Genomic DNA, 56,133 nt, shown 5'->3' with positions numbered 1-56,133 from the left:
TCAACTCGCAGGTCTTCGACCACACCTCCGTCATCCGCTTCCTGGAGCAGCGCTTCGGCGTGCAGGAGCCGCAGATCAGCACCTGGCGCCGTGCCGTGGCGGGTGACCTGACCTCGGCCTTCAACTTCGTCAGCCCCAACGTGGACCCGCTGCCGGCGCTGCCCAAGCTGACCAAGAAGTCGGCCGACAAGCTGCGCGCCCAGCAGGAAACGCTGCCACAAGTGCCCGTGCCGCCAGAGGCCAGCCAGACCCTGCCCACGCAGCCCTGGGGCATCCGCCACTCGCGCGCCCTGCCCTATGTGCTGAAGGTGGACGCCACGGTGCTGGCGGCCGACAAGCGGGTGGACGTGGTGTTCCGCAACAAGGGCAGCGTGGGCGTGGTGTTCCACGTCTATGACAAGCTGCATCTGGACCGCATGCCGCGCCGCTACACGGTGGAAGCCGGCATGAACCTGAGCGGCAGCTGGTCGGCCAAGGACGACCAGGGCGCCTACGACCTGTGGATCCTCGGCCCGAACGGCTTCCACCGCCACCTGCAGGGCGACACCGACCTGGCCAAGAAGAGCCCTTCGGCCAACCCCGAGCTGGAAGTGAAGCAGTCGTCCAAGGACCGCACGCTCTCGCTGGTGCTGAAGAACAGCGGCAGTGCGGACTGCAGCTTCGACATCGTCATCAACGCCTACCGCGATGCCTCGCCAGCTTCCTACAAAGTGCCCGCCGGCACCTCGCTGACGGTCACTTACGACGCCAGCCCGGAAAAGGGCTGGTACGACCTGACGGTCAGCGTGGGCAGCAAAGCAGCCTTCGTGCGGCGCGTGGCAGGCCGCATCGAAAACGGCAAGCACAGCACCAGCGACCCGGCGATGGGCGTCTGAAGCTGCTGAACGCCCGCGGCAGCGCGCCCCAAAGACCTGGCCCTCGGCCTCGACCAGGCCAGGTCTTCAAGGGACGTGCGAACTCAGGTCTCCGCGCGAAAGTTCCGGCCTAATCGGCCACCGGTGGCGAAGTAGTGGCGGAACACATACAGCAGCGGGCTCCACCGCTGCGTGTCGATGTGCTGGCTGCCCGGCAGGACAATGTCCTGGTGCGCATGGACTTGCAGCACCTTGGCTTCGAGCAGCAGGAAGCCGGGGTCGGCGCCGTCCACCACGGAGGCACCATGGGCGGCCAGCAAACGCACCTCCAGTTGCAGCGGGCACTCAGCAATGCGCGGCGGGCCCACGAAGCGGGAGGCCAGCGGCGTGAACCTGGCCAGGGCGAACTTGTCGCCCTCGTGGCGGTAGCCCATGTCCCGCTTGTGACCCGGCACGGGAAACCGGCCGGTGGTGGGCGCCAGCGCTTCCACCGCAACGCATTGGTCGGGCCCTGGCAGGTTGATCACCGCTTCGCCAGAGCGCACGAAGTTCTCGCAGCCTTGGCTCGCCTGCGCCAGGCCCAGCACCAAGCGATCAGCCAGCGCCCAGACAGAAGACATGGGCGAGAGATTGGCCGCCCCTTCCAGGTTCAGCGTGCTGATCAACGCCACTGGCGTGCCGAAATAGAGGATGGACGGGCACACCTCCACAGAACTGGGAACGCGGGGCGGGGGGTTGGGCAGGACAGACGAGTGCATGGCCCCGACTCTAGGGAGCTTGCCACCGAAACGCTTCGTTGCGCAACGAATCATGCCGGGCCGCGCGCCGCAAAGGCATCAGCATGCCTGCCACGGCCGCGGTTGCGCATTCAGCCTTCGTAGCGCTTCACCGTGCCCACGTCGCGCACATGCGCCTCCGCCGGGTTCTCGCCGAACTCGCGCTTGGCGCGGCGCTGGCGCAGCAGGTCCCAGCACTGGTCCAGTTGCTCGGCCACGTGGCGCAGGCGTTCGGCTTCGGCGCCCGCCGAGGTGGGCGCGGCACGCAGCGTGTGCTCTTCCTCGACGAGCTGGGTGATGTGGTTCAGGAGGGTCTGGTCATTCATGGTGAGCGCCTTGTGGTGGACGTGCAGTGCCGGATGGCAACTTCGTACCATGACGTGTCCGGGCGACGCTGTCATCCGCCATTGGAGAGACCGCTGGCAGCCCATGGGGAAGCCTGCCAGGTCACACCAGGCCCAGGTCCACGCCAGCCTTCAGGCCGGGGAAGACCTGCTGTTGCTGCGCCAGGCTGATGCCGTACTGTCGGCCCCACAACCCCGCCAGCATCGCGCGGTAGTCGGTCAGTGCCGGCATGTCGCGGTCCTGGAACAAGGTGTCGGCGCGCAGCTGCTGCTGCGGGCCGACGACCTTGCCGCCGGCCTTCAGGCCGCCGCCCATCACCCAGTAGACGGTGCCGTGGCCGTGGTCGGTGCCGCGGTTGCCGTTTTCGCGGAAGGTGCGGCCGAACTCGCTGACCACGATCACGGTGGTGTTCTGCCACTGCGGGCCCATTTCAGTGGCAAACGCCGCCAGGCCGGCCGACAACTCCGACAGCCGCGTGGCCAGGCCGCCCAGCGCGGCCCCCTGGTTGGCATGCGTGTCCCAGCCGCCCACGTCGATGAAGCCCAGCGCCACGCGCTCGCGCATCAGCTTGGCCACCCGCTTGGCCTCGGCCTCGAAGCCCTTGGAGCCAATGGCGTTGCGGCTGGCCATGTCCTTTTGCTCGCCCATTTCCTGCAGCACTTCGCGCCGGGTGTCGAAGCCGCTGTCGACCGCGCCGGACAGCGGCGTCTGCGCATACATGCTGCGGACCAGGTTGGCCTGGCGCTCGTCCATGCCACCGCGGCCCACAGAGCGCAAGCCCTGGTTGCCCACCGCCAACTTGCCCTGGAAGATCAGCGGCAACTGGTCGGTGAAGGCCAGCGCCTCGCGGCCGGGCTGCTTCTGCACGCCCAGCGTGGTGGCCAGGCGGTTCATGAAGCCGTTGCGGTATTGCAGGCTGCCGCCCACGCCCTGGCCCAGCTCGAAGTTGTCCTGCGTCTCGAAGTGGCTGCGGCTCACGTCTTCGCTGCCGGCAAAAGGCACGAAGGCCAGTTGCTTCTTCTGCCACAGCGGCATCAGGCTCTCGGTCGTGGCCGGCGCGAGCGCCCAGTCGGCGTCCAGCTTCTGCGCACCATCGCTGCCGCCGTCGGGCTTGGCGATTGAGATGTTGGGCCGGCTCTCGTAGTAGAACGAACTGGTGTAGGGCACCAGCAGGCTGTTGGCGTCATAGGCGCCGCGCAGGAAGACGATCAGCGTGCGCGGCAGGTCGTTCGGCCCGGCCCACAGCGAGGTGGACGAAAAGGTGCCGGCCAGCAATGGCAGGCTGGCTGCGGCGCGGCCCAGCAGTTGGCGTCGGTTCAGCATCACGGTCATTTGCAAATACTCCGCAGGCTCAGCGCCACATGAATTCGGGGGACGACAGCCACAGCGCATCAGCTTCGCGCGGCGTGGCGGCCTGGGTCAGCGCGACCTTGGTGGCCTGTGCCAGCGTCGGCTCGATCGCCGCCTTGAACAGTTCGCCGCGTGCCCGCGCCTGCGGCACCTGTGCCAGCGGCGGGTCGCCCTCGGCGCGGAAGAGGTGGTTGTTCACATTGCCGCCGGTGACGATGATGCGCGCCAGCTCGAAACGTGCCGTCAACTGGCCCTGGCCATTCCAGGCCGAGCTTTCTAGCGGGTAGCCATCGGGCGTCACGCGCATGTAGGGCGCCTCGCCCAGGCGCTGCAGCCAGCCACGGATCGGCTGCGTGTTGACCACCGTCTGCCCGTCATGGCACTGGCGCACGGCGGACAGCACGAACTGCATCGGGTCCTTGAAGCGCTTGTTCAGCGAGGCCGCGAACTCGGGCGCGGCGAACAGCTCGCGCAGCACCTGGTCGATGCGACCATCGCTCGCCAGGTAGCGCGCCGAGAGCTTCTGCACCAGCGCCGGCGAGGGTTCGTCGGCCACCAGGTAGACGGCGATCTTGCGGCAGATGTGGCGCGCAGTCGATGGGTGGCGCGCCAGGCGGTCCAGCACACCGTTCAGCTCGGCCACGCCGCCCTGGCCTTGCACCGTCTCGCCCAGCACTTTCTTCGAACCCGGGTCATGCCGCTGCGGGTTGAACTCGAACAGTCCGCGGCGCAGGTACTGTGCCTCGAACTCGGGCTTCATGCGCGGGTTCTGTTCCTCGATCTGCAGGCCGAAGCCGGTCAGCACGCGTGCCATTTCCTGCACGTCCTGCTGGCTGTAGCCGCCGTCCACGCCCAGCGTGTGCAGCTCCAGCAGTTCGCGGCCCAGGTTCTCGTTGAGCTTGCCAACGCGGTTCTGGTCGTTGTCCAGGTAGCGCAGCATGGCCGGGTGATGGATCACCGCGCCCAGCAGGTCTCGGAAACGGCCCAGCGCCAGCGGGCGGATGGTGTCGTCGTAATCGCCCATCATGACCCGCAGGTTGGCCTTCTGGGCGTAGACGTTGAAGTGGTTGAACCAGAACCAGCCCATCTGATCCTGCAGTTGCTCGCGCGCATAGAGGCTGCGCAGCAGTTGCCGGTTGACGGCCTCGGTGGTGAGGCGCGCCATCTCCTGCTGCCAGGCCTGGCGCGCGGCCACTTGCTCGTCGCCTTTCATCGCCACCCAGGCCTTGCGCTGTTCGTCGCTGGCTCGCGCAAGCGCCAGCATTGGCTTGCGGCTGATGTCCAGCGCGTCAATCTGCGCCTTGACCACCGGTGGCAGCGTGGGCGGCCATTGCGGCGTCAGCTGCATTGCCAGCCAGCGCTCACGGCCCATGGCCTGGAATTCCCGCGCCAGGCTGTCGTTGGCACCCCAGGACAGGCGCTCCAGCCACTGCCGGTCTTCCACGCTGACGGGGCCCAGCGGCGTGCCGGGCGCTGGCTCGGGCGTGGCCGGCGCGGGTGCCGACTGCACGGCCGGCGCCGAACAGCCGGTGGCCAGCGCCGCAGCGCCCAGGCCCATGCCGGCGAGCCAGCTGCGCCGGCGCAAGGTGGGCTGGGAGGAGGGGGTCAACATGTGCGCTTCCTGTTCTCGGTGAGTCTTGGGACCGATGCACCGCGACGCGGACATGGGCCATGCGGCCCGGCGAGGCCTTGCCCGCCGGAGAAGGTCGATGCGGTTGGAGTGCATCGAGCGCTGCTTGTTCCATCAGGCCAACGCTGGCCGCCCAAACACCGTTGACGCATCGTTGACGCCCGTTGTGTGAAGCAAGGTTTCTAGGGAGACCGTTCAGGGCTCCAGTTGCGCCCACAAGGCCGGCAGGTCCATTGACGCCTCCAGCGAATCCGCCAGCCGCTCCAGGCTAGCTTCGCGCAGGGCGGCCAGGTCCACCGCCGCGGCCTGCCCCAGGCCGGCCCAGCGCAGCAGCGCGGCCTGGGCCTCGGGCTGGTCGAACAGGCCGTGCACATAGGTGCCGAGCACCTGGCCGTCTGCCGACAAAGCCCCGTCGGGTCGACCGCCCGCCAGGGTCAGTGCGGGCCGCTGCATCGCCGGCCCATCGCTCACGCCAAGGTGGATTTCGTAACCCGTCACCGCAGCCTCTTCGTCCCAGGTCAGCCAGCCCTGGACCTGGCGCAGCTGCTTCTCGGCCGCCAGCGTGGTCTCGAAGTCCAGCAGGCCCAGTCCCGCTTCGCTGCCGCCGCCTTCACGCGCGAGTGGGTCGTGCAGCGCACGGCCCAGCATCTGCAGGCCGCCGCAGATGCCGATCAGCTTGCCGCCATAGCGAAGATGGCGCTGGATGGCCGGCTCCCAGCCGTTGGCACGCAGCCAGCGCAGGTCGGCCTGCACGCTCTTGCTGCCGGGCAGCACGATCAGGTCAGCCGGCGGGATGGCCTGGCCCGGCCCGATGAATGACAGCTCGACCTGCGGATGGGCGCGCAGCGCGTCGAAGTCGGTGTGGTTGCTGATGCGAGGCAGCACCGGCACGATGACCTTGAGCCTGGGCCCGTCACCATGTGCCAGCTGTGCGACCTGGATCGCGTCCTCGGCATCCAGTTGCAGGCCGTGCAGGTAGGGCAGCGTGCCGAACACCGGCTTACCGGTCTTCGCCTCCAGCCAGTCCAGCCCGGGCTGCAGCAGGCCGATGTCGCCACGGAAGCGGTTGATCAGGAAGCCGCGCACCAGCGCCTGCTCGTCATCTGCCAGACAGGCCAGCGTACCGGTGAGGTGGGCGAACACGCCACCGCGGTCGATGTCGGCCACCAGCAGGACCGGCACTTGATGCGGCAGCGCAAAGCCCATGTTGGCGATGTCGCGGTCGCGCAGGTTGATCTCGGCCGGGCTGCCGGCCCCTTCGACCAGCACCACGTCGTAGGCCGCGCGCAGCCGGGCGAAGGACTCGGCCACCGCGGCATAGGCCACGCGCTTGTAGTCGTGGTAGGCCCGCGCATTCATGTCGGCCAGCACCTTGCCGTGCACGATGACCTGCGCGCCGGTGTCCGAGCTGGGCTTGAGCAGCACCGGGTTCATGTCGACCGTGGGCGCGACCCGCGCGGCCAGCGCCTGAAGCGCCTGCGCCCGACCGATCTCGCCGCCGTCTGCCGTCACCGCGCTGTTGAGCGCCATGTTCTGCGGCTTGAACGGTGCCACCCGAATGCCCTGCCGCACCAGCACGCGCGCCAGGCCCGCCACGACGGTGCTCTTGCCGGCATCCGACGTAGTGCCCTGCACCATCAGCGCACCTTTCACTTGGACTTGGCCCGCACAGCGTCCAGCCCCTCGCACATCTGCCTGGCACCCAGCAGGATGCGCGGCGTGTGGCGGCTGATCTCGTCCGAGGTCAGCCAGATGACCTGGTTTTTCGCCACTGGCGCAAAGGCCTTCAGGCCTTGCCAGGGCTGCAGGCTGTCGTCGGGCTTGCCATCCGGCGTGCCGGTGGCCAGCACCTCGGGCTGCGTGGCCAGCACCGCTTCGACGCTGGGCGTGGGCACCAACAGCGGCTGGTCGGCAAACACGTTGACACCGCCGCACAGCGAGATCACGTCGCTGATCAGGTGGCCCTTGTTCACAGTCATCAGCGGCTTGGACCAGATCTGGTAGAAAACCTTGACGGGTAGGCGGCCGCTGTAGCGCTGGCGCAAGGCGCCCAGGTCGGCCATGAAGGCATCGGCCGCGGCATTGGCTGCCGGCTCGGTGCCGGCGAGCAGGCCCAGCCGGCGCATGCCGTCTGCAATCGCGGGCAGGCTGCGCGGCTCGCTGTGGAAGATGGGCAGCTTCAGCGCATGCAGGCGCTCGATCTGACGCGCCGAGTTGCCGTGCATCCAGACGACGATCAGGTCCGGCTTCAGTGCGGCGATCTGCTCCAGGTCCAGGCTGTGTGCATCGCCCACCTGCGGCAGCTTCTTCGCGGCCTCGGGGTAGTCGCCATAGCGCACGGTGGCCACCACCTTGGCGCCAGCACCCGCGTCGAACAGCAGCTCGGTGGTGTGCGGCGCGAGGCTGACGATGCGCTGTGCCGGTGCTGGCAGCGTGATGCGCTGGCCATCGTCGTCCAGCACGCTGACTGGCGCGGCCATCGCGAGGCCTTGCAAAGCCAGGCCACACGCCGCCACCAGGCCGCGCACGGCGGCCTTCCCGAACCACTTCATTCCCACTCCCTCAAGATGTTTTGAGCGCCAGCGCACAGCCGGCCATCACGAATTCCACCCGCGCGCAGTGCGCCGCCAGCGCCTGGTGCAGCCGGCCGTTTTCGTCGACGAACAGGCGGTTGCCCGCGCCCATGGGCACGATGCCGTGGCCGACTTCATTGCCGATCAGGATCAGCTCACCGCGCAGCGTGGGCAACAAGGCCAGCAGCGCGGCGCGTTCGTCGACCCAGCGCTGGCTGGGCTGCAGCGCACGCAATTCGACATCTGTTTCAGCGTCGAACAGCAGGTTGCTGAGCCACAGCGTCAGGCAGTCGACCAGCAGCACGCGGTTCGGCGCGTCCTCGGCATGCAACGTGGTGGCCAGCGCCTGAGGCGCTTCCACCGTGCGCCAGCCAGCGGGCCGCACGGCACGGTGCGCGGCAATGCGCGCGGCCATCTCTTCATCCAGCGCCTGGGCCGTGACGATGACCACGACCTCGGCGCCCGCCGATTCACACTCGGCGGCGCGGCGCTCGGCCAGCGCGCTCTTGCCCGAGCGTGCGCCGCCGATCAACAGCGTGTGCCGCGGCCCATCGTCCTGCGCCGCCAGCGCGGCGACCTCGGCTTCGGCCAGCGGCATCTCGGGGCGTCTCAACTTCACGGCATCTCCTCGGCCAAGCACCAGCCATCACGCGTCGGCCGTAGGGCCAGCAGGCCACCAAAGTCCAGTGCCCGTTCAACCGGCGGGTACAGCGGCAAGCCCAGTGCATCGGCCAGCAGCACCCGCATCGGGCCGGCATGCCCGACTGCGAGCACTGCCTCGCCTGGCCTCGAAGCCGCGTCCCGCAAACCGTCTCGTGCAGCCCTCACCCGCTCGGCCAGCGCGGCCAGGGTCTCGCCACCGGGTGGCGCGCGGCGCAGCGGGTCTTCGGCCCAGGGGTCGCTCTGCGCGCGGTCAATGAAGTCCCAGCGCCTGCCCTCCCATTCGCCAAACGACAGCTCGCGCCAACGGGCATCGGTCGTCAGCCTGGCGGCGTGCGCTTCGGCCAGGTGCTGCGCGAGCAAGGCGGCACGTTGCAGCGGGCTGCTGTGCACGGCGGCCAGCTTCAGGCCCAGGCGAGCGAGCAAGGCCTGCAGCGCGGCTTGCACGTCGTCGAACGAAGGCTGCGGGGGCGCCAGCAAGGCCACGTCATGCCAGCCGTAGCAAAGCCCGGCCGGCGCGTCCACGCGCGTGTGGCGCAGCAGGATCAAGGCCATGCTTCAGGCCCGCGCCACCCAGGCCAGCAGCACCGCCAGCTCGGCCAGTTGCTGCGTGGCGCCCAGCGCGTCACCCACATAGCCGCCCAGGCGCCTGCGGCAGAAGCGGATGGCCAGCCCGCCGACCACAGCGGCGACCAGCCAGGCCAGGCCCACACGCCAGCCGCCACCCAGCAGCAGCCCCGGCAACAAGGCCAGCACGGTGGCGACGGCCAAGGCCGGCAGCGGCACGCCTTGCGCAATCGGTTTGGACTTGGACAGCGCGTCCTCGCGCACATAGTCCAGCCTCGCCATCACCAGCAGCGCGGCCCAGCGGCTCAAGGCGTGGGCGCTGAGCATCGCGGCCATCAGCGCGCCAAAAGCGGTCCAGCCCAGCACCGGATGCTGTCGCAGCAGCTCGGCCAGCAGCGCCGCCTTCAGCCCCAGCGCCAGCACCAGCGCAATGGCGCCATAGCTGCCAATGCGCGAGTCCTTCATGATCGCCAGCACGTGATCGCGCTCGCGGCCACCGCCGAAACCGTCGCTGCTGTCGGCCAGGCCGTCTTCGTGGAAACCGCCGGTCATCCACACGCCAGCGGCGATGGCCAGCAGCGCCGCCACCAGCGGCGGCCAGAGCCAGCCGGCACCGGCCAGCACCGTGCCGCAGACCGCACCGACCAGCCAGCCCACCGTTGGGAAATGGCGGGCCGAGGCGTTGAGCTGCGCGGGCGACCAGCCCACCCAGCCGGGCACCGGCACGCGGGTGAAGAACTGCAGGGCGGTCAGGAAAAGGCGCAGCTCGTGCATGCCGGGCAAGCGCTTCAGAAGGTGGACTGGATGGTGCTGGTGGACCACTGCGCGCCCGGCCTGGCCATGTGGGCGCGCCAGCCTTCGGCCAGCGCGGCCTGGGCCTCGGGGTGCTGGGTGGACAGCCGCACCCAGCCCTGCAGGCCGAAGGATTGCGCGTCACGCAGCTTGATGCCCTGCTCGCGCAACTGCTGCAGGCAGCGTCCCAGCGCCGCCGAAGGCACCGGCGGCCTGGCCAGCCAGAACGGCACCACCGACTGCCGCTGGGCCCAGCCCAGCTCGGCCAGCAGCGCCGCCTGCTGCATCCGCCAGTCGATCAAACGCAGCCGCGAATCGGCCAGCCAGCCCTGGACCTCCGGCAGCGGCAGCGCACGCAGCAGCGCCTCGCCTTCGGCCGACACCACCCAGCTGGCGGCCAGCGCCAGCAGCAGGTTGGTGTTGGCAAGACCTGCCTGCAGCGGGGCCAGCATGTAGCCGGCGCGCACGCCCGTCAGGCCCAGCGACTTGTTCGGCGAGAACAGCTGCCAGCACTGCTGGGCCACCGCAGCCGGCACCGGGTCCTGGCCCTGCAGCCGCAGCGGCTCGTAGGCCCGGTCCAGGGCCAGCCAGGCGCCCTGCTGGTCGGCCAGCGCGGCGAGCTCGCGCCAGAAGAGTTCGGGCAGGGTGCCACCCGTGGGATTGCAAGGTTCGGTGATCCAGACTAGCGCCGCCGCTGGCTCGCGGCGCAGCCCTTCCAGCAGCGCCGAGGGCTCGTTCCATGTGCGCACCGGCAGGCTCAGCGCCAGCGCGGCGGCGCGGTAGTCGCCATAGCCCGGCTCGGGAATCCAGACCTGGCGCCGGCCGCGCTGCGCGGCCGCCAGCGTCAGCCGGCGAATGCCTTCGCTGCTGCCGGCCGTGGGCAGCACGCGCCGTGCATGCACGCCATGGTGCTGGCTCAGCGCCTCGGTCAGCGCGGCGTAGGTGGGATCGGGGTAGCGGGTGCGGTCGGCGCGTGCCAGGCGCTCCATCAGCAGCGGCAGCGGCGGCAGCGGGTTGGCGTTGGTGGAAAAGTCGTGGCGGATGGGCGGCCCGGCGTCGGGCCCTCCGTGCACGGACAGGAAGACAGGCGGCGGCGCCGCCAGGCCACGTTCAAGACTCATGTTTCAGCTCCCATTCGGGGTTCGGCAGCGCTTGGCCAGACCGGCCAGGCTGCGACCCCGTTGTTGACGTCCAGAACCCGAGTATCAACAATATTGACGACGCCAGCATGGCGGCCCCACCTGCAGCACGGGCGCACCAACGTAAGGAAACTGCCGTGTCCTGGCTTTGCGGCAGCGGCGCGCCCTGGTTGAGCACATAAGTGGCCGGTTTTCCCAGCCGCCGGTCCAGCAGCAAGGCCAGCGCACCCATCGGCCAGCCGCCATTCGGTGAAGGTGTTCGACCGGCCTCGCGCCACAGCGCTGCAGCCCCCGGCCAGCGCCAGGCAGCGGCGCACAGCAGCAGCGCCGACACGCGCGCCGGCAACCACGAGAGCACGTCATCCACCCGCGCCGCCCAGGCGCCGGCCCAGCGCCGGTGGTCGCGGTAGCCCCACATCGCGTCTGCCGTGTTGGCAAAGCGGTAGAGCGCCGCGCCCGGCAGGCCGGCCAGCGCGAACCAGCACAGCGGCGCGACCAGCGAATCGTTGAGGTTTTCGGCCAGGCTCTCCAGCGCACTTTCCCGCACCTCGATGGCTGACAGCTGCGTCACGTCACGGCTGACCAGCCGGCTCAGCCGCAGCCGGCCAGCGTCCAGCGACTCGCCCAGCGCCGCTTCCACGGCCGCCACCTCGTCGTGCAGCATCTGCCAGGCCAGCAGCGGCTTGAGCAGCAGGCCTGCGAGCAGGCCCTGCAGCAGCCAGTCCCAGCCCGCCGGCAGGACGGCAGCCGCCAGGCGCGCCAGCCCGAGTTGGAGCGCCCAGGCCAGCCCCAGCACCCCGGCCGCGCCGAGCAGCCACGCCAAGGCACCCGCCACGCGCCCCGCCGTCCGCCTGAGCGGCCACAGCCGCGGCCCCAGCGCACCCAGGTAGTGACCCATCCGCACGACAGGGTGCCAGCGCAGCGGCGGCTCGCCCAGCCAGCGGTCCACCGCCAGCGCCACGGCCATGGCGAGCACCGCCGCGCAGGCCAATTCGGGCCGACTCCAAGGCGTCCAAGCCACCATCTCAGGGCTTGAACAAGGCCACCGCGGCGGCCGGGTTCGACGGCAGGTACAGGTGCACAAACGAAGCCCACAAGCGCCCCTGCTGGTAGACCGCTTCGGGCCGGCCATGGTGGCGCTGGGCCGTGCTGTGGCCAGAGGCCGGCAGCGGGCATTCGTAGGCGGCGTGGTGGAAGGTGTGGCCGCGCACCGTGCCGACAGCGGGCACTTCGACGCTGTGCATGCCCAGGTTGACCAGCCGCGGCTGCATCAGCGCCTCGCCGGGCAGCAGACCCCACATCGCGGCGCGCCGGCCCTGCTTGTCGGTGAGACCTTCTGCCAGCGCCAGCAGGCCGCCACATTCGGCCACCAGCGGCCGGCCGGCCTGGTGGTGGGCCAGCACGCTGTCCCGCGCGACTTGGGCAGCGGCCAGCGCGTCCAGGTGCAACTCCGGGTAGCCGCCAGGCAGGTACAGCGCCTGCGCGCCTTCTGGCACCGCCTCATTGGCCAGCGGAGAGAAAAAACTCAGTTCGGCGCCCAGTTCACGCAGCAGCGCCAGGTTGGCCGGGTACAGGAAGGCAAACGCGGCGTCCCGCGCGATGGCGATGCGCACGCCGGCCAGCGAAGCCGTCAATTCGGGCGAGCTCGGCGGCGGCGCGAAGCGAACTTCGGGCGGCAACGGCAGGCCTTGCGCCATCAGCGCGTCGGCGGCGGCGTCCAGCCGCGCGTCCAGGTCGTCCAGCTCATCGGCCGCGACCAGGCCCAGGTGACGCTCCGGCAGCGTCCAGCGCTCGTCGCGCGCCAGCCCGCCGAACCATGTGATGCCGGGCGGCAGGCTCTCGCGCAGCATCTCGGCATGGCCGGCGCTGCCCACGCGGTTGGCCAGCACGCCGGCCAGTTGCAGGCCCGCCGGCGCGCCGGGATAGGTGGCCAGGCCATGCGCCAGCGCGCCAAAGGTCTGCGCCATCGCCGAAGCATTGATCACCGCCAGCACCGGCAGGCCAAAGCGCGCTGCGAGTGCCGCGCTGCTGGCGCTGCCGTCGTACAAGCCCATCACACCTTCGACCAGCAGCACGTCGGCCTCTTGCGCTGCGCGCCAGAGCTGCGCCTGCACGTCCGCTTCGCCGCCCATCCACTGGTCCAGCTGCCAGCATGGCGAGCGGGCCGCGCGGGCCAGCACCATCGGGTCCAGGAAGTCCGGCCCGGTCTTGAAGATGCGCACGCGCAAGCCTTGCCGCTGCCAGGCCCGGGCCAGCGCTGCGGTCACCGTCGTCTTGCCCTGGCCGGAGGCCGGTGCGCTGACCAGCAGCGCGCGGCAACGGGCAGGCGACGCTGTCACTCGCCGCGCTCCGAGACTCCGGCCGAGGCAAAACTGGCCATGTCGTTGAGGATGGCCACTGATGCGCGCAGCAGCGGGAACGCCAAGGCCGCGCCGCTGCCCTCGCCCAGCCGCAGGTCCAGCGCCAGCAGCGGCTGCGCGCCCAGCGCGGCCAGCATCGCCTGGTGGCCGGCTTCGGCGGACTGGTGGGCAAAGACAGCGTATTCGGTGATGGCCGGCGCCAGCTTCGCGGCCACCAGCAGGGCGCTGCTGGCGATGAAACCGTCGATCAGCAGCACCATGCCGGCCTGCGCCGCGCCCAGCATCGCGCCGGCCATCATCGCGATCTCGAAGCCGCCGTATTCTGTCAGCACGTCGATCGGGTCGGTGAGCTGGCCGGTGCGTGCCGCAGCGCGCTCCAGCACCGCCAGCTTGCGCGCCAGGCCCGCGTCATCCAACCCGGTGCCGCGGCCTACCGCCTGCGCGAGCGGCACGCCGGCCAGCTTGTGCAGCAGCAGCGAAGCCGCGCTGGTGTTGGCAATGCCCATCTCGCCAAAGCCGACCACGCGGCAGCCGCGCGCCTTCAAGGACTCAGCATGGGCCTGGCCACGCGCCAGCGCCAGCTCGGCCTCGGCCCGGTCCATCGCGGGCTCGACCGCGCTGTTGCGCGTGCCCTGCGCGATCTTGGCATCCAACAGCGCCGGCTGGTCGCCGAAGTCATGCTTGACGCCCGCGTCCACCACCTGCACCGCCATGCCCAGCTCGCGTGCCAGCACGTTGACGGCCGCGCCGCCGGCCAGGAAGTTCAGCACCATCTGCCAGGTCACGTCCTGCGGGAAGGCGCTCACGCCCTCCTCGGCAATGCCGTGGTCGCCGGCGTAGACGACCAGATGCGGCTCGCTCAGCTTGGGCGACAAGCTCTGCTGGATGCGGCCGATCTGCAGCGCCAGCGTTTCGAGGCGACCCAGCGCGCCCAGCGGCTTGGTCTTGCCGTCGATCTTGGCGCGCAGCGCGGCGTCCAGCGAAGTGGGCACAGCGGCCAGGTTCAGGTTGAGGCTCATCGCAATGCTTTCAGTAAAGGGTTCAGAACTCAAGGCCGGGCTGGGCGCGAATGCCTTGCTTGAAGGCGTGTTTCACGACCTTCACTTCGCTGACGGTGTTCGCCAGCTCGATCAAGGCCTGCGGCGCACCGCGGCCGGTCACCACCACGTGCTGGTGGGTGGGCCGGGCGGCGATGTCGGCCAGCACCGTGGCGGTGTCCAGGTAGTCGTGCGAGAGCACGATGTTGAGCTCGTCCAGCAGCACCAGGCCGACTTCCGGGTCCCGCAACAAGCCGCGGGCGATCTCCCAGCCGGCCTCGGCACGCTCGACGTCGCGTGCCCGGTTCTGCGTCTCCCATGTGAAGCCTTCGCCTGTCACGTGGTAGGCCACCTCTTCCGGGAAGCGGCGATAGAAGCGCTCTTCGCCGGTGGGGATCGCGCCCTTGATGAACTGCACCACGCCCACCCGCATGCCGTGGCCCAGCGCACGCGCCACCATGCCAAAGCCGGAGCTGCTCTTGCCCTTGCCGGGGCCGGTCATGACCAGCAAGACGCCGGTGTCGGTGTCAGCCTTGGCAATGCGCTGGTCGACCGCGGCCTTGTGCTTTTGCATCCTGGCCTTGTGGCGGGCCTCGATGTCTTCCGGGGTTTCGTCTTGTGTCATGAGCGGGCCAGTGGTTCAGAGAGGGAGCCACCAGCGGTGGCCATCCAAGGTGTGGCAGCGCAGCGGCTGGTCGAAGGCGGCGGAGAGCGTGTCGGCCTGCATCACCTGCGCGACCGGGCCGGCCAGCGCCGGCTCGCCGCCGCCCGGCAGCAGCAGCACATGGGTGGCAACGCGCTCGGCCAGGCTGAGGTCGTGCACCGACATCAGCACTGCGCGGCCGCGCTGGCGCACTTCGTCCTGCAGCAAGGTCAGCATGCGCAGTTGCTGCGCCAGGTCCAGGTGGGCCAGGGGCTCGTCCAGCAGCGCCAGCGGTGGGTCTTGGGTGATCAAGGTGGCCAGCGCCACGCGCTGGCGCTCGCCGCCGGAAAGCGAACGCACGTCGCGCGACTCGAAACCGGCCAGGCCCACACGGGCCAGCGCGGCCCGCGCCAGCGCATGGTCCGCCTCGCCTTCCCAATGCCAGCGCGAGAGGTGCGGGTGGCGGCCTTGCAGCACCACGTCCAGCACCGGCGTGGCAAAAGCGTCGTGCAGCTGCTGCGGCATGAAACCGCGCCAGCAGGCCAGTTCGTCCAGCTTCCAGTTGGCCAAGGGCTTGCCGCCCATCTGCAGCAAACCGGCTGCAGGCAGCCTGGCACCGGCCAGCGTGTGCAGCAGCAGCGTCTTGCCCACGCCGTTGCGGCCGATCAGGCACCAGAACTCGCCAGGCCGAATGGCAAACGACAGCGCCGGCACCAGCGTGCGGCTGCCAACGCGAACGGAAAGCTCATGCGTGGCCAGCAGGCTGGTGTCCACGCTCAGGGGCAGTGGCCGCACCGTCACACCCGCCCTCCCCGCCGTGCCAGCAGCACGATGAAGGTCGGTGCGCCGATCAAGGAAGTGACCACGCCCACCGGCAGCTGCAGCGGCGCGGCCACGGTGCGCGCCAGCGTGTCGGCAGCCAGCAGGAAAGCGGCACCGGCCAAGGCGCTGGCTGGCAGCAGGAGGCGCTGGTCATTGCCAAACAGCAACCTCAATGCATGCGGCACGACCAGGCCGACAAAGCCGATGGTGCCCGCGGTGCAGACGGCCACCGCGGCGCCCAGCGAGGCTGCGAGGTAGACCATGGCCCGCACGCGGCGCACCGGCACGCCCAGCATCTGCGCCGGGCCGGGGCCGCGCAGCAGCAGGTTCAAGTCGCGCGCCCAGGGCAGCAGCGCGGCGCACATCAGCACCGGCAGCGCCAGCAGCCAGCCCGAAAGCTCGCTGCCGGACAGGTCGCCCATCATCCAGAACAGCATGCCGCGCAGCCGCTCGCCGGGCGCCAGGCTGAGGATCAGGCCCACGCCGGCCATCGCGATGGACGAGATCATCACGCCGGTCAACAGCAGGCGTGGCGTGTCGTCCTGGCTGCTGCTGGCGTCCAGCCGGCCCATGTCGTGCCGGCCAAGGAAGAACACTGCCGCGACCGCCAGCAGCGCGCCGACCAGCGCCCCGCCCTGCACCGCCCACAGCCCGCAGCCCAGCGCCAGCATGGCCAGCGCGCCCAGGGCTGCGGCGCCGGACAGGCCCAGCACATACGGGTCTGCCAGCGGGTTGCGCAGCAGCACCTGCATCAAGGCACCGGACATTGCCAGCAAAGCGCCGGTGCTCATCGCCGCCAATGCGCGTGGCAGGCGCAGCCTGTGCAGCACCTCGGCGGCAGGGCTGTCGTCGGGCCACAGCAGCAGGCGCGGCACCTGGTCGAAGCTCAGCAGGCTGCTGCCACTGGCCAGCGCCACGGCAAACACCAGCAGCAGCAGCGCGGCCAGCACCAGCGCTATGCGCCAGGCCCGGCCACGGCTCATCGGCCGCAGCGCGCGCGGTCCGTGCAACTCGGCAGGCGATGAAGTGGAAGGCGCAGAGGGCATGCAAACAAGCTGGTTGAAATGAGGAACTCAGAGCGACGCTTCGGCTTGGGCCAGCCAGCTCACGGGGCCTTGCAGCCGGAACTGCAGCGTCAGCAGCAGCCTGCCCGCCACCGGCTCGCCGGCCTGCAGCGCAGGCGCAAAGCGCCAGCGGCGCACGGCATCCCGCGCAGCCTGGTCCAGCAGCCGGGTGCCGGAGGTCTGCGCCCATCGCACTTCGCCCACCAGGCCGTCGGCCTGCACCTCGACCCACATCGCCACGCGGCCTTCCAGCCCGTCTTCCCGCGCCGCTTCCGGGTAGACCGGCAGCGGGTTGCCAGGCAGCGGCTGCGGTGCGCGGGTCAGGCGAGCTGCCGGATTGGCTGCACTGGCGGCGGATGCAGCAGCCACCAGGACTGGCACGGCGCTGGCGGCCGAGACCGCTGGCGCAGGCGCGGGTGTGGCGGTGCTGGCCAAGGCTTCTGAAATGGCGGCCGCCGGTGGCGCAGGCGGCATGCGGATGGGCACAACCGGTGGCAAGGGCCTGCTCCCAGGCTTCGCAGGCGCTGCCACCTTGGGCACGGCAGGTGACTGCGCGGCGACCTGGATCATGACCAGGGCCGGCGTGTCCACCTGCACCACCACCTCGCGCGACCGGCTGGCCATGGACCACCCCCACAGCACCAGCCCGTGCAGCACCAGCACCACCGCCACACCGCGCCATCGCGGCGCTGTGGGCACAGGCGGAGCGGTGGTGGCAAGCATGGCAGGCGGCAGGCGCAGCTCAGTGGCCGATCACAACGGTGGCGTCCAGCGCAAGGTCAGCTGGGCTTCGCGGCCGGGGCTGTTGTAGCCCTGGGCCGTCGTGTAGCGCTTGTCGGCCAGGTTGTTGACACGGCCCTCGACGCGCCATTGCGGCGTGATGGCCCAGCCGGCGAACAGGTCCACCAGGCCATACGCCCCCATGCGCGCGTCCGCGGATTCGACGTCGGCGTCATAGCGCTTGCCAACCCAGGTCAGGTCGCTGCCAACCTGGGCAGTGCCCAGTTGCTGCACCAGGTGCAGGCCACCGAAGACGCGGGCGCGGCGACGCAACTGGTCGTGGGTCTCTTCGTTCAGCGGGTCCTGCCAGGTGAAGTTCAGCTTGGTGCGCAGGTCACGGGTGAGCTGTCCACCAGCAGACAAGGCCAGGCCGCGGATGCGAGCCTTGGCAATGTTCTGCAAGTCGTAGTCGGGCGGACCTGACACGATCAGGTTGCTGATACGGTTTTCGAACAGCGTGGCTGTCAGGTCCGCACCGCCCAGCCGGGTGTCGGCACCCAGTTCGAAGCTCTTCGAATGTTCGGGTTTCAGGTCCGCTGCGCCGTAGTTGGGGTAATAGAGCTCGTTGAACGTGGGCGCGTGGAAGGCGGTGCCGTAAGAAGCGCGCACGCGGCTGGTGCCGTCCAGTGCATAGGCCCACCCAATCTGGCCGGTGCCGTGGTTACCGAACTGGCTGTTGCGGTCCTGGCGCAGGTCGATCTGCACCGAGTGCGCGCCGAAGCTGCCACGCCAACCCAGCATGCCGCTGCGGATGGTGCGCTCGGTCACGTTGTAAGGCGTGTCGCTGTCGACTTCCTGCTTCAGGAACTCCACGCCCGCGGTGGCGGTGCCACCTGCCAGCGCCACATGATTGAGCCAGCCAAACTGCTGCTGCGTGGTCTTGAAGGTGCCGGGAAAGGTGCTGTAGTCGTTCGACAGGTCGACCGAGCGGCCCACCACAACGCTGGACTGCCAACGCTCGCTCAGTTTGCCAGCCCACTGCAGGGCCATGGTCTGCGTCACCGTGGTGCTGTAGCTGTCCTGCCGGGTGTCGGCGTCTGGATCCGGACCATCGTCGTAATGGACCTTGCTGACGCTGCGCAGCAGCTTCAACGCAACCTGCTGGTCCGGCCCGAAGTGCTGGGTGATGCCGACATGGCCGCCGCGGTTCAGGTAGCCGTCCTTGTCCGGGTTGTAGCCGTAGGTGTTGTCGGCATTGGTGGCATTGATGCCATCGGTGCGCAGGAAATCGATGCCGGCAGACAGCTCGGTCTGTTCGCCGATGCGGCCGGCGTAGCCCGCCACGGCCTGCTGCAGGTTGTGGCTGCCGCCGGTCAACGAGACGGTGGCACCCGGAGAGCGCAACGCGCTCTTGGTGAAGACCTGGATCACGCCGCCAATGGCGTCAGCGCCGTAGAGGCTGGATGACGGTCCGGGCAGGACTTCCACACGCTCGATCAACGCCAGCGGAATGGACTCGAACGAAGCGGTGCCCAAGGTGGCCGATCCCAGGCGCACGCCGTCGACGATCAGGACCGTGTGGTCCGAACTGGCACCGCGCATGAAGATGCTGCTGGCCTGGCCCAGGCCGCCGTTGTGCGTGATCTCCACACCCCCCATCGTGCGCAGCAGGTCGGTCAACGAACCGGCACCGGCCTGGCGGATGTCTTCGGCGGTGATGACCGTGACCGGGCGCACCGAGTCGCGGGTGACGACCTGGCTGCGGGCTGCCGTCACGACGTAGTCGCTGGCCTCACTGGCCGGCGCGGTTTGCGCGGCAACATGCAGCGGTGCCTGCAGAAGCAGCGCGAGCGCGGCCGGAACACGCAACGCGGCGCGCAACGAGGAATGGGAAAGGCGCAAGGCAGTGCGCAGGCTCATGGGAACAACTTCCGGAAGTCGCTTTGGCATGCGCGGCGCGGCGCAAGGCAGGCCAAAGGCAACAGCACGGCCACCTGCTTCCCCGCGGGTGGCCGCTACATGGCGCGAGAACATGCTCGCGCCCCCTGTTGGCCGGTATCCGGGCTGGTGGCACCACCCGTGCGGCCTTCCCGAAGGTCTTCACCTTCAGTGGCCAGGAGCACGGGCTGAAACGCTGGCGCGGGTTGCGCGAGGCTTCGTCCACTTACCGTTGCGGGGGCAGCACAGGTTGAGCATCGCCTCGTGGAGGCTGGCCTTCCTGTTTCCCGTTTACCCCGGGCCGCAACGAAGCGCAGCCCAGGCACCAAACAGGTGTCAGTTTACACCGGGGTTACGCGGCGCCCTGCGGGCGCGGGTACAGGCCGTGCACCTGCGCGAAGACGCGGGTCAGCCCCAGCAGCGCGTCAATGCCGGGCGTCGGCTCGCCCACGCGCTGGGCGATCTCGCGCACCGCGCCGACGATGCCGTCGAGCTCGATCGTGCGGCCGGCTTCCGCGTCCTGCAGCATCGAGGTCTTGAAGGCGCCCAGGCTGGCGGTGATGCGATGGCGGTCAGCCGGGGTCTGCTCGATCCTGCAGCCGATGCGCGCGCCGACCCGCGCCGCCTCTTCCATCATGCTGGCGCAGAAGGTGCGCAGCAACGGGTCGCCGATGATCAGATCCACCGTCGCGCCGGTAATGGCCGAAACCGGGTTGGTGGTCAGGTTGCCCCACAGCTTGTACCAGAGCTCGCGCCGCAGTTCGGGGCTCTCGACCACCTCCAGCCCGCCGCTGCGCAGCAGCTCGGCGACCTGCTGCACACGCGGCGTGACCGGGCCGGCCGCCGGCTCGCCAATGATCAGCTTCTGCCCCATCTGGTGCGCCACCAGGCCGGGCTCCGGGCACGAGGTGCTGGCGTGCACCACGCAGCCAATGATGCGCGAGACGGGCAAGGCCTGGGCGATGCGGCCACCGGGGTCCACGCTGCCGAGCGGCGCTGCGCCCAGCTCGGGCACGCCGGCCGAGAACCACCAGGGAATGCCATTCATCGCCGGCAGCAGCACGGTCTGCGGCCCCAGCAGCGGGCCGATGGCGGGCGCAGCAGCGGCCATCGCCTGGCCCTTGACGGCAATGATCACCAGGTCCTGCTCACCCAGTTCGGCAGGTGTCGCGCTGGCGCGCGCCGGCGCCTGGGTCAGCGAGCCGTCGGGGTTGCGCAGGCGAAAACCGTGCTGCTGCAGCGCCGCCAGCGTGTCGCCCCGGGCCACGACGCTGAGTTGCGCCACGCCGGCCGCCGCCAGTCGTGCGCCAATGAAACCGCCAATGGCACCAGCGCCGAAGATGCAAACCCGCATGGGAAAAGTCCTCTGGGTGAGGTTCATGAAAGGAACAAGACGATAGCGCGACCGGAGGCAACGCCGAACAAGTCCTTCTAGACTTGGCCATCAAACCAAACAAGGAGCCGTCCCATGTCAGCACCCGGCGCGATGCGCTTTGGCTACACCATCCTGTACGTCAGCAAGGTCGAGGCCTCGCTGGACTTCTTCGAGCGCGCGTTTGGCATCGGCCGCCGCTTTCTGCACGAATCCGGCGGCTACGGCGAGCTTGAAACCGGGGCGACAACGCTGGCGTTTGCCGAGCACAGCATTGGCGAGGGCCACCTGCCCGGCGGCCATGTGCGGGCCGACCAGTCCGAACAGCCGCTGGGCATGGAGGTGGCGCTGGTCTGCGACGACGTGGCCGAGGCCCACCAGCGCGCACTGGCCGCCGGTGGCAAGGAACTGGCCGCACCGCAAGCCATGCCCTGGGGCCAGACAGTCTCCTGGCTGCGCTGCCCGGACGGCTTGCTGGTGGAGTTGTGCACGCCAATGTGAGGTGGCACTACTGTCTTTCAGTTCAGCAAGGCGCGCAGCCCGGCGACCAGCCGGTCGAGTTCGGCACGTGATGTGTAGATGGCCGGCGTGACCCGCACCACGTCGCCCCGCGCAGGGCCATTGCGCCAGACGGTGAACACGCCATGCTGCTCGCGCAGCGCGGCAACGATGGCCTGGTTCTCCGCGGCGCTGCCACGCCCGCTGAAGCGCAACGAGGTGATGCCGGCGGCCATGCCGGGCTCGTCCGGCGTCAGGATCTCCAGGCCCGGCAGCCCGCGCACCTGCTGCACCCAATGGTCTCGCAGGCTGCGCAGCCTGGCCTGCTTGGCGCTGGCGCCAATGCGCTGATGCAACTGAAGCGCCGCGGGAATGCTGAGCCAGGCGGCGAAGTTCGGTGAACCGGTGTGGATGCGCGAGCGCACGTCGTCGGCCGGATGGTCGCGGTCGCCGAAATACGGGTCGATGGCGGCTAGGCTGCCTTTGCGGATGTACAGGCAACCGCAGCCCAGTGGCGCGCCCACCCATTTGTGCAGGTTGAAGGCGGCATACGGCGCGCCCAGGTCGGCCACGTCGAAATCCAACTGGCCCCAGGAGTGGGCCGCATCGACGATGGCTTCGGCGCCGGCCGCCCGGGCCATCTCGCTGAGTTCCCGCACCGGCATCACCAGGCCGGTGCTGTGGCTCAGGTGGGTCAGCAGCAGCAAGCGGGTGCGTGGGTGCTGGCGCAAGGCGTCTGCATAAATGGCCAGCACGTTTTCGCGGCTGGCCGGCTCCGGAATTTCCAGCCTGACCGGCAGCACGCCGCGCCGCTCGCGCAGCCATGCCATCGCGTTGCGCATCGCCGGGTAGTCCAGGTCGGCATACAAGACGGTGTCGCCCGGCTGCAGCTGGTTGTAGCCACTGATCAGGGCCAGCATGGATTCGGTGGCGCCGCGTGTCAGCGCAATTTCCTCCGGCTCGCAGCCCAGCGCCGCGGCCACGCGCTGGCGAATGGCGGCCATCGCGCTCGGCCAGCCTTCGCGGATCATCAGCGTGTTCTCGAAGTTGACGCGCTCGGTCCAGTGCATGAACGCTTGCCGCACCGGCTCGGCCATCACGCCCCAGAAGCCGTTTTCCAGGTTGGCTGTCGCATGGGAAGTCCGGTAAAGGGCAGCCACAGCGGACCAGAACGCCCCATCATGTTCAGGCGCCTGGGCCGAAACCGCCGGCAGGCCGGCAAGGGCAGCGTCGAAAAACGGGAGATGGAAGTCCGGAGCGGGCATGGGTGGGCCTGGGCTGTGGAAGCCTGGACCTTACCAAGAAGCGGCGGCGGGACAGCGGGATGCCGCTGAAACGCACCTGAACGGTGCTGCAGCCGACAGCAAAAGCGCCTGCTGCTGGCCGTCCCCTGTTCGCGGCGCCGATGTTTCGGGCCGCACCAGCGTTCGCCAAGCGACTGCAAGGCCTGGGTGCAGGCCTCGGGTAGGCAACGTTCTAGGGGGTTTTCGCTGGTGAAGCTGGCGGAAACCGTGCGCATGCCGGAATTGCGCTCCCACGTCAATCGCTAGACTGCCATGTGCGCTTGGCGCACTGGCTGCTTACCTGTTCCAGGCCGGACATCGTGATGCACTTATGATGTTCGCAAGCAAGGGTTTACCGTCGCGATATCCACGGAGTTGAGGGAACAGGCAGCATGCACACGGTCGAGAATGTCGAGCAACGCGTCATTGGAGTCATCTCTGATTTGACGGAAGACTGGGACGTCGAGCTCGAAGGCGGCATTGGTCCCCAGACCACGATGATTGGCGACATCGGCTTCGCGTCGATCGACTTCATCCAGCTGGTCGTGGCGATCGAAGGCGCCTACAAGACCAAGCTCGGGTTCCAGGACCTGTTAATGAAAAACGGCGCCTACGTCGAGGACCTGAGCGTCGCGCAGATTGCCGAGTTCGTCGCCGGCCGGTTGAACGGCTCGTTGCCGGTCGCAGCGCCCGCGCCCGTGGCGGCCAACACCGCCGTCGTCGCCACGCGGCTGACCTCGATTCCCGAAAGCGAGCGTGTCACCCCCGAGAAGCTGGCCAAGTTCCGCGCGAGCATTGCCACCCGCAAGCTGCGTGACGACGGCACGCCAAAGAATCCGCCGGCGCTGTTCGTGCTGTCGCCTCCGCGTTCGGGCTCGACGCTGCTGCGCGTGATCCTGGCCGGCAGCTCCAAACTGTTCGCGCCGCCCGAGCTGCACCTGCTGCCCTACAACACCATGGGCGAGCGCCTGAAGGCCTTGTCCGGCGAGCACACAGAGCACCTGCTGGACGGCACCGTTCGCGCACTGATGCAGTTGCATGGCTGGGAGCCGGAAGCGGCCCGTGCCTTCGTCTCGAAGTGCGAAGCCGACGACATGTCCACCAAGGCCTTCTACAACCTGCTGCAGCAACCGCTGAAGGGCGAGAAGCTGCTGGTCGACAAGACGCCTTCGTACGTGATCGACGTGGACATCCTGAAGCGCATCGAACAAGACTTCGACCGCCCGCTGTACATCCACCTGACGCGCCACCCGTTGGGCATGATCCGCTCGTACGAAGAGTCCAAGCTGCAGCGCCTGATGCCCATGGTTCAGGAAGCCAGCTTCGGCAGCCGCGAGCTGGCCGAGCTGACCTGGCTTACCGCGCAGCAGAACACCGTGGCCGCAGGTCAGCATGTGCCGGCAGACCGTTGGCTGCAGATCCAGTACGAAGACATCGTCTGCAATCCCTCCGCATCCATCGAGAAGATCTGCAGCTTCGCCGGCATTCCGTACGAAGACGCGATGATCAACCCGTACCAGGAAATGGACCAGCGCATGACCGACGGCGTGGACAACGCCTCGAAGATGAGCGGCGACCTGAAGTTCCACCTGCACAACGCCATCAACCCCGATGCCGCGGTGCGCTGGAAGCAGTTCTACTCCGAAGACATCCTCGGCGCGCAGACCCGCGAAGTGGCGGCGTCACTGGGCTACTGATCTTCCGCATCCCCAGACAGGCTCGCTTCGGCGGGCCTGTTTTGTTTGGGGTGCCAGCTCCCGCACAGGTGATGAACCGTTCAACAATCGGCCATCGTCCATCCCACGCCGTCGCATGAGCCCGATCAACACCCACTTCGAGCTCGAAGGCAGGCTGATGGCCGCGGCATTGCTGGCGCCGCTGGCGCTCGGCGTTGGTTTGGCCCTGCTGCTGCCCTCGCTGATGGGCGCAACGGCAGGCGAAACAGGGGCCTGGGTGCCGGCCTGGAGTGCGGCACCGGACTCGGCAGGGCCGGCGATGAAGCCCCAAACCATCCGGCAAGTGCTGCGCGCCAGTTCGGGTGGCGACAAGGTGCGAATCAAGCTGTCGAACCTTCTGGGCGACGGGCCGCTGCTGGTCGGGCCGGTGCATGTGGGCCTGCATGGCGTGGGCTCGGCCATCGTTGCGGGCAGCGACCGTGCGCTAAGCTTTGGTGGCCAGGCCACGCTGCGCATTGCCAAGGGTGAAAGCGCCTGGAGCGACCCGCTGGACCTGCCGGTGGCAGCGCTGCAGGAACTGGCCGTGAGCCTTTACCTGCCCGAAGGCGCCAGCGCGCCGACGATCCACACGGTGGGCATGCAGACGGCCTACCTGGTCGACGGCCTGGACATGACCGGTGCCGCCGCCCTGCCCCGCGCCGACACCGACGACAGCCGCTACCTGCTGACCGACCTGCAGGTGCTTCCGACCAAGGCGAGCGGCCCGGCACGCACGCTGGTGGCTGTAGGTGACTCCATCACCGACGGCGTGGGCTCAGGACTGGATGCCAACGCACGCTGGCCCGACGCGCTGGCTGCGCGCCTGCGAAAGGACCCCGCGCTGGCCGATGTGGCCGTGGTCAACGCCGGCATTGCCGGCAACCGCATCCTGAACGACGGCTCGGATCCCTACCTTGGCCCGAGCACGCTCGCTCGTTTCCAGCGCGACGTGCTGGACCAGCCCGGTGTGCACTGGGTGGTGCTGCTGCAAGGCATCAACGACATCACCGCCAGCGGCCTGCTGGACAGCCCCAAGGACAAGGTCAGCGCGGCCCAGGTCATCGAAGGCATGAAGACGCTGGTGGCACACGCCCACGCAGCCGGCGTGCAGGTCTGGGGTGCCACGTTGCTGCCACGCGGCGGCTCGACCGGCCCGCGCGGCCAGACACCAGCGGCCGAGGCGATGCGAGTGGAGGTCAACCGCTGGATCACCAGCGCGGGCGCCTTCGACCGGGTGCTGGATTTCGACCGCCTGATGGCCGACCCGGCCCGGCCCAGCTACCTGAACCCGGTCTTCGACAGCGGCGACCACACGCATCCGAATGCCGCGGGTTATCGCGTGATGGCGGCTGCCATCGATCTGCAGGCGCTCAGGAACTGAGCCGACCCACCGGCGCTCAGGCCAGGTTCACGCCCGGCAGCAGCGTCGACAAGTCGTCGCCAGTCTCTTCCAACTGCACCAGCGTGGCCTGGCGGGCGGCCAGCGCGTCACGGTTGCGCAGCGCCGTCAGGATCGCCTTGTGGCGCGGCAGCGAAAGCTCGTGGGTGTTGGGCACCTGGCTGCTGAGGATGATGGACTCGCGCAGCGCGAGGGACAGCATGTTGCCGATGTAGGCCAGCAGGTCGTTGTTGGTGGCCTCGGCAATGCGGCGGTGAAACGCCAGGTCGGGTTCCAGCAGTTCCTCGGTGGTGCGCGCTGCGGCCATGCCGGAGAAAGCCTCGGCAATGGCCTCGATCTGGTCCTCGGTCGCAGCCTTGGCGGCCAGCGCGGCAGCGGCGGGCTCGAAGACGCGGCGCACCGTCAGCAGCGTGCTGACGAACTCGGGCTGCGGCTTGGTCTGGATCAGCCAGTACAGCACGTCCGGGTCCAGCAGATGCCACTCGTTGCGTGGCCGGACGATGGCGCCCGAGCGCTGCTTGGACACCACCAGCCCCTTGGCCACCAGCACCCGCACGGCTTCGCGCAGCACAGGCCGGCTCACGTCGTATTTCTCCAGCAGCACCGCCTCGGCCGGCAGCCGGTCGCCCGGCTTCAATGCGCCGGCCAGGATGGCCAGGCCAAGCTCGCGCACGATGCGTCCATGCATGCTCTTGCCTTCGGGCTGAAGGCGATAGGTGGACTGCGCCGTGCGACTGTTCATTCCCGCCATTCTCCGTCTCCAGGCAGATGCCGCAGGAACCGTAACACAGTGATTTGCGCGCGATCAGCCGCAGCCGCCCATCGGACGGCCCACGCGACCGAAGGTGCGAACCGGCGCTTCAGCCAGCCGCCGTGTACGCCGTCTTCACCGTGGTGTAGAACTCCTTGGCATGGCTGCCCTGCTCGCGCGGGCCGTAGCTGGAGCCCTTGCTGCCGCCAAACGGCACGTGGTAGTCCACGCCCGCGGTCGGCAGGTTGACCATCACCATGCCGGCCTGCGCGGCCAGCTTGAAGTGGGTGGCGTGTTTCAGCGAGGTGGTGCAGATGCCGGCCGAGAGGCCAAACTCGGTGTCGTTGGCCGTCGCCAGCGCTTCTTCGTAGTCGCGCACGCGGATCACGTTGGCCACCGGGCCGAAGACTTCCTCGCGGCTGATGGTCATCGCGTTGGTCGTTTCGGTGATCAGTGCCGGCATCTGGAAGAAGCCCTGCGTCTCGCGCTCCAGCACCTCGCCGCCAAACGCCAGCTTGCCGCCTTCGCTCTGCGCCAGCGCCACGTAGCGCAGGTTCTGCGCCAGTTGCTTTTCATCGACGACGGGGCCGATGTCGGTGCCGGCTTTCAACGCATGGTCCACCTTCAGCGTGCGCAGCTTGGCCAGCACCTTCTCGACGAATGCATCGTGCACGCCTTCGGTGACGATGATGCGGCTCGAAGCCGTGCAGCGCTGGCCGGTCGAGAAATACGCACTTTGCACCGCGGCGTTGACCGCCACGTCCAGGTCGGCGTCGTCCAGCACCACCAGCGGGTTCTTGCCACCCATCTCGGCCTGCACCTTGGCCTGGCGGGCAGCGCAGCTGTTGATGATGCGCCGGCCGGTGCCGACCGAGCCGGTGAAGCTCACCGCGCGCACCAGCGGCGAATCCACCAGCGTCTGGCCCACTTGCGAGCCCGGGCCCATCACCAGGTTGAACACGCCCTTCGGAAGCGCCGTGCGGCTCAGGATGTCGGCCAGCGTCCAGCCGCAGCCAGGCACCAGCTCGGCCGGCTTGAAGACCACGCAGTTGCCGTAGGCCAAAGCCGGGGCAATCTTCCAGGCCGGGATGGCGATGGGAAAGTTCCACGGCGCGATCAGCCCGACCACGCCGACCGGCTGGCGCAGCACGTCCACGCCCACGCCCGGCCGCACGGAGGCCAGGTGTTCGCCGCCGCTTCGCAGCGCCTCGCCCGCGAAGAACTTGAAGATCATCGCGGCGCGGTGCGTCTCGCCAATGCCTTCAGGCAAGGTCTTGCCCTCTTCGCGCGACAGCAGCCGGCCGATCTCGTCCTTGCGCGCCAGCAGTTCGTTGCCCACGGCGTCCAGCACGTCGAAACGCTGCTGCGGCGTGCTCATGGCCCAGCCCGGGAATGCGGCCTGCGCGGCAGCGATGGCGGCTTCGGTCTGCGCCGCATCGGCCTGCGCGTAGTGGCCGATCACGTCGCTGGTGTCGGACGGGTTGATGTTCGGTCGCGTGCCTGCGCCGGCCACCCATTCGCCATTGATGTAGTTCTGGAAGGTGTTGCTCATGATGAGGTGCCTCTTTTGATTCAGGCCCAACGCAGGACCAGCGGATCGAGGCGCTTCGCCGCGTCCAGCAGGCCGGCGCGCACGGCAGGGTTCATCGCCGGGAACGGATGCCGCGGCGCGTCGCAGGCGATTACGCCGCCTTCCTTCATCAAGGCCTTGGCGGTCAGGATGCCGCCCTGGCGGTTCTCGTAGTTGATCAGCGGCAGCCAGCGCGCGTAGGCGGCCACAGCTTCCTCGCGACGGCCGGCGGCGTAGGCGTCGACGATGGTGCGGATGCCGTCCGGAAAGGCGCCGCCGGTCATCGCGCCGGTGGCGCCTGCGTCCAGGTCGGCCAGCAGCGTGATGGCCTCTTCGCCGTCCCACGGGCCTTCGATGTCCGCGCCACCAATGGCGATCAGCTCGCGCAGCTTGCTGGCCGCACCGGCGGTTTCGATCTTGAAGTACGCAACGTTCTCGATCTCGCGCGCCATGCGGGCCAGGAAGGGTGCGCTCAGCACCGTGCCGCTGACCGGCGCGTCCTGGATCATGATGGGAATGTCGATGGCGTCGGACAGCTGGCTGTAGAAGCCGTGGATCTGCGCTTCGGACACGCGGATGGTGGCGCCGTGGTAGGGCGGCATGACCATCACCATGGCGGCGCCCATGTCCTGCGCGCGGCGGCTGCGCGCGGCGCAGATCTGCGTGCCGAAGTGGGTGGTGGTGACGATCACCGGCACCCGGCCGGCCACGTGTTCGAGGATGGTCTTCGCAAGCACCTCGCGCTCGTCATCGCCCAGCACAAACTGCTCGGAGAAGTTGGCCAGGATGCACAGGCCGGTCGAGCCGGCGGCTATCATGAAGTCGACGCAGCGCTTCTGGCTTTCCAGGTCCAGCCCGCCTTGTTCATTGAAGGTCGTGGGCACGACAGGGAACACACCCTTGTACCGCGCAGCTTGTTGATGAGTGCTCATGAGGTATCTCTTCAGGAAGTCGGGGTTCAGTGACTCAGTGAGAATGGCGCGGCACCGCCGCCCCGCGGCAGCCGACCAGGAAGTCGAAGTCGCAGCCCTGGTCGGCCTGCATCACGTGCTTCACGTACAGGTGGCGGTAGCCGGTGGCGTCGGCCGGGTCGACCTGCTGCACCGCGGCCCAGGCGGCCAGGCGGGCGGCCAGTTCTTCGTCCGTCACGTCCAGGTGCAGCCGGCCGGTCTCGGCATCCAGCTCGATCCAGTCGCCTTCCTGCACCACCGCCAGCGGGCCGCCCGCGCGCGCCTCAGGCGCCACGTGCAGCACCACGGTGCCATAGGCGGTGCCGCTCATGCGGGCGTCGGAAATGCGCACCATGTCGGTCACGCCCTGGGCCAGCAGCTTGGGCGGCAGGCCCATGTTGCCGACCTCGGCCATGCCGGGGTAGCCGCGCGGGCCGCAGTTCTTCAGCACCATCACCGAGTCGGCTGTGATGTCCAGGTCCGGGTCGACGATGCGTTCCTTGTAGTGCTCCAGGCTCTCGAAGACCACCGCACGGCCGCGGTGCTTCAGCAGGTGCGCACTGGCGGCCGAGGGCTTGAGCACCGCGCCGTTGGGTGCCAGGTTGCCGCGCAGCACACGGATGCTGCCGTCCGGCACCAGCGGCTTGGTCAACGGACGGATCACTTCTTCGTCGTGGATCGCCGCATCCTTGACGTTGTCCCAGATGCTCTTGCCATTGGCCGTCAGTGCGCCCGGGTGCGGCAGCAGCCCGGCCTCGCCCAGCCGGCGCAGCACGCCCGGCAGGCCGCCGGCGTAATAGAACTCTTCCATCAGGAAACGGCCCGAGGGCAGCAGGTCCACCAGCGTGGGCGTGCCGTGGCCGACCGAGGTCCAGTCGTCCAGTTGCAGGTCCACGCCAATGCGGCCGGCAATCGCCTTCAGGTGGATCACCGCGTTGGTCGAGCCGCCGATGGCGGCATTGGTGCGGATGGCGTTTTCGAAGGCCTCGCGGGTCAGCAGCTTGGACAGCGTCAGGCCCTCGTTGACCATCTCGACGATGCGGCTGCCCGAGAGATGCGCCAGCACCTGTCGCCGTGCGTCCACCGCCGGGATGGCGGCGTTGTGCGGCAGGCTCACACCCAGCGATTCCGCCATGCAGGCCATGGTGGACGCCGTGCCCATGGTGTTGCAGGTGCCGGCAGAGCGCGCATGGCCGGCTTCGGCGGCGAGGAAATCGTTGATCGAAATGGTGCCGGCCTTGACCTGCTCGCTGAGCTGCCAGACCGCCGTGCCCGAGCCGATGTTCTTGCCGTTGAGCTTGCCGTTCAGCATCGGCCCGCCGGTGACGACGATGGCCGGCACGTCGCAGCTGGCCGCGCCCATCAGCAGCGCGGGCGTGGTCTTGTCGCAGCCGACCAGCAGCACCACGCCGTCGATCGGATTGCCGCGGATCGACTCCTCCACGTCCATGCTGGCCAGGTTGCGCGTGAGCATCGCCGTGGGCCGCAGGTTCGATTCACCGTTGGAGAACACCGGGAACTCGACCGGGAAGCCGCCGGCCTCCAGGATGCCGCGCTTCACATGCTCGGCCAGCTTGCGGAAGTGGGCGTTGCAGGGCGTCAGCTCGCTCCAGGTGTTGCAGATGCCGATGATGGGTTTGCCCTGGAATTCGTGATCCGGGATGCCTTGGTTCTTCATCCAGCTTCGGTACATGAAGCCGTTTTTGTCGGCAGTGCCGAACCATGCAGCGGACCTGAGCTTGACGGGGGGCTTGGACATGAGGCTCTCTCAAACAGGAGTCGACATTAAAGTATGACTAATTGTGGCACGTCACTCGGGTAAACCCTGAAACTTCCGCAAGACTTCTCACTAAAGTATTACTAATAAAATGCCAGCAGTGTTCAGTGACCCTGTTGGCGGAGTTCCCTCATGACTGTTTTCGCGCGCTACCCCAGCCTGGCCGACCGCCGGGTGTTGATCACTGGCGGCGCCACCGGCATCGGTGCCTGCCTGGTCGAACAATTCGCGCTGCAAGGCGCAGCGGTGGGCTTCATCGACATTGACGCCGCCGCCGGCAAGGCCCTGGCCGCGAAACTGCAGGACGGTGCACGCCGCGGCCCGTATTTCGTCGCCGCCGACCTGACCGACACCGCCGCACTGCAGCGCGCCATCCACACGCTGCGCGACGCGCTGGGAGGCCGCATCACGGTGCTGCTGAACAACGCTGCCAACGACAAGCGCCACGCGCTGGAAAGCGTCACACCCGAACAGTGGGACGCAGGCCTGGCCGTCAACCTCAAGCACCAGTTCTTCGCCGCGCAGGCGGTGCTGCCGGACATGCGCGCTGCCGGCGGCGGCAGCATCGTCAACTTCGGCTCCATCAGCTGGAAGCTCAAGCAAGGCGGCATGCCGGCCTACACCACCGCCAAGGCCGCGGTGCAAGGCCTCACGCGCTCGCTGGCACGCGACCTCGGGCCACACAACATCCGCGTCAACACCCTCGTGCCGGGCTGGGTGATGACCGACAAGCAGCTGGCGCTGTGGGTGGACGATGCGGCCCGTGCCGAGATCGCCAAGGGCCAGTGCATCAACCAGCCGCTGATGGCCGAGCACATCGCCCGCATGGCGCTGTTCCTCGCGGCGGACGACAGCGCGATGTGCACCGCGCAGGACTTCATCGTGGACGGCGGCTGGGTCTGACCCCCATGACCACGATCCACTCCCGCCCCTACGGCACGCTGCCCGACGGCAGCGTCGTCGACGAATACACGCTGGACAACGGCCGGGGCCTGGTGCTGCGCGCCATCACCTACGGCGGCATCGTCACCTCGCTGCAGGTGCCGGACCGCGCCGGCCGGTCGGCCAACGTGGTGCTGGGTTTCGACGCGCTGGACGACTACGTGCTGCGCAACCCTCACTTCGGCGTCATCGTCGGCCGTTATGCCAACCGCATCGCCGGCGGCCGTTTCACGCTGGACGGCGAAACCCACCAGCTGCCGATCAACGATGGCCCGAACTGCCTGCACGGCGGCCCGCGTGGCTTCGGCACTCGGCTGTGGCAGGCCGAGATGGAGGGCGACACGCTGCACCTGCGCTACCGCAGCGAACACGGAGAAGAAGGCTTCCCCGGCACGCTGGAGATCAGCGTGCGCTACCGGCTGGACGACGCGCAAGGCTGGCGCGTGGACTACGAGGCGCGCTGCGACCGGCCCACCGTCGTCAACCTCAGCCACCACGACTACTTCAACCTCGCCGGCGGCGGCTCGGCCGTCGGCCACCGGCTGCAGCTGAACGCCAGCCGCTACACCGAGGTGGGCGCCTCGCTGGTCCCCAGCCGCATCGCCGACGTGGCCGGCACGCCGTTCGACTTCCGCAGCAGCCAGGTCGTCGAAGCCCGGCTGCGCGAGGGCCACGAGCAGTTGCGCCTGGCCCGCGGCTACGACCACAACTGGCTGCTGGACGCGCCGCAGGACGGCCAGCTGCACCTCGCCGCGCGGCTGGAAGACCCGGCCTCCGGCCGCGTGATGACGGTGCACACCACCGAACCCGCCGTGCAGTTCTACTCCGGCAACTTCCTCGACGGCACGCTGCGCGGCCAAGGCGGCCAGCTCTACCGCCAGGGCGACGGCCTGTGCCTGGAAACCCAGCACAACCCCGACTCGCCTAACCACCCCGCAAGCGCCGACTGGCCGAGCACCGTGCTGCGCCCCGGCGAGGTTTTCCGCAGCAGCACCGAACACCGCTTCTCTACACTGCCTGGCTGACTGGCAGAGACAGCGGAGATCACCATGCCCACCGTGTTCGACAAGCTGAACCTGAAGGCCCAGCGCGAGATCCTCGTGGTCAACGCGCCTGCGTCCTTCGAGCCGGCCTTGGCCACGCTGGTGGGTGTCAAGGTGCTGCGCGACCCGGCGGAGGTCCAGGCGGTCCATTTCGCGCTTGCGTTTGCCACGCAGCAAACCGAGGTTGATCGCTTGTCCGGGCTGCTGGCCGGCAAGGCCGAGGGCGACGCGCTGCTGTGGTTCGCCTATCCAAAAGGCACCTCCAAACGCTACCGCTGCGACTTCAACCGCGACACCGGCTGGGCCGTGCTGCAGGGCGCCGGCTTCGAAACCGTGCGCGCGGTGGCGATTGACGAAGATTGGTCCGCGCTGCGTTTTCGGCGGTTGGCCTATATCAAGACCACGGCCTCGAAATAATATGCAGCCACGCGCCCGAGTGGGCCGCCATTGACATTGCGATTCGCATTTTCAGCGAACTCCTCCAGGCGCTCCCACACCCGCAATGCAGCGGCCCACTCACGCTCATTTCTGAATCGGGTATTTCGAATCAAGAAATAGTTGACAGGGCTGAACCATATCTGGGGGACAAGGCAAGTCCCATCCCCCAAAGGGGGGAAATCAAGTGGCTCAACTCATCCCATCACACCGCCATGCACCACCTCCGCTTCACTGACCACCAGGACGTGCCGCAAGCCGAGGCGGGCGTCGTCGACGCGGGCCTGGACGCAGCCAACCAACAGGCGAGAGCGCTGCAGGACGTGCGTGGCCTGTCGGTGTTTGCCAGAACGGCAGCAGACGAGGTGATCGGCGGCGCGGTGGGTCGCACCTGGGGAGATTGCTGCGAGTTGCAGGAATTGTGGGTGGCGCCCGCATTGAGAAACCAGGGGCTGGCCAGCACGCTGCTCGGGCGTTTCGAGGATTTGGCCGCGCAAAGGGGTTGCCGGCTGCTTTATCTCTACACCTTCAGTTTTCAAGCGCCTGATTTTTATCGCAAGCGCGGTTATCAGCTTGCATTCTGTCTTCGGGGGTTTTCTCAGGGCGTCGAGAAATACCTGTTGCAAAAGCCGCTCGCCGCGGGCTGAGGCTGTCGCGCACGCTGCAGCCCGTCAGCCTCTCGCGACGGCCGCATCCACGTACTTCAACGCAGACACCATTGGCCGCATCGCCGAGCAGACACGACGCCTCATGCTGATTGCACCGCCCACGACTGATGAGACGCAACGCCTGGCATTGCTGGGTTCGCTGCACCTGCTGACGGAGCTGGCCGGCAATGCGCAGCGCGAGATCCAGCACCGCGAGGCTGCGGTGCACGCCCGCCAGCAGGTGGACTCGCTGCAAGCAGTGCTGGCGCAACGCGTGGCCGAGCGCACGGCCGAGCTGCAGCGCTCGGAAGCGGCCCTCGCCAGGCTCAACCGCGAACAAGGCCTGATGCTGGACAACGACCTGGTCGGCATCGTCAAGCTGCGCCAGCGCCGCATCGTCTGGCACGACCGGGCATGGCGCACATGTTCGGCTACCGCCCCGGCGCGAACGCCTGCGCCAGCGCTGAAAATGGCTTGCACCGCTGCAGGCGCTGGCCGACACTTTGCAGGCTGCCCGACGCACGAGGCCATGCGATGAAACACCAGCAATCCCATCCCTACCGCATCCCGGCCTTGTTGCTGCTGTCCGTGCTCACCTCCGGTGCGATGGCCGACTGGGGGCCGGCGCCCGTCGCTGAAATCGCCGTCGCCAGCCTCGTCGCAAGTGCCCAGGTCACACCGCCGGAAAACGACCTGGTGCTGGTCAACCAGCTGGCTTATGACCTGAAGGTGCCGCTGACCCGGATCTCCCTGGCCCGCCTCAGCGAACCGCAGCGCGGCGACGTGGTCACCCTCCTCTCGCCGCGGAACCAGGAACGGCTGGTCAAGCGCGTGGCCGCCGTGCCGGGCGACCTGGTGGAGCTGCGCGGCAGCACGCTCTACGTCAACCACAAGCCCGCCGGCTTCGGCGCGCCGGACGAAAAGCTCGGCACCCTGGCGCCACACGCAGACGACGCCGTCCGGTCCGCAGCGACGCAGGCCAGCCAAAAGCTCGACAAACCTGAGAAGCTTGGCTTTGGCCCGACCCAGTTGCCGGCGGACCGCTACTTCGTGCTAGGCGACAACCCGGACGACACCGAGGACTCGCGTTTCTTCGGCCTGGTGGCCCGCGAAGGCATCGTCGGCCGCACCCACCATGTCGTGCTGTCCACCGACCTGCTGGGCGGCTGGGCGCAGCGCCTGGAGCGTGGTCTCAGCGTGTTCCGCTGAGCCCTGCAGCGCGGTGCGCAGGCCGGGCCGGCCGGCTATGTGGACCCTTGGCGCCGCGCTGGTGCTGACGCTGCTCGGCACCCCGGCACAAGCCGAGGACGTTCGCCGCAACTGGTTCGGCGATCCATTCTTCCCGCTGGTCGGCACCCTGACCGGCTGCCCTGCGCCGCTGGGCCCGTTGTTGACAGAGGCCGAGCGCCGCGTGCAGGCGCATCACCGCGCCGAAAAAGGCACCACCTGCTGGCTGGCCGGCGAGTGCGACACGCCCAGTGCCTATGCGCATGACGACGAGATTGCCGCCGCGCTGGAAGCGGCCTGGCGCGAGCAGGCGCCAGCCAGCGTCACGCGCCAGCCCGCCAGCGTGTGGGCCACGGTGCAGGCCCGCGTCGTCTACTTCGAGGGCTGCGCCGGCGACCCGGCCGCCGCGGCCGAGCTGGAAGCCTTTGCGCGGCGGCTGCCGCAGGTGCTGAACGCGGTGGCCGCGCTGCGCACCGATCCGCGGGCAAAACCACCTTACCGCACCGCGGCCGGCCAGTGACCCGAGCTCTTCAGCTGCCCGTGTAACGGCCCGGCCGGTGGTTGATGTAGATGAAGCTGCTCATCACCACCGCGCCCAGCACCGAGTAGATGGCCCGGTCGCGCGGCAGGATCAGCGCGGCGATCAGCAGCACGCTGATGTCGATGGCCATCTGCACCTTGCCGGCGCGCCAGCCTTTGACCTGCTGGAAGTACAGCGAGACGATGGTCGCGCCGCCCAGGCTGGCCCGGTGGCGCGCCAGGAACAGGCAGCCCGAACCCAGCAGCAGACCACCCAGCACCGCGGCGTAGCCCGGGTGCAGCCGCTCGATGGCAAACAGCCGCGGCGAGTATTCGGTCATCAGCGACAGCGCCGTCACCGCCACGAAGGTCTTCAGCGTGAACTCCGGCCCCATGCGCTTCCACGAGAAGCCGTAGAACGGCAGGTTCACGACGAAGAACCACTTGCCGAAGCTGTAGCCCGTCAAGTGGCTGAGCACAAAGGCCGCGCCCGCGGTGCCACCGGTGATCAGGCCCACCTGGGCAAACAGGATCAGCGCCAGCGAGACGAACAGCGTGCCGGTGAAGATGGCCTGGGTATCCTCGAACAAGGTGTGCGGCTTGTCCGTCAGCGGCGCGAGTGCCTCTGCCGTGCGTTTTGCGGTTGGAATGTCGGGGGTGTCTACAGTCGCCATGCGGGCATTGTGAGCAGGAAGCATGCCGCGCCACCGCCCTGCCCCACCCCGCCAGCCGGCTGGCGCGGTCACCGCGGCCTCACTCCCGGTAGTAAACCATCTGGTGCGTGCTGGCGAGCAGTTGGCCGCTGTCGCTCCAGACCTCGGCCGTCTGGTCAAAATAGCCGTTGCGAAAGTTCAGTGCCTTGGCCACGCCCAGCACCGGGCGTTCGCCCTGCGCGGCCAACATCGCGGCGTCTGCATGGAAATACGTCGTCAGCGTCACGGTGCCGATGGGCACGAACAGCCGGCGGCGCATGAAGACACGTGGGAAAAAACAGTCGCAGATCGCTGCCAGCGACGCGAAGTCCAGCGGCCGGGCCGGTTCGTCGCGCACCCAGAAGCTGCTGTGCGAACTGGCGTGCTCCTCGCCGTCCATGGCCTCGGGCAGGCCGCCGGTGACAAAGCGCATGTCATAGCGCTTGAACCAGGGCGGGCGCCGGGCGCCGCCGGCCCGCGTCAGCGTGTCGGGTGACGGCAGGTTTGCGGGCGGCCGCACGTCCGGTGCCGACCAGGTCTCACGCCGCCGCGCCAGCACCGCAGTCGCGGTGGCCGCCACGGCGCCACCTTGCTGCAGCTCCACCGACCAATGCTGCGTCGACCGATTGGTGCGTGCCGCGCGGGCCACCAGCCCGAAGCCACCGTCCTCGATGGCGCTGGCGTAGTTGACGGTCAACGCAATCGGCTCCCCCTGGCGCTCAGGGTGCTGCAGCACCGCGTTCAGCAAGGTGGCCGCCGTCGTGCCACCAAACGGGCCCACCATGTTGGCGTAGGCCGGGCTGGTGGCACCACTGAAGTGACCCGCGTGCGCGGCAGGGGCCAGCGCGATCGCGCTGTCGAACGGATGCATGGAAGCTGGCTCGGCTGCAGTCTTGTTGGTCGCAAATTCAGGCATGTCGCAGTGTGGCGCTGCAGGCCGGGAAAGGCCTGTCACCAAGGCGTCGCGTCGCTCAAGCCGGCTGCGCTGCCGGCCCCACCACGCGCGAGGACTCGCGGATCGGCAGGTGCATCAGGGCCGCGCCAAAGGCCAGCACCGCGTCAGCGTAGAACATCCAGGTGTAGTTGCCTGTGGCCTCGAAGGTCTTGCCGCCCAGGTAGGCGCCCAGGAAGCCGCCGATCTGGTGGGCCAGCATGACCATGCCGAACAACGTGCCCATGTGGGCCGGGCCGAAGAAGCGGGCCACCAGGCCGGCCGTGGGCGGCACGGTGGACAGGAAGCTCACGCCCATCACCGCGGCGAAGACCAGCATGCCGGCGCTGCTCTTGGGCGACAGCACGAAGACCAGCACCGCCACGCCGCGCAGCAGGTAGATCAGCGACAGCAGTGACTTCATGCGCCAGCGCCCGCCCTGGAAACCGATGGCCCAGCCGATGCCGAAGCTGCCGACGATGTTGAACAGACCGATCACCGCCAGCGACCAGGCACCGACCGCGGCCGGCAAGCCGCACGACACAACGACACCTGGCAGGTGGGTGGCCAGGAAAGCCACATGGAAGCCGCAGACCATGAAGCCACCGGAGAGCAGCAGGAAGCTGCGGTCGCGCAGCGCGCGGCGCAGCACCTGCCCGGTGGGCTCCACCGGCGCCGCTGCAGGCGCGCCCGCTGCCGTCGGCCGCTTGCGCAGCACCCAGGCTGCCGGCAGCGCCATCAGCGGCAGCACCGCGAGCAGTTGCAGCGCCGAGACCCAGCCGGCAGCCGCCGTCATGCCCTGCGCAATCGGCGCGAAGACGAACTGGCCAAACGAGCCACCGGCGTTGACGATGCCGGTCGCCATGCCGCGCCGCTCGGCCGGCACCAGCCGCGTGGTCGCGGCCATCAGCACCGAAGGCCCTGCCATGCCGGCGCCACCGGCCGCCAGCACGCCAATGGCCAGGATCAGCCCCGTGCTGCTGTGCATCAGCGGGATCAGCGCGGTGCCGGCGCAGACCAGCAGAACACCCAGGATCAGCACCCGCCCCGGGCCGTAGCGGTCCGCCACCAGGCCGGCGAACGGCTGGGTCAGGCCCCACCAGAGCTGGCCGAACGCAAAGGCCAGGCTGATCTGCGCCAGGCCCAGCCCGGTCGAGCTGTTCAGGTCGCCGAGGAACAGGCCCATGGACTGGCGCGCGCCCATGGTCAGCGCGAAGGTGCCACCGGCGGCCAGCAGCACCAGCCAGACGGCGGGCGCCGAAAGAGAAGCAGAAGTCTTCGTCATCGCGGGGTCTCCGGTGTGTCGCCCATCAGCTGGATCACTTCGTCCAGCAAGGCATGCAGGCGGGCCACGCGTTCGGTGCCCATGCGTTGGTTGAACGCCAGCTGCGCCTGCTTCCAGGCCAGCTGGGATTTCTGGCGCTTGGCCTGGCCGGCGTCGGTCAGCGAAATGCTGCGCGAGCGCGCATCGGCGCCCGGGCCCATCTGCACCCAGCCCTGCGCCATCAGCGGCTGCAGGTTGCGGGTCAGCGTGGATGGCTGCAGCGCCATTGCCGCGGCCAGGTCGGCCGGCCGAACCGGCCCCATCGCGGCAATGTGGCTGAGCAGCGTGTACTGCGAGGTCTTCAGTCCGGTCGCCTTCTGGACCACGCTGTCGAAGTGCAGGCTGACCAAACGGTCGGCCTGGCGCAGGCGCAGGTTGCTGCAGCCGCGAGGCAGCTTGGGCGGCTCCGCCAGGGCAGGAGGGTCGATCAAGGGATGTGCCATGCGAATTATTGTAGCCACAACTGTTGCAACTACAACTATCATGATCACCATGCCCCGCCTCCACCCTCCGTTTTCCCCTTCAGGAGATGCCCATGCCCTCTGACAACCAGGCCCTCTGGCACAGCATTGCCGCCTTGTCGCCCGACACCGCTGCCGGCACGCTGGCCCGCTGGCAACAACAGGAAGCCGAAGCGCGACGCCAGCTCCTGCAAGCCGGCGTGGCCAGGCCTGAGCAACTGCAAGGGCTCAGCGGGCTGCAGGTCTTCGAAGGCATCAGCAAGGGCGAGCTGCCGTATCCCCACGTCAGCGAAGGCGCGGACATCTGGCCCATCGAGTACGAGGCCGGTCGCTTCGTGTTCCAGGGCCACCCGCCGCAGCGCTTCCTGAACCCCATGGGCACGCTGCACGGCGGCTGGATTGCCACCATGCTGGACTCGGCCGTGGGCTGCGCAGTGCACACCACGCTGCCGGCCGGCGTGGCCTACACCACGGCCGAACTGAAGATCAGCTACCTGCGGGCACTGACGCTGAAGGTGCCGCTGGTGCGTGCCGAAGGCCGGGTGATCAACACCGGCCGCCAGCTTGGCTTCGCCGAAGGCCGGCTGTACGGGCCGGACGGCAAGCTCTACGCCCACGCCACCACCACCTGCCTGGTGATGACACCTTCAGCGGGATGACGCACCACGTGCATCCGATGAGGGATGCGCGCGCTGCGGCCTGCCGCGACACTGCCCACTTGCCCGCCTGCGACACCCCGCTGCCGGCGGTTCCTGTTGTGTGGTTGAAGGCGAATGCAAGCAGTGGTGGAGACAAATGCCGGCGAGCAGCGGGCTGGCAACCAGCATCGGTATGCAATCCCGGCATTGGCCGGGCTGTTGCTGCTGGCCTTGCTGGCGCTGCTGGCCGTCTGTGGCTGGGCCTTGCAGCAGCATGACCAGAAGCGCCTGCGCGTGATCAGCCTGCCGGCCTACCCGCTGGCACTGCATGACGACAATGCCAGCCTGGCCCGCGGCCGCTACCTGTACGACACGCGCGGCTGCGCCGGCTGCCACGGCCAGCAAGGCGAAGGCCGGCTGTTCATCGACGATCCGCTCACCGGCCAACGCGCCGCCGGCCCGAACATCAGCCCCGGCCCGGGCAATGTGATCGCCGGCTACAAGCCTGCCGACTGGGAGCGCGTGCTGCGCCACGGCGTCAAGCCCAACGGCCAGCCGGTGCTGCTGATGCCGTCTGACGACTACAACCGCCTCAGCGACGACGACGTGGCCTCGCTGGTCCAGTACCTCATGCAGCTGCCACCGGTCCCCGGCCGCGCCGCCGTGCTGGAGCTGCCCACCTCGCTGCGGCTGCGCCACGGGCTGGGCCAGTGGCAGGACGCAGCCGAGAAGATCGACCATGCCCGTCCGCCCGAGCCTGCCGAGCCCGAGGCCCTGAGCGTGGCCTACGGCCGCTACGTGGCCCAGGCCTGCGCCCGCTGCCATGGCGCGCAGCTGACCGGCGGCCGCGACGATGCCAGCCAGCCCTGGGCGCCCAGCCTGGCGCCGGACCTGCCAACCGCCTTGGGCTCGGGCAACCGCAGCGGCATGGCCGCCTATGCCGACCCTGCGCTGTTCCGCCGGCTGATGCGCACCGGCACCCGGCCCGACCACAGCGCCGTCAGCCGCAGCATGCCTTTCGAGTCGCTCAGCCAGATGAGCGACCTGGAACTGGACGCCTTGCAGCTCTACCTGCGCAGCCTGCCCCCAAGCCCCGCCGCACAGCCGTGACATGAGGCGCGATGACGCAGGGCGCAAGCGCCTGCCAGGCGACGGAATTGGTCACCGGAGCGCGACGAGATTGGTCACACGCGCCAGCGGGATGGCCCCGCCCGCAGGCCGCCCCTGGCTCACAAAAAGGCATCTCTTTTACAGAAGTAACTGAACGTCCGTGTCTCAGGGCATGCCGCAAGGGTGTCCGGCAGCGCCATCCGCCCGGTGCGTCCATCGAGCCGAATTGACTTGCCAGCGCGCTGGGCAGCGGCGCTTCGCCATCGCCAGGATGCGGCACAAGAAGTGACTCGATGTTTCGAAGTTTGTCGGCTGGCATCGGCATTCGATTCAGCACCCGGCGGGTGGCACCATTTCTGCAAGACAAGAAAAAGCGCTCACCAGAGCAGATGACGAATCCAGGGCTGCGTTGCCGCCGATGGCCGCGCAGAAGAGAACGTTGAGGGACACATGAAGAAACTGGTTTGGGCAGCCGTTCTTGCGGCTGCCCTGGCTGCATGCGGCGGCAGCGGAGGGGATGGTGCGTCCACGTCGGGGAGCGGCGGTTCAAGCCCGGTCAACGTCGTCACCACCACCTACACCCGAGGCATGGATCCGCATGCCCAGGTGCAGGCGGTGGCGGCCGCGGAGACAGGCAGCGCGCATTTCCCGGGCTGCCATGCAGCCGCTGTGCCTCGCCGGCTGACCCGCATCCAGCTGACCAACTCGCTCACAGATGCGATACAGCAATTGACCGGCGATGCCACCCTGGCCGCCACCGTCGAGTCGACCGTGGTCGATCAGGCGCAGTTTCCGCCCGACACGCTGGTCGACCCCGACAGCACCCGCCACACAGGCTTCGCACGGCTGGACACGGCGCTCAGCGCCCGCCAGGCGACTGCGCTGCACCAGGCAGCCCAGACGCTGGCCAAGGCCGTCACGGCCGACCCCGCACGCGTGACCAGCCTGCTCGGCAGTTGCGGCAGCGACGCCAACACCTGCATGGCCAGCTTTGCCCGCCGCGCCGGGCGCCTGTTCTTCCGCCGGCCGATGACGGACGCCGAGGTCGCGGTCTACGTGGCTGCGGCCGGTGGGGCGAAGACGCCGGAAGCCATGTCCAAGGTACTGGCCACGATGATGGCCTCGGCCAGCTTCTACCTGCGCGTCGAACTGGGCCAGACGAGCGGAGGCGATGGCCAATGCGTCCCGCTGACCGCTCACGAAGTGGCCTCGCGCCTGTCCTATCAATTCTGGGACACCGTGCCCGACGCCCCGCTGGCCAGCGCGGCCGACGACGGCAGCCTGCTGGACCCGGCGGTCTACCAGGCCCAGGTGGCCCGGCTGGCCGCCGATGCGCGCGCCGAGGCGCCGACGAGGCGCTTCTTCAGCAGCTGGTTCAAGCTCGAAGAACTGGTGGCGATGAACGGCAAGGTCGGCAACGCGAAATTCGATGCCTTCGCGGGCAGCTACAAACCGCTGTCCACCACCCGGGATGCGGCCATCAACGAAGTGCTGGACATGGTGTCCTACGTCTCATCGCGCGATGGCTCGCTGCAGCAGTTGCTGACCGACCGCCACGCCTTCGCCCGCACTGCGGACATCGCCACGCTCTACAACACCGCCGTCTGGGACGGCAAGTCCACGCCCCCGCTGTTCACCGAATCGCAGCGGGTGGGCCTGACCACCCGCATCGGCCTGATCGCCAACGGCTCGTCCGACACCACGCTGCCCATCCGCCGCGGCATCCGCGTGCTGAACGCACTCACCTGCCAGACGCTGCCGCCGCCGGCGATGGACCAGTCCAACGCCAAGGCTGATCTCAGCGGCGTGCTGACCACCCGCCAGCGCACCGAGCGCGTGACCCAGATGGAAGGCACCTCCTGCATCGGTTGCCACCAGGCGCAAATCAACCCCCTGGGCTTTGTGTTCGAGCACTTCGATGCGCTGGGGCGCCTGCGACAGACCGAGGTGGTGCGCGATGACAACGGCAAGGTGATGGGCGAAAAGCCGATCGACACCGCGGCGGTGGCAACGCTGGCCGGCATTGCTGCCCGCTCGGTGGCCACCGCTGGCGAAGCACAGCAGCTGATGCTCGACAGCGGCGCTTTCGAGAAATGCTTCGCCCGCAACTACGCCCGCTACACCTTCGGCCGCGCCGACACCGCCGACGACGCCGAGCTGATCGAGGCGCTTCGCCAGCAAGCCGCCAGCGGCACCAACATCCGCCGTCTGATGGCCGCCATCGCGCTGCGCAAGGAGTTCCAGATGATCGCGAAGGTGGCGCCATGAAGCCGGCCTACAACCCTTTGACGCGGCGCCAGTTCCTGATCGGCGGCGGCACGGCACTGGCCTTGCCGCTGCTGCCCTCGCTGCTGCCGCGCGAAGCCCGTGCGGCCGCCCAGGCAGCGCTCAGCGCCGAGCGCTACTTCGTGCACATGACCACCTGGCACGGTGTGTTCCAGAGCCAGTTCTACGGCCCTTTGCTCGACCTCGCCGCCAGCCAGACCACGACTGCCGGCGGCGTCGCGGTGCGCGGCATGCCGCTGCAGTCCAAGACCTCCGGCGACAAGGTGGTCATCAGCGACATCCTCAGCGCCGCCGCCAGTGCCCTGTCGCCCCGCATGTTGTCGCGCATGAACGTCATCAACGGGCTGGACTACCACACCAGCGTGGGCCACAACCGCGGCTATTCGCTGGGCGGCGACGGCGGCAGCCCCAGCATCGACCAGGTGCTGGCACGCTCGACCGGCTTCTATCCCGCGCGGCCACCACAGGGCGCCATCGTGCGCAACCTGGTCTCGCTGTCCGGCAACGGCAGCAGCACCACGCAGACCGAGCAGACCGCCGAAAGCAACGTCAAGCTGTTCGACCGCCTGTTCGGCACCACCACCACGCCAGGCGAGCCGTCCATCGTGCTGGTCGACCGGGTCAAGGAACATGCCGACCTGGTGATGTCCGATCCGGCCTGCTCCGCCGATTGCCGCAACCGGCTGTCCAACTACCTGGACCTCTTGAACGACGTGCAGGGCCAGGTGACCAGCACCGCCAATGGCAGCAGCAGCTTCCCGCGCCCGACCACCGACACGTCGGCCGTCGAAGCCGCCGAGGGCTTCTACGGAAAACCAGAGCAGCAGGCCGCCTGCGAGAAGCTCTGGAACGACATCGTTGCAGCAGCCTTTGCGGCCGGCATCAGCCGTGTCTACGTCTGCGGCCCCAACACCTACACCTTCGGGCCGGACTCTGAATTCGCCTGGCACAACAACTATGCCCACGCGCTGGACGATCCCGCTCGCCGCGCAGGCTTCAATGCTGCCGTGCAACTGCAGTTCGAGGGCGCGATGCTCAACCTCGCCAACAAGCTGGACCAGATCACCACCGCAGATGGCGCGACCATCTTCGACAAGACGCTGCTCGCCAGTGCCTTCGAACTGGGCTCAGGTGGCAACCCGGGGCACCACCACAACCGCTGCATTCCGGTGGTGAGCCTGGGCAACGCCGGCGGCTACTTCAAGACGGGGCAGTACCTGGACTATCGCGACCTCACCTCGTTCAGCTGGTCTTCCGACCCGCACTGGTACTCGGGCCTGATCTACAACCAGTGGATGGGCATGATCCTGCGCGCCATGGGCGTGACCCGCTCCGAGCAGGAAACCACGGTGGTGGGCTACCCCAACGTGCGCGGCGCCAACGGCGACCATACCGACGCGATCTGGAATGTGGCTGGGCAGGACCTGCCCTGGCTGAGGGCCTGACGCGATGTGGCGAGTCTTACGGACCGCGGCCTGCCTGGCCGCGCTGGCCCTCTGCTGGGTTGGCGCCTGGGCGCAGGACGCCAGCAACGGCGGCAACCTCTACATTGCGACCCTCGTCAGCGCCAAGCGCAGCTGCTCGAACTCGGCCTGCCACGGCACGCTGCCCAGCGGGGCGCAGAACCGCATCACCAACGGCATTGACGCGGGCAAGATCAAGTCGGCCATCAGCGCGCAAAGCCAGATGCAGTTCCTCAGCGGGCGGCTGAGCGACGCGGAATTCAACGACCTGGCCGCCTACATCGCCGGCAAGCTGGGCGGCACGCCGGTCTACCTGCCGGTGGCGGCTGCGCCCAACCCGACGGTGTCGCCGGCCAGCCTCCAGTTCGGCACCCAGCCCATCGGCCAGACCACGCCGGTCCAGACCGTCACCATTGGCAATGCGGCGAGCGCGACAGCGGCCCTGGTGCTGGGAGACATCGGCGTCACCGCGGGCAGCGATTTCGCCATCGCCGGCGGCACCTGCACCAAGGGCATGCAAATGGTGGCGGGGGGCAGCTGCACGGTGGCCTTGACCTTCCGCCCCACCCTGGCGGGCACGCGCTCCGGCACCCTCACCGCCGCGCACAACGGCCCGGGCGGTGCCAGCACCGTGAGCCTGGCGGGCCTGGGCGGCGACACAGCGCCCACCGTGTCCCTGTCACCCACGCAGCTCACCTTCTCGCAGGCCGTTGGCAGCACATCGGCCAGCCAGCGCGTGGTCGTCAGCAACACCGGTGCCGCCACGCTGGTGATCGGCTCGGTGCAGGTCACCGGTACCAGCGCCACGGACTATGCGCTGGGCTCGGGCAGCACCTGCATCGCGGGCGCCACCGTGGCCGTGAGCAGCAACTGCGTGCTGGACCTGAGCTTCTCGCCGGCCGCGCTCGGCACGCGCAGCGCCGCGGTGGTCCTTCAGCACAACGCCGGCTCCGGCAGCTCGACTGTGGCCCTGGTCGGCGAGGGAACCGCTGCACCGTCGCCCAACATGACGCTCAACGCGACCCGGCTGGACCTGGGCACGCAGGCGCTCGGCATCGCCGGACCGCCGCGCACGCTGGAAGTGGGCAACGCCGGTGCGGCCAGCCTGGCTATCAACGGCATCAGCGCCAGCGGAGCGCACGCAGCGGACATGGTGCTTGGCGGCACCTGCCAGGGCGGCTCGCCCGTCGCGCCCGGCAGCACCTGCACCATCACGGTGGCACTCAAGCCCAGTGCCTTGGGCACGCGCGTGGCAACGCTGGACATCGCATCCAACACCCCCTCCGGCACGGCATCGGTCTCGCTGTCGGGCGAGGCCATCGCGACACCCGCTCCCTCGCTGAGCCTCTCGCCAGTGGCACTGGGCTTCGGCCGGGTGGCGCTGGGCACCACCTCGTCCCCCCATCTGGCCATCCTCAGCAACAGTGGCAGCGCGGCGCTGAACATCTCGGCCATCACCAGCTCATCCAGCGAGTTCAGCGTCAACCACGACTGTCCACCGCAACTGACAGCCGGCAGCGCATGCAGCATCGGCGTGAGCTTCACGCCGGCCGGCGCCACCGCGGCGGAACAGGTGCAGATCGTCAGCAATGCCTTCAGCTCGCCCAACAGCATCGTGCTGACAGGCCTGGGCGTGACGAGCGCACTGCCCGTGCTGGTCTGGCAGGGCAGCGACACAAAAATTGCCTTCGCCACCACCGAGGTCGGCAAGTCCCTGGCCTCGGAGGCGCTGACCCTGGTGAACAAAGGGCCCGGCGAAGTGGCGGTGTCAGCCTTCGGCCTGGCCGGCGTGTCGCCGCAGGCCTTCTCGGTGGGCGGCGGCACATGCCTGGGCGGTGTGCACCTGGCCGAAGGCGAGAGCTGCACCGTCGTCGTCTCTTTCGTCCCGGACAGTGCCGGCAGCCTGAGCGCGACCCTGCTCGTGGCTTCGGACGGAGAGAACCCGGCCGAGATTGCACTCAGCGGTGTCGGCGCGGCCAGTACCAGCACTGGCGGCGGTGGCAGCGGTGGTGGCGGCAGCGGTGGTGGCGGCAGTGGCGGTGGTGGAAGCGGTGGTGGGGGCAATCTCTCGTCGCCCTTCGTGGCCGACCAAAGCACGCTGGACTTCCGCGCCATCGTCGTGCGAACCGGGGGCCGCAGCGAGCCGCTGGTGATCCGTGTCACCAACCAGTCCAATGCCACGGCGACCCTCAACGGCGTCAGCACGACAGGCGGTTTCGTGGTGCAGGCTGCCGCCGCCAGCGACGCCTGCGCCAGCATGCCGTGGACGCTGGCCCCGGGCGCCTCCTGCACGCTGGCCGTGCAGTTCGCACCCAGCACCGGAGGCAGCGCGACAGGCACCTTGCGCATCGTGGCCGCAGACACCAGCGCGCTGGACGTGCCGCTGCAGGCCGAGGCGAAAACGGAAGTGACCAACGTGGGTGGCGGCGGTGCCGTTTCCTTCGAGGCCTTGCTCGCCCTGGCCCTGATGGCGCTGCTGCTGACCTGGGCAGGCCGGCGTTCGGCTGTGAAGTGAGAAGGACAGACAACCGTGAGAAAAAGAACCGTGATGAAGAACAAGCTTTGGGCCGCTCGCCTGCTTGCCACTGTCGCGCTGGCCGCCTGCGCTGCCGCGGCCTCACCCGCCGCGGCAGTGGCACCGGGACAGTTCGCACCGGAGATCAGTGCGACCGCCGCAGGCGGCCAGCCTCTGCGCATGGGGAGCTTCCAGGGCCAGGTGGTGCTGCTGGATTTCTGGGCCTCGTGGTGCGGGCCGTGCAAGAAGTCCTTCCCCTGGATGAACGAGATGCAGGCCAAGTACGGGCCTGCAGGCCTGCGCATCGTGGCGATCAACCTCGACGAGCGGCGTGAAGATGCCGAGCACTTCCTGGCCCAGGTGCCCGCCAAGTTCACCATCGGCTTCGACACACAGGGCAAGACACCGGGCCTGTTCGGCGTCAAGGGCATGCCCAGTTCGGTGCTGATCGGCGCCAACGGTTTCATCGACAGCCTGCACGCCGGCTTCCGCGACGAAGACGCCACGGTGCTGGAGCAGCGCATCGCCCGCGCACTGGAAGCGCGGCGATGACACCACGACTATTCGTCGCCCTGGCCGCCCTGTCGTCGCTGGCCGGCTGCGCCCTTCCCGGATCGTTCAAGGTCCAGGATGCCCCCCCTTCCGACTGGTTGTCTGCAGGCCCCAAGCCCTGGGAAAAGGGCAACCTGGCCAAGCCGGAAATGACCATGGGTGGCGACGCGCTGGACCAGCGTTACACCCAGCACATCTACCAGAGCAAGGAGGCGGCCGCTGGCGGCGGCGGCGTGGGCGGAGGCGGCTGTGGCTGCAACTGATGTCGCCCGCCCGCTCGGCTGGCTGGCCGCGGCTGCCTTGGCAGTGCCCGGCGTGATGCCACGCCCCGCGCTGGCCGAAGAAGCGCCGGAAAAGGCCTTGATCGCGCTGAAGTACCTGCACTACCAGGACAGCCAGTCGGTGCAGACGCAGTACCCGTTCTACGACGGCAGCGAGCCCTCCACCTTCAAGCGCATCCAGGTCAGCTCGCCGTCGGCCCTGCTGAGCCTGCCGATCGGCAGGCAGTGGCTGGTCGACGCCTCGGCGGTGGTCGACGAAGTGTCCGGCGCCACCCCGCGCTACTACAGCGACATCAGCGGTGCCAGCCGGATGAGCGATCGCCGGGTGGCCGGCGACCTCAAGGTCACGCACTTCAGCGAGCGTTCTGCCCTGGCCGTGGGCGTGTCGCACTCCAGCGAGAACGACTACGTCTCCAACGCGCTGTCCGTCGAGGGCCGCTGGTCCACCGAGGACAACAACAACACCCTCACGGCGGCGCTCGGCCTGAGCAAGGACACCATAGCGCCCACCGGCGGCGGCGTGCTGGGGGTCGCTCAGGATCACAAACGCACCATCGAGACGATGGTCGGGGTGACACGCGCGTTCACGCGCAACGACCTGATCCAGGCGACGCTGGGCCTGAATTTCGGGAACGGGTATTTCAGCGACCCGTACAAGCAATTCGACAGCCGGCCCCGAGAGCGCTTCACCACCGTCTTCCAGCTGCGCTGGAACCATCACATGCAGGGATGGGGCGCCACGCTGCGAACCGGCTACCGCTACTACCACGACAGCTTCGGCATTGGCGCGCATTCGCTGGACGCACAGTGGGTGCAGCCGGTGACCGAAAGCCTCAAGCTCTCGCCGCTGCTGCGCTACTACACCCAGTCCTCCGCTTCGTTCTATCACGACCCGGTGACCGACGTCGAGGTCTACCCAGGCCTGCCGGCCGAAGCCACCTACAGCTCGGACGACCAGCGACTCTCGGCCTTCGGCGCCTTCACGGCAGGACTGAAGGCCGAGTACACCCTGGGTGCCTGGACGGCAGATGCCAAGGTCGAGCGCTACGAACAACGCGCGCAGTGGCGGATAGGCGGCCACGGCTCGCTGGGCATCGATCCCTTCCGCGCCACCTCTCTTCAACTGGGCCTGGCCTACAGCTTCTGATCGCCACCATGATGAATCCCCTGCATCCCTGGCCCAGGATCCCCGTGAGTCTTGCCGTCCTCCTCCTGCTCGCCAGCTGCGGCGGCGGCAGTGGCAACCAGCCGAGCTGGAACACCGATGCCGTCAGCGGCACGACCATCGGCTCGACCGAAACCTCAGGCGGCGGTGGCAGCACGGGTGGTGGAGACAGCAGTGGCGGCGGCACCAGCGGCGGCGGCACCGGTGGTGGGGACACCAGCGGCGGCAGTACCGACGGAGGCAGCAGCGGTGGCGGGGACACCAGCGGAGGTGGCACCAGCGGCGGCGGCGCGGAGGGTGGCGATGCCAGCGGAGGCGGCACCGGCGCCACGGCTTCGTGCTCGACGCTGGCCCTGTGCGACGGCTTCGAGTTCGACACGGCGGACAGCGCGCCGGACACCGCGCGCTGGAGCGTCGGCGGGCCGAACTGTTTCTCCGGCTCAGGCCATGCCGTCGTTGATGCCGCGCAGGCCCACAGTGGAACGCATTCCGTGCGCATCGACCCGGGCAGCGACTACTGCGGCCACGCCTTCATCCAGAACGCCACGATCAGCCTGCTCGGCAATGTGCGCTACGGCCGCTTCTACATCCGGCTCGCAAGCGCCCTCAACGATGCCCACGTGACCTTTCTTTCGATGCGGGACGCGAACGATTCCAACGGTTCGCAAAGCCAGGAGCTTCGCATGGGCGGACAAAGCGGCATCCTGATGTGGAACCGGTCCAAGGACGATGCGACGCTGCCTTCGCTCAGCCCGACAGGCATCTCCTTGAGTCAGGCCCTGAAGCCCCAGACCTGGACCTGCGTCGAGTTCCGCATTGACCAGTCTGCCGGCACCATCCAGACCTGGATCGATGGCGTGGCGCCCGCAGGCCTGCAGGAGGACGGCAGCGCCACCAACGATGTGGACCAGAGCTGGATCACGCAGTCCCCCTCCTGGCGGCCGGCACTGAGCGACCTGAAGCTGGGATGGGAGGCCTACGGCGGCACCACCAACACCGTCTGGATCGATGACGTGGCACTGGGCAGCGAGCGCATCGGCTGCACCGTGCAATGAGTGCCGCGGGCGCAAGTGCCCAGGCGGAGTTCCACACGGACTTCCACGCCATGGGCAGCCCCTGCCGCATCCAGGTCCAGCGCGCCACGCCGGCCACCGCACCAGCCGTCGAGGCGGCCATCGCCGAAGTCCACCGCATCGAAGCCAAATACTCACGCTATCGAAACGACAGCGTGGTGTCGCACATCAATCGGGCCGCAGGCCTGTCGGCCCCGGTCGAACTCGACACCGAGACTTGCGACCTGCTGGACTTCGCCGTCAGCGCCCATGCAGCCAGCGGCGGCGCATTCGACCTCACGACCGGGGTCCTGCGGCGCGCCTGGGACTTTGGTGCCGGCCGCCTGCCAACTGCCGGGGAAATCGCCGCACTGATGCCGCTGGTCGGCTGGTCCAAAGTGACGTGGCAGCGCCCGGCGCTGCACCTGCCAAGGCCCGGCATGGAACTGGACTTCGGCGGCATCGGCAAGGAGTACGCCGTGGACCGTGCCGCCACGCTGCTGGTCGAGGCCGGGATCGGCGCCGCGCTGGTCAACCTCGGTGGGGACCTGCGCGCCGTGGGCCGCCGCGACGACGGCCAAGCCTGGCACTTCGGCATCGCCCATCCCCGGGACGCCAACGCCATCGTGGCCAGCATCCCGCTGCACCAGGGCGCGCTGGCCACCAGCGGTGACTACGAGCGCTACTTCGAGATTGATGGCCGGCGCTACTGCCACATCCTGGATCCGCGCAGCGGCTGGCCGGCGCAGGGCTGGCAGTCGATCAGCGTTGTCGCACCCGCCTGCCTGGCAGCCGGCACGATCTCCACCATCGCGATGCTGCTCGGCCCACAGGCCCTGCCCTTCCTGCGCAGCCAGGGCCTGCCCTTCCTGGCCATCGACGCCAATGGCCAGCCGGAACGGGGCGAGCCCGAAGCCTTGCCCGCGGCCCAGTCCGGCAACTGACCCGCAGCGCGGCCGTGAGCCCCGCGACAATGGCGGCATGCTGAGCCCGTCCGCCACCGCCCCACAAGACACCGCCTCCTTCGAGCCAGGCGCGGCGCCGCCTGCCGAAACCATCGCCGTGATCGACTTCGAGACCACCGGCATGGCCGGCCAGGGCGCCCGCGCGACCGAGATTGCCGCGGTGCTGGTGAGCGGCGGGCAGATCGTCGGCCAATACCAGAGCCTGATGCGCAGCGGCGCCTGGGTGCCACCGTTCATCGAGCAGCTGACCGGCATCAGCAACGCGATGCTGGCCGATGCGCCCCCGGCCGACCAGGTCATGCACGAGGTCCTGGCCTTCACCCGCGGCTGCCCGCTGGTGGCCCACAACGCGCCCTTCGACCGCAGCTTCTGGCGCGCCGAGAGCGCACTCGCCGGCGCCACCGAAGACCCGGCACACGAGGAATTCGCCTGCACCCTGCTGCTCAGCCGCCGGCTCTACCCCGACGCGCCCAACCACAAGCTGGGCGGCCTGGCCGAGCACCACGCGCTGCCGCGCGAAGGCCGGGCCCACCGCGCCTTGTCCGACGCGCTGTTGACCGCCCACCTGCTGCTGCGAATCCAGTCCGACGTGCTCGCGCGCCACCCCGGCCCGGTCCTGCCGACCGAGGCCGACCATGGCTTGCTGCGCCGGCTGCAGCGCCTGCCGCGCCGCCGCATGGAACGCTGCCTGCCGGCCGATTGGCGCTGAGCAAAACTGTTCGGCCCGGCTGGACCAGCGGTCCCTGCGACAGCAACGAGCGGTTACCGAGCCCTGTCGGTCCTGCTGTAAAGTAACCTCAAATTGCCGGCATTGACTTGGAACGTCGCCCTCACGCGCTGATCTTTCAGGGATGACTGGCATGCGGGCGGTCCGGACGACCACCGCGCGGGCCGGCCCCACACCGGCAACGTGCACCGCCCATGTCTGCAGGAGTGCCGCGGCCACCGCCCGAGCCGCCGGCCCTTTGGTTTGGGAGTAGTACCTGTGTCTTGCCATCCGTGCCACTCCGCGTGGCCGCCGCGCTTCGGGCTGCAGACACGGGACCAGACATGGGTCTGCTGAACATGCTGCCGGCAGCCTGGCGCCGCAGCACTCGCCCCGCCACTGCCACCCAGCCCAGCGCCAACCCAGCACCGGCTTCGCCGGTGGACGAACCTGGCTGGGTCAAGGCCGAGCAGGCCATCATGGGCACCGCCATCAGCGCCGAGCTGTGGTGCGAAGACCCGGCCCAGGCCCAGGCCGCGCTGGCCGCGGTGATGGCCGAGATGCACCGCATCGACGCGGCGATGAGCCCGCACAGGCCCGAGTCCGAACTCTCGCGCATCAACCGCGAGGCCGCCGAACATGCCGTGCCGCTGAGCGAAGAAATGGCCGGCCTGATCGCCCGCGCGCTGCACTTTTCCGAACTCTCCGGCGGCGCCTTCGACATCAGCTACGCCAGCGCCGGACAGCTCTACGACTACCGCGCCGGCACCGCCCCCAGCGACGCCGCGCTGGGGCCAGCCCGTGAAGCCATTGGCTACCGCGGCCTGCTGCTGGACCGCCAGCAGCGCACGCTGCGCTTCGCCAGGCCCGGCATGCGCATCGACCTCGGCGGCTTCGCCAAGGGCCACGCGGTGGACAACGCAATTGCGCTGCTGAAGCAACGCGGCATCCGCCATGCGATGGTGGCCGCTGGTGGCGACAGCCACCTGCTGGGCGACCGCCGCGGCCGGCCGTGGATGGTCGCCGTGCGCGACCCGCGCGAGGCCGGCGCCAACATCGCGGTGCTGCCGCTGCAGGACGTGGCCATCTCGACCTCCGGCGACTACGAGCGCTTCTTCATCGCCAGCGACGGCCGCCGCCACCACCACCTGCTGGACCCGCGCACCGGCCGTTCAGCCGAAGGCGTGCGCAGCGTGACCATCCTGGCCGACGACGGCCTGACCACCGAAGCGCTGTCCAAGACCGTGTTCGTGCTGGGCGCCGCCGCCGGGCTGAAGCTGATCGACACGCTGCCCGGCGTGGACGCGGTGATCGTCGATGGAAACGGCCAGTTGCACTTTTCCGGCGGATTGCGCCAAGCCGGGCACTGAATCTGCATCGTCAGCATGGTTTTTCCTCTTCTGACGTTCTTTGTCACCTCCTCCGCGCGCCCTCTATGCGAAAGCCCGTCATGAATCCAGTTGTTGACCTGCGCACCCGTGCCGCGGCGGCTTTCACGCTACTCATCGCCAGCGTGCTCGCTGGCTGCGGCGGTGGCGGCAGCACCAGCGGCGACTCGACGCTGACCGTCAACGGCGATGTGCCGCTGGTCTACGTCAAGCGCGTCAACACCGTGGGCCTGAACCCCACCGACGGCACCGGCTTCGCTGAAGGCGGGGACCTGATGCTGCGGGAAAAGTCCTCGCCCAGCGCGCCTGAGCACAACCTCACCACGCTGATCACCCAGGGCAAGGGCGACGCCTCCGACCCCGAAGTCTCGTACGACGGCAAGAAGGTCATCTTCTCGCTGCGCTGCCCGACCAGCAACACCTCGCTGGTCAACGGCCAGCCGGCCTGCACCGGCCGCTGGAACATCTGGGAATACGACATGACGACCGGCGGGCTGACCGCAGGCACCTTCCGCCGGCTGACCAGCTCGACCGATGACGACGACGTCGACCCGGCCTACCTGCCGGGCAACCGCGGCTTCGTCTTTGCGTCGAACCGCCAGGCCAAATCCCACCTCAGCCAGGCACTGGGCCGCAGCTACTACGCGCTGGACGAATACGAGCGCGAGCGCACGCTGAACATCCACAGCATGGATGTGGACGGCAACAACATCGTGCAGCTGACCTTCAACCAGAGCCATGACCGCAACCCGGTCGTGCGGCCGAATGGCGACGTGATGTTCTCGCACTGGGACCACGTGGGCGGGCGCAACCATTTCAAGGTCTTCCGCATGAAGCCGGACGGCACCGACCTGTTCGTGCTGTACGGCGCACACAGCGAAGGCAACAGCTTCCTGCACCCGCGCGACATGGACCCCAAGGGCGCGTACGCCGGCCAGTTGTCGACCGACCTGATGCCGCTGTCGCGCACCCACGAAGGCGGCGCGCTGATGCGGGTCGACGTGGCCAATTACTCCGAGCAGAACACCCCCGCCAACCCCAGCGTGCCGACACAAGGTGGCCAGGCCCAGATCACCGATCAGCTGCTGGAAATGGACCGCGGCCTGTCCAACTATGGCCGCGTCACCACGCCCTACCCGCTGTGGGACGGCACCGACCGCCTGCTGGTCGCCTACCGCCCCTGCGAGGTGACACGCGACGGCAACGTCGTCTCCTGCGCCACGCTGACCGCCGACGAGATCGCCCGCCTCAGCGACGGTGGTCGCAGCCGGGACGCCGTGGCCGCCGACACGCTGCAGGACGACGTGCCACCGCCGTACGCGATCTACATGTTCGACCCGGCCAAGCAGACCTGGCTCAACGTGGCCTCGCCCGACGCGGGCTTCATGTACACCGACCCGATTGCGCTGCAGGCCCGCACCGAGCCGAATGCCACCGACCCGACGCCGGTGGACAGCGACCTGGCCTCGCAAGACCTCGGCCTGCTGGAAGTGCGCAGCGTCTATGACACCGATGGCCTGGGCCGCATGGGCGACGCGGTGCTGGGCGCCACCGACCTCGGCGAGAACTGCAGCGCCGCCATCCCCAAGACCTCGCCCACCGACCCGCTGGACACCCGCTCGCAGGTGGCCGACCTGGTCAAGATGAAGGACCCGGCCGACCCGGCTTATCACTGCTCTCCGGCCCGCTTCGTGCGCGCCACGCGGGCGGTGGCGCCACCCTCTGGCAGCATGGGCCTGCGCCAGGCCATTGGCGAAACCGACTTCGAGCCGCAGCAGATCCTGGGCTATGCCCCCATCGAGCCGGATGGCTCGTTCAAGCTCACGATCCCGGCGGACACCCCGGTGGCGCTGGCCGTCATCGACTCGCAAGGGCGGGCCTTCCAGACCCACACCAACTGGATCCAGGTGCGCCCAGGAGAGCGCCGCACCTGCGATGGCTGCCACAGCCCACGCCGCGGCGGCTCGCTGAATTCCGGCACCGTGGTCAACACCGTGCCCACCGCGCTGCGCAGCGCACTCACCGCCTACCGCACATCCGGCGAAACGCTGGCCGGCACCCGCACCCGGCTGGACCCTGCGGCCCTGAAGCTGGTGTCCGACCTGATGTATGCCGACATCTGGGCCGACGCCACCCAGCCCGGCATCACCGCCCGCCCGGCCATTTCGCTGCGCTACACCGGCAACGACAGCAGCGCCGACGACCTGGTCACCGCAGCTCCCGCGAACGGCATCATCAACTACGTCGACAACATCCAGCCACTCTGGACCCGCACCCGCGGCACCGATGGCGCGATGACCTGCACCGGCTGCCACAACGCCACCAGCACGACCAGCAAGCTGGACCTGAGCGCCACGCTGGCCGGCAGCGGTCGCCTGGTCTCGTACGAGGAACTGCTGATCGGCGACCCGGTGCTGGACCCGAAGACCGGCCTGCCCCAGACCCACCTCGAAGAAGGCGTGCCCATGGTCACACGCCAGGCCGCACTGGTGCAGAACGATGCCAGCGAAGGCAGCGCACTGGGCCTGGCACGCAAGAGCCGGCTGATGGAAATCCTCTCCGGCCAGAAGCTGATGGCCAGCGGCGACGCCTCGACCGCCCACCCCACGCCCGCGTCGCCGGCACCGGACCATGCCACCCTGCTGAACGCGGCCGAGAAGCGCCTGGTCGCCGAATGGATGGACCTGGGCGGCCAGTACTACAACGACCCCTTCGATGCCAGCGGTGTGCGCACCGTGGCCACGCTGGACGAGAAGGCCTTCGAGGCCAGCATCCATCCGATCCTGATGGCCAACTGCGCCAACGGCTGCCACATGGCCATCGGCAGCAGCGCGGCCAAGGACTTCCACGAGAACAAGTTCGTGCTGACCGGCAGCGAGGAAGGCGACTTCAACGTCTCGCTGTCGATGATCTCGGACGTCTGCTCGCCAGGCACCAACCCGCTGATCGCCCGGCCGTCCACCCTCCCTCACCCGGCCGCCGCCGCCAGCCAGGCACAGGCCGTGCTCCCGGTGGGCAGCAGCACCTACAACACGATGGTGGCCTGGATCGCGGCCGGCTGCAGCAACCCCGCGGCTGCCGGCAAGCACAAGGCCGGCGTGAAGCCGCCTCCCGCACAGAAAGCCGCGCTTGCCGGCACCCGAGTCTCCGCCCGATGAACCTGCTGCTCCCGTTGTTCCCGCCCAGCCTGCGCCCTGCGGCACGGC

General features: G+C 68.8%; 53 protein-coding genes and 1 riboswitch (2 of these 54 cut by a window edge). Of the genes, 25 read left to right on the top strand and 28 right to left on the bottom strand.

What is annotated here, in order from left to right:
- Positions 1–875: the final stretch of a phosphocholine-specific phospholipase C gene (locus AC3WR5_RS14455; RefSeq protein ID WP_492485431.1), read on the top strand. Its footprint begins 1,297 nt before the window's first position; only the last 875 of its 2,172 coding nucleotides appear in the window; its start codon lies beyond the left edge, outside the window; the stop codon is at positions 873–875.
- Between the two features lie 83 nt (positions 876–958).
- Here the strand turns inward: AC3WR5_RS14455 and AC3WR5_RS14450 are convergent, their stop codons facing one another.
- The 19 genes from AC3WR5_RS14450 to AC3WR5_RS14360 form a co-directional block, all read right to left on the bottom strand.
- Complete coding sequence (locus AC3WR5_RS14450; protein ID WP_492485429.1) at positions 959–1,612, bottom strand: flavin reductase family protein; 654 nt, start codon at positions 1,610–1,612, stop codon at positions 959–961.
- Positions 1,613–1,722: 110 nt separating this feature from the next.
- Entirely contained in the window at positions 1,723–1,956 is a 234-nt protein-coding gene (locus tag AC3WR5_RS14445) for a DUF2630 family protein (protein ID WP_492485427.1), read from the bottom strand.
- 121 nt (positions 1,957–2,077) lie between these two features.
- The gene (locus AC3WR5_RS14440; protein ID WP_492485425.1) at positions 2,078–3,307 is read right to left on the bottom strand and encodes a DUF1501 domain-containing protein; all 1,230 of its coding nucleotides are present in this window, start codon (positions 3,305–3,307) and stop codon (positions 2,078–2,080) included.
- 19 nt (positions 3,308–3,326) lie between these two features.
- Complete coding sequence (locus AC3WR5_RS14435) at positions 3,327–4,937, bottom strand: DUF1800 domain-containing protein (protein WP_492485423.1); 1,611 nt, start codon at positions 4,935–4,937, stop codon at positions 3,327–3,329.
- 213 nt (positions 4,938–5,150) lie between these two features.
- Entirely contained in the window at positions 5,151–6,593 is a 1,443-nt protein-coding gene (locus AC3WR5_RS14430; RefSeq protein WP_492485421.1) for a cobyric acid synthase, read from the bottom strand.
- An 11-nt stretch (positions 6,594–6,604) separates the two neighbouring features.
- Positions 6,605–7,507 carry a cobalamin-binding protein gene (locus AC3WR5_RS14425; protein ID WP_492485419.1) on the bottom strand — a complete coding sequence of 301 codons (903 nt, stop codon included), beginning with the start codon at positions 7,505–7,507 and terminating at the stop codon, positions 6,605–6,607.
- A gap of 10 nt (positions 7,508–7,517) precedes the next feature.
- Positions 7,518–8,126, bottom strand: coding sequence for a bifunctional adenosylcobinamide kinase/adenosylcobinamide-phosphate guanylyltransferase (cobU, locus tag AC3WR5_RS14420; RefSeq protein WP_492485490.1), 609 nt, complete (start codon positions 8,124–8,126; stop codon positions 7,518–7,520).
- Positions 8,127–8,143: 17 nt separating this feature from the next.
- Positions 8,144–8,743 (bottom strand): histidine phosphatase family protein, encoded by a 600-nt coding sequence (locus tag AC3WR5_RS14415; protein WP_492485417.1) that lies wholly within the window; start codon positions 8,741–8,743, stop codon positions 8,144–8,146.
- A gap of 3 nt (positions 8,744–8,746) precedes the next feature.
- Positions 8,747–9,529, bottom strand: a complete 783-nt coding sequence (locus tag AC3WR5_RS14410; protein WP_492485415.1) for an adenosylcobinamide-GDP ribazoletransferase — start codon at positions 9,527–9,529, stop codon at positions 8,747–8,749.
- Between the two features lie 14 nt (positions 9,530–9,543).
- Complete coding sequence (locus AC3WR5_RS14405) at positions 9,544–10,668, bottom strand: aminotransferase class I/II-fold pyridoxal phosphate-dependent enzyme (RefSeq protein WP_492485413.1); 1,125 nt, start codon at positions 10,666–10,668, stop codon at positions 9,544–9,546.
- A complete protein-coding gene (locus AC3WR5_RS14400) occupies positions 10,658–11,710 on the bottom strand; it encodes a CobD/CbiB family cobalamin biosynthesis protein (RefSeq protein ID WP_492485412.1) in 1,053 nt (350 codons plus the stop codon). Before AC3WR5_RS14400 ends, AC3WR5_RS14405 begins: the two co-directional genes overlap by 11 nt.
- Position 11,711: 1 nt before the next feature.
- Entirely contained in the window at positions 11,712–13,025 is a 1,314-nt protein-coding gene (locus AC3WR5_RS14395) for a cobyrinic acid a,c-diamide synthase CobB (RefSeq protein ID WP_492485410.1), read from the bottom strand.
- Positions 13,022–14,065: a nicotinate-nucleotide--dimethylbenzimidazole phosphoribosyltransferase gene (gene cobT, locus AC3WR5_RS14390; protein WP_492485408.1), complete on the bottom strand. Its 1,044-nt coding sequence runs from the start codon at positions 14,063–14,065 to the stop codon at positions 13,022–13,024. The genes AC3WR5_RS14395 and cobT overlap by 4 nt, the downstream gene beginning before the upstream one ends.
- A gap of 22 nt (positions 14,066–14,087) precedes the next feature.
- Positions 14,088–14,708 (bottom strand): cob(I)yrinic acid a,c-diamide adenosyltransferase, encoded by a 621-nt coding sequence (gene cobO, locus AC3WR5_RS14385; protein WP_492485406.1) that lies wholly within the window; start codon positions 14,706–14,708, stop codon positions 14,088–14,090.
- A gap of 15 nt (positions 14,709–14,723) precedes the next feature.
- The gene (locus AC3WR5_RS14380) at positions 14,724–15,500 is read right to left on the bottom strand and encodes an ABC transporter ATP-binding protein (protein ID WP_492485404.1); all 777 of its coding nucleotides are present in this window, start codon (positions 15,498–15,500) and stop codon (positions 14,724–14,726) included.
- A gap of 23 nt (positions 15,501–15,523) precedes the next feature.
- On the bottom strand, positions 15,524–16,594 hold the full coding sequence (locus tag AC3WR5_RS14375; protein WP_492485402.1) for a FecCD family ABC transporter permease: 1,071 nt from the start codon (positions 16,592–16,594) through the stop codon (positions 15,524–15,526).
- A 27-nt stretch (positions 16,595–16,621) separates the two neighbouring features.
- The gene (locus tag AC3WR5_RS14370; protein ID WP_492485400.1) at positions 16,622–17,335 is read right to left on the bottom strand and encodes an energy transducer TonB; all 714 of its coding nucleotides are present in this window, start codon (positions 17,333–17,335) and stop codon (positions 16,622–16,624) included.
- Positions 17,336–17,365: 30 nt separating this feature from the next.
- A complete protein-coding gene (locus AC3WR5_RS14365; RefSeq protein WP_492485398.1) occupies positions 17,366–19,252 on the bottom strand; it encodes a TonB-dependent receptor domain-containing protein in 1,887 nt (628 codons plus the stop codon).
- A gap of 113 nt (positions 19,253–19,365) precedes the next feature.
- Positions 19,366–19,615, bottom strand: a riboswitch (cobalamin riboswitch).
- Positions 19,616–19,622: 7 nt separating this feature from the next.
- On the bottom strand, positions 19,623–20,624 hold the full coding sequence (locus AC3WR5_RS14360) for a 2-dehydropantoate 2-reductase (protein WP_492485396.1): 1,002 nt from the start codon (positions 20,622–20,624) through the stop codon (positions 19,623–19,625).
- Between the two features lie 132 nt (positions 20,625–20,756).
- On the opposite strand from AC3WR5_RS14360, the gene AC3WR5_RS14355 reads away from it, so the two are divergent.
- A complete protein-coding gene (locus AC3WR5_RS14355; protein ID WP_492485488.1) occupies positions 20,757–21,143 on the top strand; it encodes a VOC family protein in 387 nt (128 codons plus the stop codon).
- 17 nt (positions 21,144–21,160) lie between these two features.
- Here the strand turns inward: AC3WR5_RS14355 and AC3WR5_RS14350 are convergent, their stop codons facing one another.
- Positions 21,161–22,405 (bottom strand): aminotransferase class V-fold PLP-dependent enzyme, encoded by a 1,245-nt coding sequence (locus AC3WR5_RS14350; protein ID WP_492485394.1) that lies wholly within the window; start codon positions 22,403–22,405, stop codon positions 21,161–21,163.
- 410 nt (positions 22,406–22,815) lie between these two features.
- On the opposite strand from AC3WR5_RS14350, the gene AC3WR5_RS14345 reads away from it, so the two are divergent.
- Positions 22,816–24,120: a sulfotransferase gene (locus AC3WR5_RS14345; RefSeq protein WP_170200749.1), complete on the top strand. Its 1,305-nt coding sequence runs from the start codon at positions 22,816–22,818 to the stop codon at positions 24,118–24,120.
- A 115-nt stretch (positions 24,121–24,235) separates the two neighbouring features.
- A complete protein-coding gene (locus tag AC3WR5_RS14340) occupies positions 24,236–25,519 on the top strand; it encodes an SGNH/GDSL hydrolase family protein (RefSeq protein ID WP_492485392.1) in 1,284 nt (427 codons plus the stop codon).
- A gap of 16 nt (positions 25,520–25,535) precedes the next feature.
- Here the strand turns inward: AC3WR5_RS14340 and AC3WR5_RS14335 are convergent, their stop codons facing one another.
- The 4 genes from AC3WR5_RS14335 to AC3WR5_RS14320 all read right to left on the bottom strand — a co-directional run bounded on the left by AC3WR5_RS14335 (position 25,536) and on the right by AC3WR5_RS14320 (position 30,567).
- Entirely contained in the window at positions 25,536–26,279 is a 744-nt protein-coding gene (locus AC3WR5_RS14335) for a FadR/GntR family transcriptional regulator (protein ID WP_141285672.1), read from the bottom strand.
- Between the two features lie 118 nt (positions 26,280–26,397).
- Positions 26,398–27,840 carry an aldehyde dehydrogenase family protein gene (locus AC3WR5_RS14330; RefSeq protein WP_492485390.1) on the bottom strand — a complete coding sequence of 481 codons (1,443 nt, stop codon included), beginning with the start codon at positions 27,838–27,840 and terminating at the stop codon, positions 26,398–26,400.
- Positions 27,841–27,860: 20 nt separating this feature from the next.
- Positions 27,861–28,790, bottom strand: coding sequence for a dihydrodipicolinate synthase family protein (locus AC3WR5_RS14325; RefSeq protein ID WP_141285676.1), 930 nt, complete (start codon positions 28,788–28,790; stop codon positions 27,861–27,863).
- 34 nt (positions 28,791–28,824) lie between these two features.
- Positions 28,825–30,567 carry an IlvD/Edd family dehydratase gene (locus AC3WR5_RS14320; RefSeq protein WP_492485387.1) on the bottom strand — a complete coding sequence of 581 codons (1,743 nt, stop codon included), beginning with the start codon at positions 30,565–30,567 and terminating at the stop codon, positions 28,825–28,827.
- 150 nt (positions 30,568–30,717) lie between these two features.
- Between AC3WR5_RS14320 and AC3WR5_RS14315 the strand changes: the two genes are divergently transcribed.
- From AC3WR5_RS14315 to AC3WR5_RS14285, 7 genes are all read left to right on the top strand, one after another.
- Positions 30,718–31,488, top strand: a complete 771-nt coding sequence (locus AC3WR5_RS14315; protein ID WP_141285680.1) for an SDR family NAD(P)-dependent oxidoreductase — start codon at positions 30,718–30,720, stop codon at positions 31,486–31,488.
- Positions 31,489–31,493: 5 nt separating this feature from the next.
- Positions 31,494–32,552 (top strand): aldose epimerase family protein, encoded by a 1,059-nt coding sequence (locus tag AC3WR5_RS14310; RefSeq protein WP_492485385.1) that lies wholly within the window; start codon positions 31,494–31,496, stop codon positions 32,550–32,552.
- Positions 32,553–32,576: 24 nt separating this feature from the next.
- Positions 32,577–32,987: a hypothetical protein gene (locus AC3WR5_RS14305; protein ID WP_492485383.1), complete on the top strand. Its 411-nt coding sequence runs from the start codon at positions 32,577–32,579 to the stop codon at positions 32,985–32,987.
- A 233-nt stretch (positions 32,988–33,220) separates the two neighbouring features.
- Positions 33,221–33,652 (top strand): GNAT family N-acetyltransferase, encoded by a 432-nt coding sequence (locus AC3WR5_RS14300; protein ID WP_492485381.1) that lies wholly within the window; start codon positions 33,221–33,223, stop codon positions 33,650–33,652.
- 103 nt (positions 33,653–33,755) lie between these two features.
- The gene (locus tag AC3WR5_RS14295; protein WP_492485380.1) at positions 33,756–34,190 is read left to right on the top strand and encodes a hypothetical protein; all 435 of its coding nucleotides are present in this window, start codon (positions 33,756–33,758) and stop codon (positions 34,188–34,190) included.
- A complete protein-coding gene (lepB, locus tag AC3WR5_RS14290) occupies positions 34,187–34,861 on the top strand; it encodes a signal peptidase I (RefSeq protein ID WP_492485378.1) in 675 nt (224 codons plus the stop codon). Before AC3WR5_RS14295 ends, lepB begins: the two co-directional genes overlap by 4 nt.
- A 37-nt stretch (positions 34,862–34,898) precedes the next feature.
- Positions 34,899–35,399, top strand: a complete 501-nt coding sequence (locus AC3WR5_RS14285) for a BON domain-containing protein (RefSeq protein WP_492485376.1) — start codon at positions 34,899–34,901, stop codon at positions 35,397–35,399.
- A gap of 10 nt (positions 35,400–35,409) precedes the next feature.
- Here AC3WR5_RS14285 and AC3WR5_RS14280 read toward each other — a convergent pair whose 3' ends face one another.
- The 4 genes from AC3WR5_RS14280 to AC3WR5_RS14265 all read right to left on the bottom strand — a co-directional run bounded on the left by AC3WR5_RS14280 (position 35,410) and on the right by AC3WR5_RS14265 (position 38,788).
- The gene (locus tag AC3WR5_RS14280; RefSeq protein WP_141291208.1) at positions 35,410–36,072 is read right to left on the bottom strand and encodes a DUF6198 family protein; all 663 of its coding nucleotides are present in this window, start codon (positions 36,070–36,072) and stop codon (positions 35,410–35,412) included.
- 79 nt (positions 36,073–36,151) lie between these two features.
- Positions 36,152–37,006: an acyl-CoA thioesterase gene (locus AC3WR5_RS14275; RefSeq protein WP_492485374.1), complete on the bottom strand. Its 855-nt coding sequence runs from the start codon at positions 37,004–37,006 to the stop codon at positions 36,152–36,154.
- Between the two features lie 55 nt (positions 37,007–37,061).
- A complete protein-coding gene (locus AC3WR5_RS14270; protein ID WP_492485372.1) occupies positions 37,062–38,306 on the bottom strand; it encodes an MFS transporter in 1,245 nt (414 codons plus the stop codon).
- Positions 38,303–38,788 (bottom strand): MarR family winged helix-turn-helix transcriptional regulator, encoded by a 486-nt coding sequence (locus AC3WR5_RS14265; RefSeq protein WP_492485370.1) that lies wholly within the window; start codon positions 38,786–38,788, stop codon positions 38,303–38,305. The genes AC3WR5_RS14270 and AC3WR5_RS14265 overlap by 4 nt, the downstream gene beginning before the upstream one ends.
- A 92-nt stretch (positions 38,789–38,880) precedes the next feature.
- Here AC3WR5_RS14265 and AC3WR5_RS14260 point away from each other — a divergent pair, with 92 nt between their 5' ends.
- The 14 genes from AC3WR5_RS14260 to AC3WR5_RS14195 form a co-directional block, all read left to right on the top strand.
- Complete coding sequence (locus AC3WR5_RS14260; RefSeq protein ID WP_141291286.1) at positions 38,881–39,465, top strand: PaaI family thioesterase; 585 nt, start codon at positions 38,881–38,883, stop codon at positions 39,463–39,465.
- Between the two features lie 114 nt (positions 39,466–39,579).
- Positions 39,580–40,554, top strand: coding sequence for a c-type cytochrome (locus AC3WR5_RS14255; protein ID WP_492485368.1), 975 nt, complete (start codon positions 39,580–39,582; stop codon positions 40,552–40,554).
- A 588-nt stretch (positions 40,555–41,142) separates the two neighbouring features.
- On the top strand, positions 41,143–42,822 hold the full coding sequence (locus tag AC3WR5_RS14250) for a DUF1592 domain-containing protein (protein WP_492485366.1): 1,680 nt from the start codon (positions 41,143–41,145) through the stop codon (positions 42,820–42,822).
- Positions 42,819–44,285 carry a DUF1552 domain-containing protein gene (locus AC3WR5_RS14245; protein WP_492485364.1) on the top strand — a complete coding sequence of 489 codons (1,467 nt, stop codon included), beginning with the start codon at positions 42,819–42,821 and terminating at the stop codon, positions 44,283–44,285. The genes AC3WR5_RS14250 and AC3WR5_RS14245 overlap by 4 nt, the downstream gene beginning before the upstream one ends.
- 4 nt (positions 44,286–44,289) lie before the next feature.
- Positions 44,290–46,818: a choice-of-anchor D domain-containing protein gene (locus AC3WR5_RS14240; protein WP_492485362.1), complete on the top strand. Its 2,529-nt coding sequence runs from the start codon at positions 44,290–44,292 to the stop codon at positions 46,816–46,818.
- Positions 46,819–46,851: 33 nt separating this feature from the next.
- Entirely contained in the window at positions 46,852–47,370 is a 519-nt protein-coding gene (locus tag AC3WR5_RS14235; protein ID WP_492485360.1) for a TlpA family protein disulfide reductase, read from the top strand.
- Entirely contained in the window at positions 47,367–47,633 is a 267-nt protein-coding gene (locus AC3WR5_RS14230; RefSeq protein WP_492485358.1) for a DUF4266 domain-containing protein, read from the top strand. Before AC3WR5_RS14235 ends, AC3WR5_RS14230 begins: the two co-directional genes overlap by 4 nt.
- Entirely contained in the window at positions 47,620–48,798 is a 1,179-nt protein-coding gene (locus AC3WR5_RS14225; RefSeq protein ID WP_492485356.1) for a DUF3570 domain-containing protein, read from the top strand. Before AC3WR5_RS14230 ends, AC3WR5_RS14225 begins: the two co-directional genes overlap by 14 nt.
- A 44-nt stretch (positions 48,799–48,842) precedes the next feature.
- Positions 48,843–49,871, top strand: a complete 1,029-nt coding sequence (locus AC3WR5_RS14220; RefSeq protein ID WP_492485354.1) for a hypothetical protein — start codon at positions 48,843–48,845, stop codon at positions 49,869–49,871.
- 50 nt (positions 49,872–49,921) lie between these two features.
- Positions 49,922–50,812, top strand: coding sequence for an FAD:protein FMN transferase (locus AC3WR5_RS14215; protein WP_492485353.1), 891 nt, complete (start codon positions 49,922–49,924; stop codon positions 50,810–50,812).
- 37 nt (positions 50,813–50,849) lie between these two features.
- Positions 50,850–51,542: a 3'-5' exonuclease gene (locus tag AC3WR5_RS14210; RefSeq protein WP_492485351.1), complete on the top strand. Its 693-nt coding sequence runs from the start codon at positions 50,850–50,852 to the stop codon at positions 51,540–51,542.
- A gap of 341 nt (positions 51,543–51,883) precedes the next feature.
- Entirely contained in the window at positions 51,884–52,909 is a 1,026-nt protein-coding gene (locus AC3WR5_RS14205) for an FAD:protein FMN transferase (protein WP_492485349.1), read from the top strand.
- Between the two features lie 80 nt (positions 52,910–52,989).
- Positions 52,990–56,085, top strand: a complete 3,096-nt coding sequence (locus AC3WR5_RS14200; RefSeq protein ID WP_492485348.1) for an HzsA-related protein — start codon at positions 52,990–52,992, stop codon at positions 56,083–56,085.
- Positions 56,082–56,133, top strand: the 5' portion of a protein-coding gene (locus AC3WR5_RS14195) for a hypothetical protein (protein WP_231011097.1). 575 nt of this gene lie beyond the right edge of the window; only the first 52 of its 627 coding nucleotides appear in the window; it begins with the start codon at positions 56,082–56,084; the stop codon falls past the right edge of the window. Before AC3WR5_RS14200 ends, AC3WR5_RS14195 begins: the two co-directional genes overlap by 4 nt.

This window comes from Ideonella sp. FW305-24 (assembly GCF_058788035.1).
This window is presented reverse-complemented; position numbering and strand designations above follow the sequence as displayed.

Bases quoted from the DNA above. Each gene is read 5' to 3' on its own strand.
- AC3WR5_RS14350 (WP_492485394.1), bottom strand. From the start codon at position 22,405: ATGCCCGCTCCGGACTTCCATCTCCCGTTTTTCGACGCTGCCCTTGCC.
- AC3WR5_RS14255 (WP_492485368.1), top strand. From the start codon at position 39,580: ATGCAAGCAGTGGTGGAGACAAATGCCGGCGAGCAGCGGGCTGGCAAC.
- AC3WR5_RS14415 (WP_492485417.1), bottom strand. From the start codon at position 8,743: ATGGCCTTGATCCTGCTGCGCCACACGCGCGTGGACGCGCCGGCCGGG.
- AC3WR5_RS14235 (WP_492485360.1), top strand. From the start codon at position 46,852: ATGAAGAACAAGCTTTGGGCCGCTCGCCTGCTTGCCACTGTCGCGCTG.
- AC3WR5_RS14375 (WP_492485402.1), bottom strand. From the start codon at position 16,594: ATGCCCTCTGCGCCTTCCACTTCATCGCCTGCCGAGTTGCACGGACCG.
- AC3WR5_RS14355 (WP_492485488.1), top strand. From the start codon at position 20,757: ATGCGCTTTGGCTACACCATCCTGTACGTCAGCAAGGTCGAGGCCTCG.
- AC3WR5_RS14320 (WP_492485387.1), bottom strand. From the start codon at position 30,567: ATGTCCAAGCCCCCCGTCAAGCTCAGGTCCGCTGCATGGTTCGGCACT.
- AC3WR5_RS14335 (WP_141285672.1), bottom strand. From the start codon at position 26,279: ATGAACAGTCGCACGGCGCAGTCCACCTATCGCCTTCAGCCCGAAGGC.
- AC3WR5_RS14310 (WP_492485385.1), top strand. From the start codon at position 31,494: ATGACCACGATCCACTCCCGCCCCTACGGCACGCTGCCCGACGGCAGC.
- AC3WR5_RS14360 (WP_492485396.1), bottom strand. From the start codon at position 20,624: ATGCGGGTTTGCATCTTCGGCGCTGGTGCCATTGGCGGTTTCATTGGC.
- AC3WR5_RS14285 (WP_492485376.1), top strand. From the start codon at position 34,899: ATGTGGACCCTTGGCGCCGCGCTGGTGCTGACGCTGCTCGGCACCCCG.
- AC3WR5_RS14265 (WP_492485370.1), bottom strand. From the start codon at position 38,788: ATGGCACATCCCTTGATCGACCCTCCTGCCCTGGCGGAGCCGCCCAAG.
- AC3WR5_RS14435 (WP_492485423.1), bottom strand. From the start codon at position 4,937: ATGTTGACCCCCTCCTCCCAGCCCACCTTGCGCCGGCGCAGCTGGCTC.
- AC3WR5_RS14445 (WP_492485427.1), bottom strand. From the start codon at position 1,956: ATGAATGACCAGACCCTCCTGAACCACATCACCCAGCTCGTCGAGGAA.
- AC3WR5_RS14405 (WP_492485413.1), bottom strand. From the start codon at position 10,668: ATGAGTCTTGAACGTGGCCTGGCGGCGCCGCCGCCTGTCTTCCTGTCC.
- AC3WR5_RS14325 (WP_141285676.1), bottom strand. From the start codon at position 28,790: ATGAGCACTCATCAACAAGCTGCGCGGTACAAGGGTGTGTTCCCTGTC.
- AC3WR5_RS14295 (WP_492485380.1), top strand. From the start codon at position 33,756: ATGCTGATTGCACCGCCCACGACTGATGAGACGCAACGCCTGGCATTG.
- cobU (WP_492485490.1), bottom strand. From the start codon at position 8,126: ATGCCGCTGGCCGAAGCCGAGGTCGCCGCGCTGGCGGCGCAGGACGAT.
- AC3WR5_RS14400 (WP_492485412.1), bottom strand. From the start codon at position 11,710: ATGGTGGCTTGGACGCCTTGGAGTCGGCCCGAATTGGCCTGCGCGGCG.
- AC3WR5_RS14275 (WP_492485374.1), bottom strand. From the start codon at position 37,006: ATGCCTGAATTTGCGACCAACAAGACTGCAGCCGAGCCAGCTTCCATG.
- AC3WR5_RS14305 (WP_492485383.1), top strand. From the start codon at position 32,577: ATGCCCACCGTGTTCGACAAGCTGAACCTGAAGGCCCAGCGCGAGATC.
- AC3WR5_RS14270 (WP_492485372.1), bottom strand. From the start codon at position 38,306: ATGACGAAGACTTCTGCTTCTCTTTCGGCGCCCGCCGTCTGGCTGGTG.
- AC3WR5_RS14365 (WP_492485398.1), bottom strand. From the start codon at position 19,252: ATGAGCCTGCGCACTGCCTTGCGCCTTTCCCATTCCTCGTTGCGCGCC.
- AC3WR5_RS14425 (WP_492485419.1), bottom strand. From the start codon at position 7,507: ATGAAGTGGTTCGGGAAGGCCGCCGTGCGCGGCCTGGTGGCGGCGTGT.
- cobT (WP_492485408.1), bottom strand. From the start codon at position 14,065: ATGAGCCTCAACCTGAACCTGGCCGCTGTGCCCACTTCGCTGGACGCC.
- AC3WR5_RS14240 (WP_492485362.1), top strand. From the start codon at position 44,290: ATGTGGCGAGTCTTACGGACCGCGGCCTGCCTGGCCGCGCTGGCCCTC.
- AC3WR5_RS14300 (WP_492485381.1), top strand. From the start codon at position 33,221: ATGCACCACCTCCGCTTCACTGACCACCAGGACGTGCCGCAAGCCGAG.
- AC3WR5_RS14230 (WP_492485358.1), top strand. From the start codon at position 47,367: ATGACACCACGACTATTCGTCGCCCTGGCCGCCCTGTCGTCGCTGGCC.
- cobO (WP_492485406.1), bottom strand. From the start codon at position 14,708: ATGACACAAGACGAAACCCCGGAAGACATCGAGGCCCGCCACAAGGCC.
- AC3WR5_RS14315 (WP_141285680.1), top strand. From the start codon at position 30,718: ATGACTGTTTTCGCGCGCTACCCCAGCCTGGCCGACCGCCGGGTGTTG.
- AC3WR5_RS14430 (WP_492485421.1), bottom strand. From the start codon at position 6,593: ATGGTGCAGGGCACTACGTCGGATGCCGGCAAGAGCACCGTCGTGGCG.
- AC3WR5_RS14210 (WP_492485351.1), top strand. From the start codon at position 50,850: ATGCTGAGCCCGTCCGCCACCGCCCCACAAGACACCGCCTCCTTCGAG.
- AC3WR5_RS14370 (WP_492485400.1), bottom strand. From the start codon at position 17,335: ATGCTTGCCACCACCGCTCCGCCTGTGCCCACAGCGCCGCGATGGCGC.
- AC3WR5_RS14345 (WP_170200749.1), top strand. From the start codon at position 22,816: ATGCACACGGTCGAGAATGTCGAGCAACGCGTCATTGGAGTCATCTCT.
- AC3WR5_RS14450 (WP_492485429.1), bottom strand. From the start codon at position 1,612: ATGCACTCGTCTGTCCTGCCCAACCCCCCGCCCCGCGTTCCCAGTTCT.
- lepB (WP_492485378.1), top strand. From the start codon at position 34,187: ATGAAACACCAGCAATCCCATCCCTACCGCATCCCGGCCTTGTTGCTG.
- AC3WR5_RS14280 (WP_141291208.1), bottom strand. From the start codon at position 36,072: ATGGCGACTGTAGACACCCCCGACATTCCAACCGCAAAACGCACGGCA.
- AC3WR5_RS14440 (WP_492485425.1), bottom strand. From the start codon at position 3,307: ATGACCGTGATGCTGAACCGACGCCAACTGCTGGGCCGCGCCGCAGCC.
- AC3WR5_RS14250 (WP_492485366.1), top strand. From the start codon at position 41,143: ATGGATCCGCATGCCCAGGTGCAGGCGGTGGCGGCCGCGGAGACAGGC.
- AC3WR5_RS14410 (WP_492485415.1), bottom strand. From the start codon at position 9,529: ATGCACGAGCTGCGCCTTTTCCTGACCGCCCTGCAGTTCTTCACCCGC.
- AC3WR5_RS14260 (WP_141291286.1), top strand. From the start codon at position 38,881: ATGCCCTCTGACAACCAGGCCCTCTGGCACAGCATTGCCGCCTTGTCG.
- AC3WR5_RS14340 (WP_492485392.1), top strand. From the start codon at position 24,236: ATGAGCCCGATCAACACCCACTTCGAGCTCGAAGGCAGGCTGATGGCC.
- AC3WR5_RS14200 (WP_492485348.1), top strand. From the start codon at position 52,990: ATGAATCCAGTTGTTGACCTGCGCACCCGTGCCGCGGCGGCTTTCACG.
- AC3WR5_RS14205 (WP_492485349.1), top strand. From the start codon at position 51,884: ATGGGTCTGCTGAACATGCTGCCGGCAGCCTGGCGCCGCAGCACTCGC.
- AC3WR5_RS14245 (WP_492485364.1), top strand. From the start codon at position 42,819: ATGAAGCCGGCCTACAACCCTTTGACGCGGCGCCAGTTCCTGATCGGC.
- AC3WR5_RS14215 (WP_492485353.1), top strand. From the start codon at position 49,922: ATGGGCAGCCCCTGCCGCATCCAGGTCCAGCGCGCCACGCCGGCCACC.
- AC3WR5_RS14330 (WP_492485390.1), bottom strand. From the start codon at position 27,840: ATGAGCAACACCTTCCAGAACTACATCAATGGCGAATGGGTGGCCGGC.